51 protein-coding genes (2 of these 51 running past the window's edge) are annotated in these 57,671 nt (G+C 43.1%); 21 read left to right on the top strand and 30 right to left on the bottom strand.

All coding sequences use genetic code 11. The annotated features are described in order from the left end of the window. From dnaN to CK503_RS05040, 3 genes are all read left to right on the top strand, one after another. Positions 1 to 1,074, top strand: partial view of a DNA polymerase III subunit beta gene (gene dnaN, locus CK503_RS05030; RefSeq protein ID WP_095605706.1) — the 3' portion only. It extends 42 nt beyond the left edge of the window; the window shows 1,074 of its 1,116 coding nt (coding positions 43-1,116); the start codon falls outside the window, past its left edge; it ends in the stop codon at positions 1,072 to 1,074. Further along, on the top strand, positions 1,067 to 1,861 hold the full coding sequence (locus CK503_RS05035; RefSeq protein WP_095605707.1) for an SAM hydrolase/SAM-dependent halogenase family protein: 795 nt from the start codon (positions 1,067 to 1,069) through the stop codon (positions 1,859 to 1,861). The genes dnaN and CK503_RS05035 overlap by 8 nt, the downstream gene beginning before the upstream one ends. 98 nt (positions 1,862 to 1,959) lie before the next feature. Then, positions 1,960 to 2,766: a class I SAM-dependent methyltransferase gene (locus CK503_RS05040; protein WP_095605708.1), complete on the top strand. Its 807-nt coding sequence runs from the start codon at positions 1,960 to 1,962 to the stop codon at positions 2,764 to 2,766. Between the two features lie 276 nt (positions 2,767 to 3,042). Here the strand turns inward: CK503_RS05040 and argS are convergent, their stop codons facing one another. The 3 genes from argS to radC all read right to left on the bottom strand — a co-directional run bounded on the left by argS (position 3,043) and on the right by radC (position 5,914). Continuing rightward, a complete protein-coding gene (gene argS, locus CK503_RS05045; protein ID WP_095605709.1) occupies positions 3,043 to 4,683 on the bottom strand; it encodes an arginine--tRNA ligase in 1,641 nt (546 codons plus the stop codon). A 120-nt stretch (positions 4,684 to 4,803) separates the two neighbouring features. Then, positions 4,804 to 5,160 (bottom strand): four helix bundle protein, encoded by a 357-nt coding sequence (locus CK503_RS05050; RefSeq protein ID WP_217988340.1) that lies wholly within the window; start codon positions 5,158 to 5,160, stop codon positions 4,804 to 4,806. A 34-nt stretch (positions 5,161 to 5,194) separates the two neighbouring features. Beyond that, positions 5,195 to 5,914 carry a RadC family protein gene (radC, locus tag CK503_RS05055; RefSeq protein WP_095605711.1) on the bottom strand — a complete coding sequence of 240 codons (720 nt, stop codon included), beginning with the start codon at positions 5,912 to 5,914 and terminating at the stop codon, positions 5,195 to 5,197. A gap of 231 nt (positions 5,915 to 6,145) precedes the next feature. Between radC and CK503_RS05060 the strand changes: the two genes are divergently transcribed. The 3 genes from CK503_RS05060 to CK503_RS05070 all read left to right on the top strand — a co-directional run bounded on the left by CK503_RS05060 (position 6,146) and on the right by CK503_RS05070 (position 10,488). Continuing rightward, positions 6,146 to 8,410 carry a carbohydrate binding family 9 domain-containing protein gene (locus tag CK503_RS05060; RefSeq protein ID WP_095605712.1) on the top strand — a complete coding sequence of 755 codons (2,265 nt, stop codon included), beginning with the start codon at positions 6,146 to 6,148 and terminating at the stop codon, positions 8,408 to 8,410. A 120-nt stretch (positions 8,411 to 8,530) separates the two neighbouring features. Next, positions 8,531 to 9,088, top strand: coding sequence for an SCO family protein (locus tag CK503_RS05065; RefSeq protein ID WP_095605713.1), 558 nt, complete (start codon positions 8,531 to 8,533; stop codon positions 9,086 to 9,088). 44 nt (positions 9,089 to 9,132) lie between these two features. Next, positions 9,133 to 10,488, top strand: coding sequence for a methyl-accepting chemotaxis protein (locus tag CK503_RS05070; RefSeq protein ID WP_095605714.1), 1,356 nt, complete (start codon positions 9,133 to 9,135; stop codon positions 10,486 to 10,488). 75 nt (positions 10,489 to 10,563) lie between these two features. Here CK503_RS05070 and CK503_RS05075 read toward each other — a convergent pair whose 3' ends face one another. The 7 genes from CK503_RS05075 to CK503_RS05105 all read right to left on the bottom strand — a co-directional run bounded on the left by CK503_RS05075 (position 10,564) and on the right by CK503_RS05105 (position 15,946). Beyond that, positions 10,564 to 11,349, bottom strand: a complete 786-nt coding sequence (locus tag CK503_RS05075) for a hypothetical protein (protein ID WP_095605715.1) — start codon at positions 11,347 to 11,349, stop codon at positions 10,564 to 10,566. Then, on the bottom strand, positions 11,346 to 12,062 hold the full coding sequence (locus tag CK503_RS05080; RefSeq protein WP_176466215.1) for an ABC transporter ATP-binding protein: 717 nt from the start codon (positions 12,060 to 12,062) through the stop codon (positions 11,346 to 11,348). Before CK503_RS05080 ends, CK503_RS05075 begins: the two co-directional genes overlap by 4 nt. A gap of 137 nt (positions 12,063 to 12,199) precedes the next feature. Beyond that, positions 12,200 to 12,421: a helix-turn-helix domain-containing protein gene (locus CK503_RS05085; RefSeq protein WP_095605717.1), complete on the bottom strand. Its 222-nt coding sequence runs from the start codon at positions 12,419 to 12,421 to the stop codon at positions 12,200 to 12,202. A 4-nt stretch (positions 12,422 to 12,425) separates the two neighbouring features. Next, positions 12,426 to 13,157, bottom strand: a complete 732-nt coding sequence (locus CK503_RS05090) for a hypothetical protein (protein ID WP_095605718.1) — start codon at positions 13,155 to 13,157, stop codon at positions 12,426 to 12,428. Positions 13,158 to 13,160: 3 nt separating this feature from the next. After that, positions 13,161 to 13,808, bottom strand: a complete 648-nt coding sequence (locus CK503_RS05095) for a DUF2975 domain-containing protein (protein WP_095605719.1) — start codon at positions 13,806 to 13,808, stop codon at positions 13,161 to 13,163. A gap of 4 nt (positions 13,809 to 13,812) precedes the next feature. After that, positions 13,813 to 14,451 (bottom strand): DUF2975 domain-containing protein, encoded by a 639-nt coding sequence (locus tag CK503_RS05100; protein ID WP_095605720.1) that lies wholly within the window; start codon positions 14,449 to 14,451, stop codon positions 13,813 to 13,815. Positions 14,452 to 14,758: 307 nt separating this feature from the next. After that, positions 14,759 to 15,946, bottom strand: coding sequence for a phosphorylase family protein (locus CK503_RS05105; protein ID WP_095605721.1), 1,188 nt, complete (start codon positions 15,944 to 15,946; stop codon positions 14,759 to 14,761). A gap of 21 nt (positions 15,947 to 15,967) precedes the next feature. Here CK503_RS05105 and CK503_RS05110 point away from each other — a divergent pair, with 21 nt between their 5' ends. Continuing rightward, entirely contained in the window at positions 15,968 to 16,552 is a 585-nt protein-coding gene (locus CK503_RS05110; protein ID WP_095605722.1) for an NUDIX hydrolase, read from the top strand. 35 nt (positions 16,553 to 16,587) lie between these two features. Here CK503_RS05110 and CK503_RS05115 read toward each other — a convergent pair whose 3' ends face one another. Next, entirely contained in the window at positions 16,588 to 16,941 is a 354-nt protein-coding gene (locus CK503_RS05115; RefSeq protein ID WP_095605723.1) for a four helix bundle protein, read from the bottom strand. Between the two features lie 299 nt (positions 16,942 to 17,240). On the opposite strand from CK503_RS05115, the gene CK503_RS05120 reads away from it, so the two are divergent. The 3 genes from CK503_RS05120 to CK503_RS05130 all read left to right on the top strand — a co-directional run bounded on the left by CK503_RS05120 (position 17,241) and on the right by CK503_RS05130 (position 21,067). Continuing rightward, positions 17,241 to 17,714, top strand: a complete 474-nt coding sequence (locus tag CK503_RS05120) for a peroxiredoxin (RefSeq protein WP_095605724.1) — start codon at positions 17,241 to 17,243, stop codon at positions 17,712 to 17,714. A gap of 12 nt (positions 17,715 to 17,726) precedes the next feature. Further along, on the top strand, positions 17,727 to 20,273 hold the full coding sequence (gene topA, locus CK503_RS05125) for a type I DNA topoisomerase (protein ID WP_095605725.1): 2,547 nt from the start codon (positions 17,727 to 17,729) through the stop codon (positions 20,271 to 20,273). Between the two features lie 224 nt (positions 20,274 to 20,497). Beyond that, positions 20,498 to 21,067 (top strand): hypothetical protein, encoded by a 570-nt coding sequence (locus CK503_RS05130; protein ID WP_095605726.1) that lies wholly within the window; start codon positions 20,498 to 20,500, stop codon positions 21,065 to 21,067. Between the two features lie 215 nt (positions 21,068 to 21,282). Here the strand turns inward: CK503_RS05130 and CK503_RS05135 are convergent, their stop codons facing one another. The 5 genes from CK503_RS05135 to CK503_RS05155 all read right to left on the bottom strand — a co-directional run bounded on the left by CK503_RS05135 (position 21,283) and on the right by CK503_RS05155 (position 28,067). Further along, the gene (locus CK503_RS05135; protein ID WP_095605727.1) at positions 21,283 to 21,705 is read right to left on the bottom strand and encodes a MarR family winged helix-turn-helix transcriptional regulator; all 423 of its coding nucleotides are present in this window, start codon (positions 21,703 to 21,705) and stop codon (positions 21,283 to 21,285) included. A 122-nt stretch (positions 21,706 to 21,827) separates the two neighbouring features. Then, positions 21,828 to 24,287, bottom strand: coding sequence for a glycogen/starch/alpha-glucan phosphorylase (locus tag CK503_RS05140; protein ID WP_095605728.1), 2,460 nt, complete (start codon positions 24,285 to 24,287; stop codon positions 21,828 to 21,830). Between the two features lie 88 nt (positions 24,288 to 24,375). Next, complete coding sequence (locus tag CK503_RS05145) at positions 24,376 to 25,614, bottom strand: MFS transporter (RefSeq protein WP_141239888.1); 1,239 nt, start codon at positions 25,612 to 25,614, stop codon at positions 24,376 to 24,378. Positions 25,615 to 25,644: 30 nt separating this feature from the next. Beyond that, entirely contained in the window at positions 25,645 to 26,520 is an 876-nt protein-coding gene (gene ispE, locus CK503_RS05150; protein WP_095605730.1) for a 4-(cytidine 5'-diphospho)-2-C-methyl-D-erythritol kinase, read from the bottom strand. Between the two features lie 113 nt (positions 26,521 to 26,633). Beyond that, positions 26,634 to 28,067 carry a CCA tRNA nucleotidyltransferase gene (locus CK503_RS05155; RefSeq protein WP_095605731.1) on the bottom strand — a complete coding sequence of 478 codons (1,434 nt, stop codon included), beginning with the start codon at positions 28,065 to 28,067 and terminating at the stop codon, positions 26,634 to 26,636. Between the two features lie 112 nt (positions 28,068 to 28,179). On the opposite strand from CK503_RS05155, the gene CK503_RS05160 reads away from it, so the two are divergent. Beyond that, entirely contained in the window at positions 28,180 to 29,112 is a 933-nt protein-coding gene (locus CK503_RS05160) for a cation diffusion facilitator family transporter (RefSeq protein WP_095605732.1), read from the top strand. 92 nt (positions 29,113 to 29,204) lie between these two features. Here the strand turns inward: CK503_RS05160 and CK503_RS05165 are convergent, their stop codons facing one another. Further along, positions 29,205 to 30,212, bottom strand: coding sequence for a sugar phosphate nucleotidyltransferase (locus tag CK503_RS05165; protein WP_095605733.1), 1,008 nt, complete (start codon positions 30,210 to 30,212; stop codon positions 29,205 to 29,207). Between the two features lie 120 nt (positions 30,213 to 30,332). Between CK503_RS05165 and CK503_RS05170 the strand changes: the two genes are divergently transcribed. Next, on the top strand, positions 30,333 to 32,009 hold the full coding sequence (locus CK503_RS05170; protein WP_095605734.1) for a UDP-N-acetylmuramoyl-tripeptide--D-alanyl-D-alanine ligase: 1,677 nt from the start codon (positions 30,333 to 30,335) through the stop codon (positions 32,007 to 32,009). A 178-nt stretch (positions 32,010 to 32,187) separates the two neighbouring features. Here the strand turns inward: CK503_RS05170 and CK503_RS05175 are convergent, their stop codons facing one another. From CK503_RS05175 to rpmH, 6 genes are all read right to left on the bottom strand, one after another. Further along, on the bottom strand, positions 32,188 to 33,522 hold the full coding sequence (locus tag CK503_RS05175) for an aminopeptidase P family protein (RefSeq protein ID WP_095605735.1): 1,335 nt from the start codon (positions 33,520 to 33,522) through the stop codon (positions 32,188 to 32,190). A 78-nt stretch (positions 33,523 to 33,600) separates the two neighbouring features. Further along, positions 33,601 to 34,527 carry a type I restriction enzyme HsdR N-terminal domain-containing protein gene (locus tag CK503_RS05180; protein WP_095605736.1) on the bottom strand — a complete coding sequence of 309 codons (927 nt, stop codon included), beginning with the start codon at positions 34,525 to 34,527 and terminating at the stop codon, positions 33,601 to 33,603. A gap of 241 nt (positions 34,528 to 34,768) precedes the next feature. Further along, positions 34,769 to 36,589 (bottom strand): membrane protein insertase YidC, encoded by a 1,821-nt coding sequence (gene yidC, locus CK503_RS05185; RefSeq protein ID WP_095605737.1) that lies wholly within the window; start codon positions 36,587 to 36,589, stop codon positions 34,769 to 34,771. A gap of 22 nt (positions 36,590 to 36,611) precedes the next feature. Next, a complete protein-coding gene (gene yidD / locus CK503_RS05190; RefSeq protein WP_095605738.1) occupies positions 36,612 to 36,836 on the bottom strand; it encodes a membrane protein insertion efficiency factor YidD in 225 nt (74 codons plus the stop codon). Next, complete coding sequence (locus tag CK503_RS05195) at positions 36,833 to 37,267, bottom strand: ribonuclease P protein component (RefSeq protein ID WP_095605739.1); 435 nt, start codon at positions 37,265 to 37,267, stop codon at positions 36,833 to 36,835. Before CK503_RS05195 ends, yidD begins: the two co-directional genes overlap by 4 nt. Next, positions 37,248 to 37,403 (bottom strand): 50S ribosomal protein L34, encoded by a 156-nt coding sequence (gene rpmH, locus CK503_RS05200; protein ID WP_095605740.1) that lies wholly within the window; start codon positions 37,401 to 37,403, stop codon positions 37,248 to 37,250. Before rpmH ends, CK503_RS05195 begins: the two co-directional genes overlap by 20 nt. Before the next feature lie 219 nt (positions 37,404 to 37,622). Here rpmH and secA point away from each other — a divergent pair, with 219 nt between their 5' ends. From secA to CK503_RS05240, 8 genes are all read left to right on the top strand, one after another. Further along, positions 37,623 to 41,024, top strand: coding sequence for a preprotein translocase subunit SecA (gene secA, locus CK503_RS05205; RefSeq protein WP_095605741.1), 3,402 nt, complete (start codon positions 37,623 to 37,625; stop codon positions 41,022 to 41,024). Positions 41,025 to 41,033: 9 nt separating this feature from the next. Continuing rightward, on the top strand, positions 41,034 to 41,792 hold the full coding sequence (ppgK, locus tag CK503_RS05210) for a polyphosphate--glucose phosphotransferase (RefSeq protein WP_095605742.1): 759 nt from the start codon (positions 41,034 to 41,036) through the stop codon (positions 41,790 to 41,792). A gap of 100 nt (positions 41,793 to 41,892) precedes the next feature. Next, positions 41,893 to 43,983 carry a S9 family peptidase gene (locus CK503_RS05215; RefSeq protein ID WP_095605743.1) on the top strand — a complete coding sequence of 697 codons (2,091 nt, stop codon included), beginning with the start codon at positions 41,893 to 41,895 and terminating at the stop codon, positions 43,981 to 43,983. 73 nt (positions 43,984 to 44,056) lie between these two features. Then, positions 44,057 to 45,136 (top strand): MBL fold metallo-hydrolase, encoded by a 1,080-nt coding sequence (locus CK503_RS05220; RefSeq protein WP_095605744.1) that lies wholly within the window; start codon positions 44,057 to 44,059, stop codon positions 45,134 to 45,136. A gap of 133 nt (positions 45,137 to 45,269) precedes the next feature. After that, positions 45,270 to 47,234, top strand: a complete 1,965-nt coding sequence (gene dnaX, locus CK503_RS05225; RefSeq protein WP_095605745.1) for a DNA polymerase III subunit gamma/tau — start codon at positions 45,270 to 45,272, stop codon at positions 47,232 to 47,234. An 83-nt stretch (positions 47,235 to 47,317) separates the two neighbouring features. After that, a complete protein-coding gene (locus CK503_RS05230; RefSeq protein ID WP_095605746.1) occupies positions 47,318 to 47,662 on the top strand; it encodes a YbaB/EbfC family nucleoid-associated protein in 345 nt (114 codons plus the stop codon). Between the two features lie 119 nt (positions 47,663 to 47,781). Continuing rightward, positions 47,782 to 48,390, top strand: a complete 609-nt coding sequence (gene recR, locus CK503_RS05235) for a recombination mediator RecR (protein ID WP_095605747.1) — start codon at positions 47,782 to 47,784, stop codon at positions 48,388 to 48,390. An 85-nt stretch (positions 48,391 to 48,475) separates the two neighbouring features. Next, positions 48,476 to 50,368 (top strand): M1 family metallopeptidase, encoded by a 1,893-nt coding sequence (locus CK503_RS05240; protein ID WP_095605872.1) that lies wholly within the window; start codon positions 48,476 to 48,478, stop codon positions 50,366 to 50,368. A 117-nt stretch (positions 50,369 to 50,485) separates the two neighbouring features. Here CK503_RS05240 and CK503_RS16405 read toward each other — a convergent pair whose 3' ends face one another. The 7 genes from CK503_RS16405 to CK503_RS05275 form a co-directional block, all read right to left on the bottom strand. After that, a complete protein-coding gene (locus CK503_RS16405; RefSeq protein WP_095605748.1) occupies positions 50,486 to 50,770 on the bottom strand; it encodes a GIY-YIG nuclease family protein in 285 nt (94 codons plus the stop codon). Positions 50,771 to 50,952: 182 nt separating this feature from the next. Further along, complete coding sequence (locus CK503_RS05250) at positions 50,953 to 51,261, bottom strand: GIY-YIG nuclease family protein (protein WP_095605749.1); 309 nt, start codon at positions 51,259 to 51,261, stop codon at positions 50,953 to 50,955. A 455-nt stretch (positions 51,262 to 51,716) separates the two neighbouring features. Further along, entirely contained in the window at positions 51,717 to 53,003 is a 1,287-nt protein-coding gene (locus CK503_RS05255) for a hypothetical protein (protein ID WP_095605750.1), read from the bottom strand. Between the two features lie 242 nt (positions 53,004 to 53,245). Beyond that, complete coding sequence (locus tag CK503_RS05260; protein ID WP_095605751.1) at positions 53,246 to 53,914, bottom strand: alpha/beta hydrolase; 669 nt, start codon at positions 53,912 to 53,914, stop codon at positions 53,246 to 53,248. Positions 53,915 to 53,932: 18 nt separating this feature from the next. Then, on the bottom strand, positions 53,933 to 54,862 hold the full coding sequence (locus CK503_RS05265; RefSeq protein WP_095605752.1) for a ring-cleaving dioxygenase: 930 nt from the start codon (positions 54,860 to 54,862) through the stop codon (positions 53,933 to 53,935). Between the two features lie 8 nt (positions 54,863 to 54,870). Beyond that, positions 54,871 to 55,800, bottom strand: coding sequence for a VOC family protein (locus CK503_RS05270; RefSeq protein ID WP_095605753.1), 930 nt, complete (start codon positions 55,798 to 55,800; stop codon positions 54,871 to 54,873). A 239-nt stretch (positions 55,801 to 56,039) separates the two neighbouring features. After that, positions 56,040 to 57,146, bottom strand: coding sequence for an alkene reductase (locus CK503_RS05275; protein WP_095605754.1), 1,107 nt, complete (start codon positions 57,144 to 57,146; stop codon positions 56,040 to 56,042). Positions 57,147 to 57,350: 204 nt separating this feature from the next. On the opposite strand from CK503_RS05275, the gene CK503_RS05280 reads away from it, so the two are divergent. Next, positions 57,351 to 57,671, top strand: partial view of a patatin-like phospholipase family protein gene (locus CK503_RS05280; RefSeq protein WP_095605755.1) — the beginning only. 459 nt of this gene lie beyond the right edge of the window; only the first 321 of its 780 coding nucleotides appear in the window; it begins with the start codon at positions 57,351 to 57,353; its stop codon lies off the right edge, out of view.

The following is a 57,671-nucleotide window of genomic DNA, read 5'->3' on the forward strand; positions in this document are numbered from 1 at the left end:
TCCGCTGTATCAGGGGCGGTACCGAATAAGGCGACTCTTCCGATTCTTGAAACTATTTTATTTGAAAGCGACGGAGATAAGCTGCGCCTTACCGCTACGGATCTTGAAATTTCTATCCTTGAGTCGATGGATGCTGATATCGACGAAGGAGGAGCGGTGGCAATTCCTGCTCATCGTTTAATAGAAACCCTGAGACAGTTGCCGGATATTCCCGTTTCTTTTCAGGTGGATGAAAAATTCAATATTAAATTTCGAACGGACAAGGGAACGTACAAGCTTGTAGGCGAAGATCCCGATGAGTTTCCTGAGGTTCCCAACCTTGAGGAAGGGCATACAATTGAAACCGACAAGGGAGTTATCACTACAGCGATTGATAAAACGCTCTTTGCTGTTTCCAATGATGATCTGCGTCCTGCCATGATGGGCGTTTATTTTGATATCGGTACTGAGGAGAGCAAGTTTGTGGCTACCGACGGTCACCGTTTGGTAAAATATATCAAAGAAGATCTCACCAGCGATAAAGAGGTGGACTTTATTGTGCCCGAAAAGGCGTTGAATTTGGTAAAAAAAGCGCTGCACGATGAGGAGTGTGCTCTCACTATTACCGAAGATCATGCACGATTTAAAAGCGGCAATACGATTGTAATTACCCGACTTATTAACGAGCAGTACCCCAATTATGAGTCGGTCATTCCCAAAGACAATGAAAAGACGCTGATCATTAATAAAGAACAGATGTTGGCTACGGTTAAGCGTGTAGCAATTTTCTCGAGTTCTACAACCCGTCAAATCCGTCTGCAGCTCAATTCCGATCAACTGACTATTCGGGCAGAGGATATTGATATGAGCAGCGAGGCTAAAGAAACTATTGCCTGCGAATACAGTGATGATGATATGGAGATTGGTTTTAATGCCAAATATCTTGCTGATGTATTAGGCAATGTTGATGATGAAGAAGTCTATTTTGAATTTTCTACTCCCAACAGGGCCGGAATTGTGAAACCATCAGACGAAGAAGAAAACGAGCGTATTCTGATGCTTGTTATGCCGGTGATGCTCAATACTTATGCGTAATGTGATTACCCTTACCACAGATTTCGGTCTGCAGGATTACTATGTGGGTGCCATGAAGGCTGCTATGCTGAATATTGCACCCGACGTTCGGCTGGTTGACATCTCCCATGAGATTCCCTCTCAGGATATAATGGCCGGATCTTGGATCCTGAAAAATTCTGCTATGCTTTTTCCGGAGGGTACAGTGCATACTGTTGTGGTTGATCCGGGCGTAGGGACTGATCGCGACCCGATTGCCTTAAAAATGGGGGATCAATATTTTGTTGGTCCCGACAACGGAATTTTTTCGCTGCTTGCCACCGATGTTGAATACCAAGCTGTTCGGTTAATAAACGAGAAGTATTGGAGAGACAATCCATCTAATACCTTTCACGGACGCGATATATTTGCTCCGGTCGCGGCTCACTTAAGCCAAGGGGTAGCATTAGAAGAGTTTGGAGATCCCGCAGACGATCTTGTTAGCTATCGATGGACGGTACCCATTGCCGACAAAGATGGACTTGAGGGGATGGTCATACATATAGATAAGTTCGGTAATCTCATTACCAATATTACAGAAGAACTTTTGGAAGATGTTATCGGAGATAAAAATGTGCGTATCTATGTGGGAAATACCATTCTTGACGAAATTGCAACTACCTTTGGCAAGGTAGCAGAGGGTGAGCCGGTAGCATATATTGGCAGTTCGGGGATGCTTGAGGTTGGAATTAATAAGGGCAATGCGGAGAAAATGCTGAGCGTTCAAAAAGGAGCTCAAATTTCGTTGATTCTTCAGAAAGAAAGTTAGTCCGAATCGTAACACCCGTCTAATAATTTGCGTATCACTTTGGGTTAGATCGAGTACGCAGGTATCGTCTTTTTTAATATCAACGGTTATAAACCACTATGTCTCTCGAAATCCGTTCTCCCAAATATGAGCGCGCTTCCATAACAATTCCCTCCGAAGTGGCAGATCTGCAGAAAAGCTTTAATGGAACTGTTTGTTCCAATAAAGGGGACGAATATGAAATTACCGGTAACGTAATTGATTTGTTGGGGGATGAAACTTCAGAGATGACCTGGGCGCAGAGTTCTAATCACTGGAAAGTGACAGCAGCGGTTTACGAGGATATCTGGCGAAAGCGATCCTTGTCTATTCTAACGGGAGAAGAGTTTCCCATCCAAAAAGAGCAAGAACTTTTGATCAATTGGCTCAATCCCCAAGCCAATAAGCTGTATATGGATATGGGTTGTTCAACGGCGCTTTATGGACGATTGGTTAAAAAAGAGCAGTCCAAATGCGATGTGGTATCCCTTGACTTTTCAAAGCAGATGCTCACTAAGGCACGCCTGAAGGCGGAGGCCGAGCAAGCAGATTTGTATTTGCTTAGAGCTGATGCTCGCTACCTCCCCTTCTTTGGAGCAACGTTTGATGGCCTGATGATGGGGGGTACACTTAACGAGCTTACCGATCCCTTAAAAGTTTTGTATGAAGCTCGTCGCGTCATAAAGAAAGACGGGACATTTTTTATGATGCACCTTGTTGAATCGCCTACTTGGTATATTCGGTTGATGCAAGATTCAGCCGGACTTGGTGGACTTACATTCTGGACCGTAGAGGAAAGCAATCAAATGTTTGATCGTGCAGGATTTTCTGTTTCTGATCAGTTTACCAAAGGCATTGTCTGCTTTACGAAGCTGCTTCCCGCTTAAGTTTTACTTGGCAATTATTATATCTGGCACCGTAGCTCTGCTGCGGTGCCTTTTATAAATTGTGTTAGGCGTTCTGCAGCAAAGCTACGGAACGAGATGTGAATTATTATGAGTAAGGAGAATGAAACTGATTCCGGCTTTAGGAAATGGGGCATCCTGAACTTGTTTCAGGATCTATTCAGATGCTAAAATAAATTCAGGATGACATGGTCTCTGATATATAAAATAACTGGCTACAGTCGATAGTTGGTTATCAGACTGATCACGTTATTTTTCCTACATCTTTTCCGGAGCAGAAATGCCCAGAATTTCCAACCCATTGGCAAGGACCTGTGCTGTTGCTTTAGCCAATGCCGAACGCGCTTGAACAAGCTCCTCTTCCTCCCCCAGGATGCGGCAGTCGTGATAAAAGGAAGTAAAAATCGAAGCTAAGTCTTCAAGGTAATTAATCAGTCGGTGCGGTTCTCGGTTATCGGCTGCACTTTGAATTATCTCGGGGAAACGAAGCAGGCTTTTGATAAGTGCCGTTTCTGATTTATGGGTGAGGAGTTTTAATTTGGGTTGATCCTTCACATCAAAAGTATATTCCTGATCTATTTTTCGCAGGATACTATGAATACGTGCATGGGCATATTGGAGATAGAAAACAGGATTCTTTTCGCCGGCCTCCTTGGCTTGTCCGACGTCAAACTCAAGATGGGTATTGGGATCGCGCATCTCAAAAAAGAACCGGGTAACATCTGAACCCACTTCGTCCATCAAATCATCGAGCGTTACAAAGTTTGCCTTGCGCGTGCTCATTTTAAAAGGGTTTCCGTCTTTAACCAACGTAACAAATTGATACACAATGACATCTACCTTAGATCGATCATAGCCAAGCGCTTCAATACCTGAGAGGACGTCGGGATAGGTATCTATGTGATCGGCGCCAAAAACATCAATGCACTGATCATAACCGCGATCGAGCTTGTTTGCATGGTAGGCTATGTCGGGCAGACGATAGGTGGGTTCACCACTGCTTTTGATTAATACCGTATCTTGATCTTTGCCAAACTTAGTTGTTCTAAACCAAGTAGCACCATCTTTGTCGTAAGCCAAATCTTTTTCACGGAGTGTTTCTACCGTTTCATTAATAGAACCATCCTGATAGACTTCCTTTTCATTAAAAAACGAATCCATTTCAATATTCATCCGTTTGAGGGTCGCTTGAATATCATCAAAAATAACCTGCTCGGCTTTGTCTTTAAAAGGATCTACTTCCTCGGTATCGACAAGGCCGTCGCTATGCTCATCAATAAGTTCCTGTGCAATATCTTTGATGTATTCACCTTCGTAGCCGTCCTCTGGCAGTTCTACGTCGTAGTCCAGTAATTGCAGATAACGCGTTCGGACACTTTCTCCAAGCTTCCGCATCTGTCGGCCGGCGTTGTTAAAGTAATATTCACGATCCACTTCAGCGCCGGTCCATTCAAGCAAGTTGGCAACCGTATCACCCAAAACAGCGTTGCGGCCATGTCCCACGGTAAGCGGTCCGGTGGGGTTGGCGCTCACAAATTCTACAAGGATACGTTTTCCTCCAAGGGAATTTGATTTGCCAAAGCTGGTACCCTCATTTAAAATATTAGAAAGTGCATCAAAGAGATAGTTTTCAGCATAACGGAAGTTGATGAATCCCGGTCCGGCAATTTCTACGGCTTGTATTTTGCGCTCGTCATAATCCAGTCCATCAACAATTTGTTCAGCAATCTTACGCGGATTCATCTTGAGTACGCTGGCCAGATTCATCGCAATATTGGAAGCGGCATCACCGTGCTCGGGCTGGTTCGGTTTTTCTATCTGAATTTCGGGAATGTCATCGTTGCTGAGATCAAACTGTTGCAACGATGTTCTGATGATTGAGCGCAGGTAATCCTTCATGAAATGATGTCTTGCTGAAATTTTAATGAGCGCTAAATATAAGAGTTTTTTGCCTCTAAAATCGAATAGAACACAGATGAGGTAGCTTAAAAATTAAAAATGAGTAAATTAAAAAATAGATTAGTTGCCAATTGATTTATTGAGTGATACTAATATAGCGCCGAGGATACTTTTTAATTCATGACATTCCCCTATTAACTTATTTCCATGTTTGGCTGGAATTAGGTCACTGTCCTTCAATAATCGTAACCAATAGTGTGTTTCTCTTGCCTCTTTATAGGCAATAGACATTTTTGCACGGAAATCTTTTTTACTCTGTCCACCGATTCCTTCTTCAACGTTAGCACCAATTGAGGTTCCACTTTTAAGAATCTGTCTTGAAAGCACAAATTGATGGGATTTATTTAATACTTTTGAAAGTTGTACGATTTCTAATGCGAACTCATAACTCTTTTCCTTAATTATGTTTTTCCTCATAATTTAAAATTTTTCATTTACTCATTTTTAATTTTTAATCAAGAAGTCCTTTTGCACGAAAACTGGTGTAGCCATCGCCGGCGATAATGATATGGTCATCAACCGGAATACCCAGGAGTTTTCCCGATTTGGTGATACGCTTGGTTAGTTGGATATCTGCTTTTGATTCTTTGTTGTTGCCACTGGGATGATTGTGAAGCAATAAAATACTGTTGGCCTCATTCATCACGGCCTGACGCATAACTTCGGCCGGGTCAACGATAGTAGCCGTAGAACCACCGGAGCTGATCTTTTTGTATCCCATTACGATTTTGGCATTGTTCAAAAAGGCCACCATAAATACTTCTTTGGTAAGGTCGCGCAGTTTCGGTCCAAAATAGGCAACGGCATCCTCGGGCGAAGTAATTTGCACCTGCTCACCAAGGCTGGCCATCTGAATACGTCGCGATAGTTCAAAAACCGCCTCCAGGGTCAGAGATTTCACCTTTCCCATGCCGGGAATCACCTTTAAATCTTGCCATCCCTTCCGCGCCAAGTAGCGAAGTCCGTCAAAATGATCGAGCAGGGCTTGCGACATCTGGATCACATTCATCTTTTGGCTACCTGTACGGAGTAAAATGGCAAGAAGCTCAGCATCCGAAAGGCTTTCGCTGCCATAGTTGGTGAGCTTTTCGCGCGGCTGCTCATCAGGATTCATTTCTTTAACGGTGCGCTTTAAAAAGTCATTAGCTTCGAATTGCTCTTGATCAGACATATTTCTGTACTCTTTATTTGGGTTTATTAGTAAGAGCAGTGGCGCAGCAAATCCTTACAAAAAAGCTGATGAGAACGAGAGATCCGTTGTTTATTTTTAACAACCTTTTAATGGTCAAAACTGTTCTTTCTGATATTTTTAAAAGACTTTTAGCGTAACATTTTGCGAACTATTCGTAAGAGAAAACCTCAATTTGAAGTAAAGACATAAACTTTAAAATACACGATATACATGTATCAGGGCTATTTCCGGCGAATTTTACTCCTGTTCATAATTCTTTTTTCTACTTCTTTCCTGTCTTTAAAAGCTCAGGAACAAGTCGACACTCTCGAACAGGTATCGCCCTATGCAATAGAAGAAGATTTTGAAATTTCGGCGGATCTGTCACATCCGGCATGGCAACAGGCACAATCAGTGTTTATTAAGCATCAGATTCAGCCTAACGACAATGTGGCGGCTTGGGTACAAACGGAAGTAAAAATGCTGTACAGCGATCAAAATCTGTATGTCGCATTTATTAGTGAAGATCCCGAACCCAGTAATATAAGGGCCAATATCTCAGATCGTGATAATAGCTTTCAGGATGATTATGTGGGTATCATCTTAGATCCGTTTAACAACAACCAGCAAGCGTACCAACTATTTATAAATCCGCTTGGTATACAGATGGATGGCATGCGCACCGGCAACAGCGAGGATATGAATTTTGATATGCTGTGGTATTCGGATGGAAAGATCACGGATAGCGGGTATCGAGGTGTGATGAAGATTCCTTTTAAAAGCCTCAGTTTCCCGGATCGGGATATCCACAGCTGGTCTATTCAATTTATCCGTAATTATCCGCGGAATAACAGGTATCAATTTGCGTGGAGTGAAGTAGATTTGGATAATTCTTGCTTAATCTGTCAAAATGGTCGACTGGTTGGGATGCGAGATTTAGAAAATTCCAAAACCGTAGAGTTTTTACCCTACGGTATGAGCTATCAGAACAGTACAATAAACAATGCTGACGATCCTAATTCAGGGTTAAATCATGGTCGTATTGATGGACGTTTGGGTGGTGGCATAATGTATGAACCCACGTCAACAACCTCGCTAAATGCAGTTTTTAATCCGGATTTTAGCCAGGTAGAGACCGATGCCGATCAAATAGCAGCAAATGAAACGTTTGCTCTGCGATACTCTGAAAAACGACCCTTTTTCATGAAGGGAAGTGATCTGTTTACAACGGATGAAAATCTTTTCTATTCACGGATGATCAATCGTCCTTTGGCTGCAGGTAAAGCTACGCATCAGTCCCAAAATTACAGCATCGCCTTTTTGACGGCCTACGACCGCGATGCGGCTTTTATTGTTCCGGGTCTATATAGCAGTTCGCAGGTGCAGTCAAATATCGAAGCCTACAATAATGTACTACGCGGGAAGTATAATTTGGGATCCGAATCACATATTGGTGGGTTGCTTACCACACGAAACCAGGAGGACGGGCACAACTATGTGGGCAGTGTTGACTGGAATTTTTTGTTGACTGATAACTACTATTTTAGCGGCCAGGCAGCCTATACAAATACCAAAGAGATTACCGACTTGGCCTTGCATGATGATCCCCGAACTTTTGGTCACGGTTCATATGATGCTGCTTTTAATGGCGAACAGTTTGGCGGTACGTTGCTAAGTACTGAGTTCTCAAGACAAGCCAAGTTTTATGATTTTTCAATAGGATATAGTTCCTATTCGCCTACCTTCCAAACGCAGAGCGGGTTTATCAACCAGGTAGATCAACGAGAAATTGATGCCTCCCAAAGTTTTACTTACTACCCCGATTGGGATTGGCTGTCAAATGGTACGGTAAGTGCGAGCGGAACCTGGCGATATGATTTCTCGGGGCAGTTTCAAGAGCGGTATATCTTTACAAGATGGAGTAATAACTTTGGCGGACAAACAAATTTGTCTCTTAGCTTTTTACCCTTAAATGACGAGCGATTTCGAGGTCGACTTTTTACCCAAATGAACCGGCTCATGATTGATGTGAGTACTAATCCGTTGAACGAGTTGTCATTGAGTGGGCATGTGGATTTTGGAAAGTATGTGAATCGTCAGGAGAATCCCACGTTGGGGGAAGGATATAATATTTCGGCGGATGCAACGCTAAAGCCGACTTCTCGTCTTGAGATGGAGGTCAGCTACAACTATTCTACGCTTTCGGCTGCGAATGGGGATGAACACTATTTTAGTGGAGATATCTACCGTTTGAAGAGCAACTATAATTTTTCAAAGAAACTTTTTGCTCGTCTTATTACCCAATACAATTCATTCAATGACCAATTGCAGATCTATCCGCTTGTCTATTACAAAGCCAACCCATTCACTAAGTTCTATATCGGCATGACTGATTATCTAAACTATTTTGACCAGCCTGGTCCAAATGGATATAGAGGATTCAAAGAAACCGATCGGCAGTTTTTTGTAAAGTTTCAGTATCTGATAAGAAGTTAGATCGCAAAAGTTGTTTCAATAAGTGTTAGGTCTCTCCGCAAAGATTTTACTTTTAGAAAAAGTTTAACATCTGAAAAATATATCCGATAAGGTAATAAAAGGGAAGTTGAACCTTTTCGGATGAAAAACACTCTTTCAATAATATTATTAGTTGTATTACTTCTGCTCCCGGCGGGATTAGTGATCGGATATTCCTATTTTGGCGTTTCCTATCCAATCGAAAATAAGCAAATAGAAACCCCTTCATTTCTAACTACAACAAAGCATAATCTGGCCATAGTTTTTTTTGGTTTTGTAGGCTGTGCTTCTGTATGCCCGAATTCACTGACAAAATTAAGCAAGGTGTTTGATTCCCTGGAAAAAGAATATCCCCAAAAATCAGTTGGAGCGGTATTTGTAGATGTCCGTAAGCAGACAGATTCGTTATCAGCAGAGAAATATGGATACGAGTTCTCGGATAATATTGATGGAGCGTACTTACCCCAAGAAGAGCGAACACAGGTAATCAGCGATTTTGCATTGGAGGTAAAGCCTGCCGATGATCACACCCCATTACTACATACCGACCACTTTTTTGTATTAGAAAAGGAAGATGAGAGCTGGAGAATTTTGCGTGTACTTGCCAATTCAACGAAGGCATCAGAAATCACAAAAATATTGAAAGATAATTTACCTTAAGCGAGAGGTTGAATAGCCTGTCGTACGGTTAAAACTTTATACCTATGAATAATCAGAAGGATTTTTTGACATATCTATTCCCGATGTATACCAATGATATTTCTAATAAAGTTCGCCAAGCTCTTTACCAGTCGTACAAGCAGACAGATAGATTTATGCTAAAGCTTTTGGTGGTTCATTGGGCGATTGCATCCACGCTTACTGCGTATACGTATGATACATATCTGCTTGGATTTGTTGGAGGAGCATTTATAACAGGTATAGCCTTTTTAGTATACAGGATGAACCCCGGAAGTTTACTTAGTAGAATTACGATTGGTGCTTCCTTCATGGCATTTTCAATGATTTTTATCCAACAACATCTGGGTAGGATTGAAATGCACTTCCACATTTTTGTAGCCATTGCCTTTTTGATCCGATATAAAGATATCGCTCCGGTATTTTCGGCTGCCTTAACCGTTGCTGTACATCATGCGCTCTTTAATCTCGCTCAGCAATTTGAGATGGCCGTAGCAGGGACTCCCATTAAAGTGTTTAGTTACGGTTGTGGATGGGATTTAGTAGCCTTGCACGCCATCTTTGTTGTCGTTGAGACGATTGTAATCAGCAGTTCTATTTTGAATCTAACACGTGAATACCTGAATAATGCAGAGGTTTTTACCATTATGGATGATATTAGTGAGTCAGCCAAGCATACTAATGAGGCCTCGAATTTTATATCCAGTGCTGGACAGGAGCTGGCGCAGAATGCGGCCGATAACACACAGGCTGTTACAGATTCAACAACTTCAATAGCAAAAATGAACGAAAGTATTGAGAGTTTGGATAATAAAACATCGCTGGTTAAACAGAAGGTGCAAGGTATTGTAACTGATATGGGAGAGATGAAACAATCGATGGCAAACCTCAAAAATTCGAGCAATAGTATTTTTACAATCAATGAAACGATCGACAGTATCGCAGCACAAACGAATATGTTGGCTCTTAATGCGGCTGTAGAAGCAGCAAGGGCTGGTGAGGCCGGTGCAGGATTTGCTGTTGTCACTGAAGAGATTCGAATGTTAGCCCAGAAGACAGCTGAGGCGGCCACTGATATCCGTGAAATGATTGCAGAAAATATTGAAAAGGCTGAAGCGGGAGCAGAAGTCTCAAAAGAGATTGCTACTCAAATTACGGAATTAGAATCCTGGATCAGTGATGTTAATGTGGTGGGACAGGAACAGATGAGACAGCTTGAGGAGTTGAAAGATAATATCAGCAAAATTTCTGATACTTCAGATCACACAGCTAATATGGCCGAGAAAAATGCCGCCACATCAGAAGAGCTGCAAGGGCAAATGGCAGTACTGAAAACTGCCATTGATGACATCAATCAAAAAGCGACTTTAGAAGAAGCCTAGGTATTTTTTGAGATAGACTAATCATTAGCATTTTGCCTATTCTATAATGTTATAGTGCTGGATATATTATTGTAATTAAAACTGTTTTTTTCGGAACAGGTAATAAGCCAGCAAGCCAAAAGGTACGCAGCTGACAAAGGCAAAGCCCAGCAGACTACCATCAATTCCCGATAAGCCATTGGCAAAAATTTGACTCATAATTTGTTGAAAAGCTTCTGCGCTGGGTATAAGATAGGATAGTATTTGAAAGAGCGTTTCAAACCAGGTATCCGTTAAACCAAACATCTGTAGATACGAATCAACATTTAAGAATAGAGAGGAAAATCCAGTTAAGAAATATCCCAGCAGAACCCCACCAACATAGGAGTTGGTAAGTATCAGGAATAGAACGATTGTTATGTAGTAGCTTAATAATATGAGGGGCAGAAATACGATTATAGCAATGGCATGATGCAATGGAAATAGTACTCCGTGCAGTGAGGTTAGCAAGGTTAAAAGTAGCACACTTATGAGCGTGTATGAAAAACAAAAAGCGAATACACCGGCAAAATCTGAAAGGAATAGCTCATCTCTTGATATGGGTTTAGATAATAGTAGAGATGCTCGATCCGGGTTGATATTTTCTGAAAAATGAGTGGGAATACCAATGATTGAGATGAGGATCGTTATGGAAATCAATTGATTTATTACTATTCCGTTTGGCAGGGGGAATCCACCCAACTTTATTACATATGAGGAACTCGAGGGATCTGCTGAGACCCCGCCCCATAAAGCAATGGCTACAACAAACAGGATAAAGATTCCGGGCCATGCCCACAGCATTTTATTTTTGAGAAGTGTACGAATGGTGAATCGAATCATGATCTAACGGGGTCTTTGGTTTCAAAATAATTAAGATAGTAGTCCTCAACAGAGCCAAATTGGTTCTGAATTTCACCTTTGGTAGCCGAATTGATAATACGTCCATCTTTAATAAGATAGAGCGAATCGCAGGTCTTGTCGATGTCAGAGAGAATATGAGTAGTAATCAGGATAGAGATGTTCCGCTCTTTTTGCAGAGTAAAAATGTAATCCATGATAGCCTTTTTCTGCACGGCGTCGAGTCCGTTGAATGGCTCATCCAGGATGTAAAACTGATCATCCGCCAGAAAGGTGTGCATCAGCGCGGCGGTTTGGGTCATACCCTTGGACAGATTTTTTATCTTTTTGTCCAGAAATTCCACATTAAAAGCGTTTGCCAGTTTGCTTATTTTATGGTCTATCTGTCTTGGTGTTGATTCTTTGAGATCACTAAAGGCATGCAGCATTTCATTGACCGTAAAGTTATCGGGAAATGAATAGTTCTCGGGGAGATAGCTCACTTTAGCCCGCGCTTGCTTTTGTTTATGATTGTGGCCCATTAGCCAAATATTTCCGGCATCAGCAAAAAGAAGGTCGAGGATGATTTTCAAAAAGGTTGATTTGCCCGATCCATTGGGACCGAGGATGGCGGTAAAGCTACCTTCCGAGATTTCGATCTCATCAACCTGTAGTCGAAAGGTGTTGCCTCCCGATTTATTGAATGTTTTGTTCACATTTTGGGCTTTTAGTATCATAATAGCTTCACTTACGATTAATAGTTAGTGGTTTCATACGAGGTATCATTACTGACGTTTCGGTACTGTGAAACGGCAGATGTGAAATGCGGTATTTTTCCAATGCGTTTTTCGTCTCACGTTTCATTATTGCCGTTTGCCTCGTATTCCAAGATATCCCCCGGTTGGCAGTCTAATGCTTCACAGATGGCGTTGAGCGTGGAAAAACGTACGGCCTTGGCTTTGCCGGTTTTAAGGATGGAAAGGTTGGAGATTGTGATACCCACCTCCTCAGAAAGTTCGGTAAGCGTCATATCACGCTTCACCAGTATTAGATCCAAATTTACTTTGATGGCCATTGTACTAAATCGTGAGGTCTTGTTCTTTCTGAAGTGCTACGGCGCGCTGCAGTATGATACCTGTAAATAACAGTGCGACGCCGAGCAGTATGAGCTCGTTGTCGATAGGCGGTGACGGTTCTCCAAGGTAAAATTGATTGTTCAGGAAGCTAATCAGACGAAAGTCCAATCCCCATTTAAGAATTGCTCCACCGCTGAATAATAACGAAAGGCTTAAAATCACGTTTTTGATAGCGGGCACAAACAGTTTGTTATCTCTTCGATAGTTGATCTCGTAATACAGCATGTATAGAATCCCGATAATAAACAGTCCGCCGTAATAAAAGAAGATCTGCAGGCAAAACTGTGACCGCCAGAACGTAAGGTCATCCTCCAATACCAAAAATGAGGGCGACCCTTGAAGGCCGTAAATGGTGCGTTGCTGTTGTCTGTCCGTAAGGTTGAGCAGGGTATTATCCAGCTGCGGCAGAGGCGTTTGTTTATTTAGGTTTGTTACTGAAATATACGTTTTGCCGTATGTTGGGCGCTCGGGTCGCTCAACATCCTGGATAGTTGTTTTAGTAATTCTAAGATTACCAATTTTTAACGAGCGTTCGCCTGTGTTCGAAGCTGTTATGGTTTGGGCATCCAGCATGTTGCTTACAGCTCGATAGTGATTGAATCCCAGGTAGCCCATCCAAAGCGTAAACACAGACAGCAGGCTAAGGACAACAATCCGGTAGTTTTTTGTGTACATCTGTTACACCGTGAGTTTTAATTCTTGATACATTTCGTTGCCTTTCTCGAACACAGCGGCCAGGGTAAATACAATCAATCCTATAATAATGAACATCCAATCTTCGCCCACCATGGGAATTTTAATGTTGATATTGGCCTGTTGCGATGCAAGCAAGTGTGCTTTGTCAGCCAGGGAATAGCGAATGAGATATCGGGTGAGCCACTGCAGGGGCTCAACAATAATCAGCAGGATAGCTATGGTTTTGATCCGTTGGATATTTGCAGCTGTAAATATGGATCCGTTAATAGTTCGCTTGAGAAGGCTACGAAGCTGATATAATCCGTAAAGAAAAAGGCCGAGCGCAATGCAGATAAAACCGCTCCAAATGATGTAAATAATGGGGTTACTTTGCATGATAAAATCAAAATCTATGGTTCCGGTAACCGAATCAATGTCAAGAAACTCATAGTTGGCTTCCTCGTTCAGCGTTACCAGCGAGGGTTCCAGGGGCAGGGTGATCCCAAAAATAGAATCGGGATGGCTGCTATAGAAGTACTCATAAATTAGTGTGGCGGGGAAGATAACTCCTATAACACACGATAAATACCACCACACGTTAACGATCAGGTAACAGATATAGGCGGTCGATTTTTTGCTGAATCCACTCATAGTTCTATACCGTTAGTTTTTGTTCTTCGTATAGGCGGGTGCCCTCTTCAAGAATATAGGCGACTAAAAGTACCGCCAGTCCTGCAAGTCCCAGTTCCCACGCAACAGGTGGCCAAATAAGAGAGGTGTTTGCTGGCAGCTCAATATGGTGAATAGTGAGATACGAAAGCCATCCTATCGCATACTTATATGGGACGGCTAGCACCATCAGGTGTCCAATAGTTTTAAGATTTTTGGAGTTTTGAGCAGACCATGGTTGTTGACGTCGAAGATTTCGCAGTATGTGTTTGAGGAGGGTAAGCCCGTACATTGCAAGACCATAGAGCCCCAAAGTCATTATGGAAGCCAAATAGTAGCTCCATGTTTGCTTGAGATCGGCCTTAATGGGGTCGATACTCGTTTCGAAAATAGATTTTTGGAAAATACCATCCACTCTACTGTTGGCAATAAGATCGGAAAATTGATGAACGCGGATACGGACGGTCAATTCCTGTATACCCAGTGGGCTACCCACAAAAATTTCTAACAGAAAAAAGATGGCCCCGAATAGAATTGAAATGAAGTATACTGCCCAGGCAAGCTGAGCAAAAAAGAGTAGAATGCCAGCAATGTTCCAGTCGTTCTTAAACCATTTCCAAGCCATATCTCTAAATCATTTCTTGATGTTCATCCGTAACTAAAAAGAAATATTATTGAATTACAATAAATTTTTATTGATAAACAACAAATTATTGGTGTTTTATGGTAAAATCAACGAAAATATAGTTGGCCAGGGATTTCTCATTGAAATTTCAGAAGTCAAAAGTGAGAAGCAAAAAGTGGCAACTAATGAGTAAAAGGTGGGAAATTTGTCACTAGTAACTCATAAAGCAATACGCATTACTATGGGCCCGTCTTACTTTTTACTTTTCCTCCTTCCCGTCTGCCTTCTCATATTTGCCGTTTTGTAATTAATCGTCATCTGGGCCGCCCATCAACGGTTCATTCATGGCTCGTATGCTGGCGTTGGGTAATCCTTCGGGATAGGCTTCTTTACACATATTGAGTACCTCTACAGCCATCTCAACATGTAGCTGTTTAGAGTTTTCGTAAAACTCTTGGGCATCATTGCTGAGCTTCGGCTTGCCATGCAGGGGCTTATCACTAACACAGAGCATGGTAGCGTTGGGAATACGATAGCGATAGCCGTTAGTGGCTACTGTGGCCGATTCCATATCCACTGCGATACTGCGACTTGTATGAATTTTCTCAACCGTTCGACGCTTAATAAATTCCCAGTTGCGATTGGCCGTGGTAAAGATCGTGCCCATGCGGTGATTACGATTATACTTATCGAGCACCTCTTTAAGAAAGACGTTCATCAAGTAGTTGGGAGTAATAGGAATATTGAGCGGCAGGATGTCATCCAAAACGCCATCATCGCGCATAAATCCGGTAGCTAGCACAAAGTCTCCAATCTCCTGGTGGTTGCGCAGGCCGCCACAGTGACCGACCATAATCATGGCATCGGGTCGAAGAACAGCAACATGGTCGGTAATGGTTTTAGCGTTGGAAGGTCCTACCCCAATATTAACAAGTGTTATACCCTTGTTATCATCCAGCTTATGATGATAGGCCGGCATCTGAACACCCTCTCGAGCCGGTTTTTTACAATCGGGAAACATTTCTTGGAAAACTTCTACGTGCATATCATAATTGGTAAACAGGATATAGCGCTGAAAATCTTCGGGGTTGGTACCGGTGTAGTGCTCTAATCGGTTGAGGGAAATTTCGATACGTTCCGGACTAAACAAGAAGAGTTTTTTCTGCGTAATGTCCCAGTCGTCTTCATCGGTATTGTCGAGCAGATCGGGATCATTAAGTGGCAGGCGCTCACGCGAGGGAATTATTTTTATGACAGCTCCCTTTTGCCCCAACTTTTTAAGTTCACGAAGCAAATACCATCGAAAGGCTCCGGGTTTAGCCATCTCTCCCGTAATTATGGGATTGTGTTTTGACCACGATCGTTTGACCAGTACTTTGGGATATTCCCCATTTTCATAAATCTTCTCCATCGTATCGCAGGCGGCAACCATGCGCTCGTGGAGTTCTTTTTGAGAATTAACTTCTTCTGTTTCAAATTCAAATCGATCAGCCATAAATCGTAACCTGTTAATCTTATGAGTAAAAAATCATTCCAATTTACCATTGAACCGTGGTCGGTAGTCCGTGAAAATAAGGAATATCCTACACCAATTTTTAATCTTTTGCAGCGAAAAATGCGTTTGGAGGCAAAAGATGAAAAAAATGAAGGTAATTTCTATGTATTAGAAGCTCCGGAGTGGGTAAACGCAATACCCATAACAAAAGATAATGAAGTTTTATTGGTTGAGCAGTACCGGTACGGAATAGAACAGCCAACACTGGAAATTCCGGGGGGTATGGTCGATCCGGGGGAAGAACCGATGGAATCCATAAAGCGGGAACTGATCGAAGAAACCGGATATCATTCAGCAAATTGGAGCAGCTTGGGAAAGGTGAGTGCCAATCCGGCTATTATGACTAATTATACGCATCTGTATTTAGCTGAGGATTGTAAGCTAATAGCATCCGAAAAGCCGGAGGGAGATAAGCACGAACGAATTAATGTTCATCTGCTATCGATGGATGAGTTCTTGGATTTTGTTGCCGATGGCACTATTCATCACAGTATTATGGTAGCAGCTGTAGCGCGATTTTTGTTGAAGAGCAGACGGGAGATGTGAGACGGCAGTTGGCAATCACAAGGTTGTAAATGTTCCTAAGTGTTCTTAATCAAGTTGGAAAGCATTGCAAAAATATGCTCTAATTTATTCTCAACTTTGATTAATTCTTTATCTGACAAATAATTTAGCTTCTGAGCTATTTCAAGTTGTGTATCAACTTCAACTAATGATGAACGAGCGATTTCATAAAACCTACACCGTTCTTTTGCTGACTTTCGTGCTGCTCCTTCTGCAATATTCGAGGGGATTGATACAGAAGCACGTCGCAGTTGGGATGTTAACCCATATAGCTCATGTTTGGGAAATCCTAAGGTTATTTCATAAATAATGGCAGTTAATTGTATGGATAATTTCCAGACATCAAGTTTTTTGTGGCTTAGATTGATCATGATAAAATGATTTATAAAGTGAGTTTGTATTAGTAAGATCAAAGAACTTTGATATACTTACAAAATTATTAAAATGGCTTTAGTACATCTCACTTCTGCCGTCTTACATCTAACATTTGATCCCTTCATCTAATCTTCAACTAATAGCAGTACCTTCCGCAATCAAAAGATTTATTGCAGTATCTTGCTGATCACATTATTATACAAGTTGCAATAATCATCATATACAGAACGAAAGTGACCAGATTAACAGTTCTTACATATCACACAAACAAGTAGAATATCTTATAGATACAGATATGATTGAAAAAGGAACGCAAATTAATACCGACTTTACGCTCGATATCGTCAAAGACGGTGAAGAAAAAACCGTACCGTTTGACGATTTATTGGATAGGCCAACTATTGTATCGGTATATATGCGAAATAATACATCCGGTTGCGACAAACAAAACAAAAGCCTGGCCGAACATGCCGATTGGTTTGACGAACAGGGCTATAATTTGATTGCTATAAGTAAAGACAGTTGCGGTTCGCATAAGAACTATGCCGAAAAGTTGGGAATTAATTATGTACTGGCATCTGATCCTGATTATAAATTTGCTGAAGCCACTGATTCTATTGTCGAAAAACAGATGTTTGGCAATAAATATGAGGCACCAACACGTTCTGCTTATGTGATCGACACAGATGGTACTGTTAAAGCCATTATTGAAAAAGTAAATACTAAAGATCATGCCTCCGAGTTAAAGGAAGTGATCAAGAATTTGTAGAAAACGAGGTATATGAAGTCTCTTGTAATTGTAGAGTCACCCACAAAAATTAAAACGCTTAAGAAGTATTTGCCCAAGGATTATACTATCGATTCGTCGATGGGACATATTCGTGACCTTCCCGCAAACGCCAAGGAAGTTCCCAAGAAATTTAAAGGCGAAGACTGGGCGAATCTTGGAGTAAATACGGATGAAGGATTTGAACCCCTTTATGTAATTCCATATGGCAAAAAGAAAGTAGTTAAACGCCTGAAAAAAGAACTCAAGAATGCTGACGAGCTTATTCTGGCGACAGATGAAGACCGTGAAGGGGAAGCTATTTCGTGGCACTTAACAGAACTGCTGAATCCCGATGTGCCGGTAAAGCGTATGGTATTCCGTGAGATTACAGAGGAAGCAATTAAGGAAGCGCTGAAACATTTTCGTGATATCGATATGGATCTCGTGAATGCCCAGGAGGCTCGCAGGATTATTGACCGTCTGGCGGGATACACTATTTCACCGTTGCTCTGGAAGAAGATTGCACCCGGTCTCTCTGCGGGACGCGTGCAGTCGGTAGCGGTACGATTCCTTGTTGAACGTGAGCGAGAACGCATGAAGTTCCGATCGGCGCGTTATTGGGATCTAAAAGCACAGCTTCATAAGCAGGATGACAGCGATATTTTTGAAGCTGACCTTACACACTTAGACGGTAAGCGGCTGGCTTCGGGCAAGGATTTTGATGAAAATACCGGTAAGCTCAAAAAGCCCAAGAAAGTTGTTCTATTGGATGATAAGACCGCCGGTGAACTGCGTGATGATCTCGACAAGGCAAAGTGGGAAGTTTCTGAAGTTAAGAAAAATCGCAAGAAACGAAATCCATCGGCGGCCTTTATAACCTCTACCCTGCAGCAGGAGGCCAACCGAAAGCTGAACTTTTCAGCAAAGCGCACGATGGGTGTAGCTCAAAAGCTGTACGAAAATGGATATATAACCTATATGCGTACCGATTCTGCTCGTCTATCGGGACAAGCAATTAATGCGGCGCGCAATGCGGTAAAGGATGAGTATGGCGAAGAGTATTTGTTTGACCGTCCTCGAAATTATGGTGGCGGATCTAATGCACAGGAGGCCCACGAAGCCATTCGTCCGGCAGGAAGTTATTTTAGAAAGCCGGAAGAAGCGGGACTCAGCGGTGATCAATTCAGATTGTATGATTTGATCTGGAAACGAACCATCGCCACGCAGATGGAGCAGGCCGAGCTTGAATTTACGAATGTGACGATCAAAGCAGAAGCCAACGGCAAAGTAGCTGAGTTTAAGACAAGTGGTAAGACCATTGTCTTTCCCGGATTCTTTAGAGCGTATGTGGAAGGCAGTGATGATCCCGATGCAGCGCTTGAAAATCAGGAGAAGTTCTTGCCTGAACTGAGCGAAGGAGAAGAAGTGATCGAAGAAGGCATTGAGCCGATATCCCACGAGACTAAACCGCCGGCGCGATTTACGGAAGCAACGCTTGTTAAGGAACTGGAAAAACGCGGTGTCGGACGTCCGAGTACGTATGCATCTATTATCAGTACCATCCAGAATCGCGGTTATTGCGAAGGGGATGGAAAAACGCTGGTACCTACCTTTACCGCTTTTGCAGTTACGGAATTGCTGGAAGAAAATCTCCATGATGTAGTAGACAGCGACTTTACGTCTGAGATGGAAACAAAGCTGGATGAGATTGCCAAGGGTAAGTTGGATACGAAACAATATCTGCAAGCATACTACAATGGCGAAAAGGGATTAAAGGCCAAAGTGGAGGAGCAGGAAGATCAAATTGATCCCAAAGAAGCACGTCAGCTGGATCTGCCTATTCAAGATCTTGATGATATTCAGGTATTCGTGGGACGTTATGGGCCATACATCAAAAAACAGGTCAATGGAGACGAGTTAACTACTTCCATTCCTGAAAGTTGGAAGCCGAGCGATATTACGGTAGGAAAATTAGAGGAATTGATTAAGGCTGAAGAAGAGGGACCGAAGTCGATTGGGAACCATCCTGAAACCGGGGAGCCTATTTATATGCTAAATGGACGATATGGTCCCTATGTGCAGGTTGGCGAACGTACGGAAGATAATAAGAAACCGGAGCGCGCATCATTGCTCAAAGACATGAAGCCGGAAGATGTGGATGTGGATTTAGCATTACGCTTGTTAGAACTTCCGCGTCCATTAGGTAAACATCCGGAAACAGGTGAAATTGTCCGCGCAGGTGTGGGCCGCTATGGTCCTTTTGTAGTGCATGACGGTACCTTTGCTTCACTGCGAAAAAGTGATTACGTGCTGGATGTTGAGCTGGATCGTGCGCTGGAGCTTTTGGAGCAGAAAAAGAATAAGAAATCGCGTAAAAGCAACGTGATTAAAGAACTGGGTGATCATCCAGAAAACGGAAAGAAAGTGCGCGTAATGACCGGCCGGTACGGACCCTATATCAAGTATGGTAAAACGAATATCAGTCTGCCCGATGATTTTGACCCTGAAGATGTGAATATGGATATTGCTGTGCAGCTTATTACTGAGAAAGGAAAGTAAGAGATGGCAGTGCTGAGACGGCAAATGGCAGAAGTGAGACATTTTTTTACTTCTTCTGTCTTGCATTTATAGATCCAGAATCTATGTATCGAATTTTGTGTCAGGCTCAATCTATTTCGTCATCTTTTAAAGGATGATCCTGAAACGAGTTCAGGATACACGAATTGGAAATTCGCGTAAATTTAACATGACAATAAGGTTCCAGTTTTCTAACTTGAGGTGTCATGGAAAAACAGTCAGATACTTATTTCAGCTATCCGCCGAACCTGCACGAACTGGATTTGGCAACGTTGGTTTCGATGTATCGCGACCGAGGTATTCCTAAGAAAGCGAAACCCGGGGAATATTTTGCCTGTACGGTGACCAACAAGCTTATCAAAGAAGGAAAGTGGTGGTTTGGTCGGTATTACAGCCAAGAGGCCTGGGATGATACGCTGAGTCGCGGATCGGAGGGCTTTCCGCTTACAGAGGTTGAGATGAATGTTCTGGGGCTCGTCTATGCTGCGGATGACGAAGCGCCTCGTCGTGATTATGTGGAGCAAAATTGCGGAGCTGTCAGCAAGCTTGCCTATATGATTGTTAACGACCTAAAGGAGTTTGGCTTTTTGTCACTGGATGATCATGATCGATTGTTGATTACGCCCCGTGGAGAGAAGGCACTACAGGGCATAGCCAAGCAAGTTTACGGTAAAAAGTTCAGGTCTGGCATGCTTAAAGTAGAGCAGGGTGAAATCACCAATCCCAAGATTGAACGGGCGCCCAAAGAAGACAGCGAACAGGCAAATCTTTTTTAGGTATTATCACACTTCTTATTTTTAACTATATGCAGTAGTGATTTCGAGCGATAGGGAGATCTGTGTTTTCTCCCAAAGTTTGTTTCTCGGCAGGAAGTTTTGGGCTGTTATTTTTTATCGGTAAAGAGATGAAAATCTAATCTGTTTTAAAGACCTTTGGAAGTTTAAAAAGTTAAGATTAATCTCATTTTCTGCTTCGGTTAATTTAGCTCTTTTTACTCTTCCATTGTATCCAAAGCATTCGAAATCATCTCAGATAACACGTCAACATAACGTTCACCTAATTCCTCTCTCTTTTGCTGGATCAATTTCTCCCATTTCTCTTGTACTTTCTCAACAGTAACTTTTCCATCACTTGTACATACAACTTTAGTTGCGCGTCCTTCTGATTGCTTTTCAACCAATCCCCGACGCTCCATTTTTTGAACTAATCGGGTTATCGTAGATGGTTTTAAATGGAGCATTTCTGCCAACTGGCTGGGCTGAATTCGAGGATTTTTGTTAACTAAATACAATAATAAGGTATGTGAAGGCGATAGACCTATTGTTTTCAACATTTCATCAGCCTGATTACTGAGCTTCCGGGCAAATGCGGAGGTAAGAAAAAAGATATTACCTTCTGTGAGTTTATCAGCCATAACCTTCAATTTAGTTGCGCATACAAATAAGATAGTTAAAAGTTATTTCTTTTCAAGCTTAATGTACAGTGCTACGGAAGGCTAACTTCCCGGCACTGTATAGGAGTTATGATGATTTTAAATTATTGACTGACTTCCACATCCCAGATACGCTCACAGTAATCTTTAATAGAGCGATCGGATGAAAAATGTCCCATGTTGGCTACGTTGATTATCGCTTTGCGATTCCAGTCAAACTCATCTCGGTAATTGGCTTCAACTTCCTCCTGTTTTTCAACATACTTACGGTAATCAGCCAATACCATAAAGTAGTCGCCTTGGTTTAATAAGGCGTTGGTTATGGGGTGGAATAGGTTTGGATTGTCGGGACTAAAGTAGCCGTCGTGGATTTGATCAATCACTTGTTTGAGTTCTTCATCCGACTCGTAAATTTTCTGCGGATTATATCCCTGAGCTCGTACATCCTCGATCTCATCAACGGTATGTCCAAAGATAAAGATATTATCTTTACCGACTTGCTCACGGATTTCAATATTGGCGCCGTCCAGCGTGCCTATCGTTAAAGCTCCATTCAGGGCAAACTTCATATTTCCTGTTCCGGACGCTTCCATACCTGCTGTCGAAATCTGTTCGGAAAGGTTGGCTGCAGGAATCATCTTCTCTGCCAATGTTACACTGTAATCCGGTAAGAATAATACTTTTAGTTTGGGCGCTACTTCCGGATCATTATTGATAACTTCTGCCACGCTGTTAATCAATTTGATATGTAATTTTGCCATGGTATAACCCGGTGCAGCTTTTCCCGCGAAAAGCAGTGTACGCGGTTCGATGTCTGCATTGGGATCATTCTTAATTCGGTTATACAGCGTAATAGCATGCATTAGCGCCATCAGCTGGCGTTTGTACTCATGAATTCGTTTAATCTGGATATCAAAAATAGATTCGGCATCAACGGTAACGCCCATCGTATCCTTAATATAATCAGCAAGCTTTTGCTTGTTACGCAGTTTAATAACTTTAAACTCCGACTGAAATTTCTCATCCTCAGCAAAGTGTTCTACTTCTTGTAGCTGGTCCAGATGCGTAACCCAATCGTCTCCAATGCGATCAGAAATTAAGTCCGCCAGTTCACGGTTACATTGTCGTAGCCAGCGACGAGGCGTAATACCATTGGTTACATTCGTAAATTTTTCGGGATAGTGATCGGCAAAATCTTTAAAAATAGTCTTCTTCATCAGATCACTGTGCAGCTCGGAAACGCCGTTCACTCTTTTAGCCCCAATAATGCCCAGATTCCCCATTCGCACGCGGGCATCCATCTCATTACTAATGACCCGCATCCGATTTTTCTTATTACGATCATCCCCGGAAATATCAATAGAATTTAGGAACCGACGGTCGATCTCCCGGATAATCTGCACGTGCCGCGGAAGCAAGTTTGACATCAGCGAAAGCGGCCATTTTTCCAACGCCTCAGGCATCAAGGTATGATTGGTGTAATTAATAGTCTGAGAAACAATATCCCAAGCGGGCTCCCACTCCAGCCCTTCTAAATCCATCAGCATACGCATCAGTTCGGGAACAGCTAAATTTGGATGCGTATCGTTACACTGGATAGCCATTTGATCCGGAATTTTACGCAGATCGTCGAACTGTTTTTTAAAGCGATTCATGGCATCCTGCAACGAGGCCGAAACCAAGAAATACTCCTGCTTTAGCCGGAGCTCTTGTCCCTTGAATACCTTGTCATTGGGATAGAGCACCCGCGAAATATTTTCCTCAAGCAGATTGCTGCGCACTGCTTCAATATAATCTCCCTGATTAAAACTTTTAAGATCAAACCCTTCATCGGAAGTTGCCTTCCAGAGGCGGAGGTTATTAACCACATCATTCTGGAATCCTGGGATAGGTGTATCGTAGGCCAGGGCCGTTACATTATGGGTATTCACCCAGTCGTAATGCAGGCGACCGTTGCCATCCTCACTGGCAGTGGTATCCCCATAAAATTGCACCGTATATTTTTTCTTGGGACGCACAACGCTCCACGGATAGCCGTACTGCAGCCACATATCGGGTTTTTCCACCTGCCAGCCGTCTTCAATATCCTGATCAAAAATACCGTAGTCGTATCGAATGCCGTATCCAAGTGCCGGCACGCCGAGCGTAGCCATCGAATCCAAAAAGCAGGCAGCCAGACGTCCGAGTCCGCCATTTCCAAGGCCGGCATCGACCTCCGCTTCGCGCACCTTGTCGTAATCAAAACCAATCTCTTCAATGGCTTCGGCGGCCACATCCTGCATCCCCAGGTTAATAAGCATGTTATCCATCAGGCGGCCGATAAGATACTCCATTGACAGGTAGTATACCCGCTTAGACTCATTCTGATAGTAGCTCTGCTGGGTATTAATCCAACGATCGTGCAGGCGATCCATCACCGCTAATACTACGCTGCGATATTGGTCCCAATCTGTAGACGAAAATTTATCTTTAGCTAAGGTGTAGTGAAGGTGCTGCTTAATATCTTCCCGAAAAGAGTCTACGTCCATGCCGGTTCGGGGATTTATAGTTGAATCAACTGACATTTATTGGCCAATTAAGTTACTGGATTAGTGATGAAACAAGTAATGATGAAAATACATGAATTAAAAGGAGAAAATGAAGAAGAATGAATTAATTAGAATGTTGTAGCTCCGGCTCCGGTAAATACTTCCATACGATAAACGCCATTCCCAAAATCATAGCAGCTCCGATCAGGGTATTACTAAGGTATCCTTGTGATACATAGGCCGGTCCGGCAATAGTGCCGCCTATCCCATAGCCGACCTGGCCAATAGCTACAAGTAAGCTCATGAGCGTGCCACGCTTACGCCCTGATACTAACTCTGTGGTGAGAGCTTGAAAAGGACTGATGCGCATCGCTACCAGCATCATGATCACAAAAAACAGCACATAGGCAACCCAGAAGGATTGGACTAATGGGATTGTCAGGGCCATCACGATTGCCAATCCTAAACATGAAGCGATAATAATGCGTTTCCGTCCCCACAGATCTGAAAGCTTTCCTGCCTGCGGACCGGTTATCACATTCGCAATTCCGCCCACCAAGAAGAGCGAAGCGATTTCATTTCCAGATACGTTGAAGGTAGTTTCTAACCAAGTGGGAAGAAAAATAACATACACCGAGAGGCTCAAAAACATCAGGAAATAACTGACGGCAGAAGCAATAATTTCGGGCTTGCGAAGCATTAGCAGATACTTCCGGATGGATCCGATTACCGTGACTTTGGCTTTTTGGAGTTTTATATCCGGTTGTGGGACGGTAAGCCAAATTAACAATAGGGCAAACAACATGAGTACTGCGAATGCAAGAAAAGGTGCTCGAAAGCCAAAATATTCTGCTAAGATTGTACCTATGGGAATACCCAGAATTTGTCCCATTGCAATGCCGCTCATAATCCATCCGTTCGCCCAGCCCCGTCGCTCATAAGGAAAATAATCGCCGACATACGAAACGGATGCCCCGCTTAGAATTCCACCGGCAGCTCCCGCCAATCCCCGAACAATTAAAAAGCTAAAAAAATCGAATACAAATCCATGTAAGAAAAGAGCACCGGTCATAATACTTGTGCCAATGAGTAGTATTTTCCGTCGACCGATCTTATCGGAAATGGGTCCTGTTATCAGGGCGCAAATGCCAACCATTACGGCATAGGCGGTAACGAGAATTCCCAGCAATGCTTCGGATACGGCAAGCTGCTCACTAATGCGCGGCAATATAGGCGCGATTATCATAATTTGACTGCTGGCAGCAAAGACCAGCAACCAAAGCGAAAAGATGATAAAAAAGACTTCTTTTTTCTTGTTGGGCATAATACTTAGATGCCTGACACTTTTTGAAGTGCCAGGCATCTTGATGTCCCTCAATATTTAGAATTTATTTCACGCTTTTCGATAAATCCCGTAGTCGGGTTCAAAACCCGGACGGGTTAAGTTAGTTGGGAAATCAAGCTCTAATAGTCCTTTATAGGCATTGGTCGCCACAAAATCCTGCTCAAAAATGCCGTATACGGCTGATCCGCTTCCGGTCATCGAAGCATAGGTGGCACCAAATTCATACATTTGATCTTTCATATTTCCTGATACGTTGATACGCTGGAAGACTGATTTTTCCAGATCGTTATTGAGGATAAACTGCCACTCGTCAATATCTTCTTCGGTAAGTATTTTCTTTAAATCAAATTCCGGCTCGGGATCGGGCACACAGTTTTGATAGGCTTCGGCCGTGCTGCTCTGTTCATTGGGAAAACAGGTGACAATCCAAAAATCAGGTTGTAAATCCAGATGTTCAATTTCATGACCGATGCCTTTGGCAATGCCAGACTTTCCTTTAATGAAGAAGGGAACATCGGCTCCCAGATCGCGGCTTATGTCGATAAGTTCATCGTCGGTAAGCCCCAGTTCCTCAATTTTATTCAGCAACCGCAGCGTAAGTGCCGCGTTACTGCTTCCTCCGCCAAGTCCGGCCCCCGCGGGAATTCGCTTATCTACGCGAATTAGGTAATTATGCTGCAGCCCGATGTATCGGTTGAGTGTTTCAATGGCTTTGTTGATGAGATTGCTGTCATCAGTAGGGATATTTTCATCGTTCATCTCCAGCTTCATTTCCGGAGCTCGCTTTACTTCGAAATGATCGCGCCACTCCAGAAAACACATTCCTGTTTCTATGGCATGATAACCAGTGGGCAGGCGCTCAAGGACATGCAATCCTAAATTGATTTTTGCATACGAATCGGCAATCCAAACGTCGTTGGCCATATAATTTTCTATTTAATTAACTAATGAAACCCTGCGGGTTTCTTTTATAAAAACTGTGAATGTTATTCAATTAATAATTCTAACAACGAAAACCCGCAGGGTTTAAAGTAGATTTATTGTTTCTCGACAAATTGGTCTTTAATATCCATCATGTAATTAAAAGCAGCATCGTGCTCATTGGGAATTTCGCCATCTAAAATGGCTTCCTTAATGGCATCTTTAATATCTCCGATTACCGGACCGGGCTCCAGGTCTAAGGCATCCATAATTTCATCCCCTCTGATTGGATTAGTCCAATTGCGAATACGATCCTTCTTTTCAACCTCTTCGATTTTTTTCTCCACATAATCGAAGTTACGGTTATACTGCTTCACCTTGTAATCATTTTTACTGGTGATATCCGCACGGCAAAGCATCATCAAATCGTCAATATCGTCCCTGGCTTCGTAGATTAGTCGACGCACGGCACTGTCGGTTACATCATCAGAAACGAGAGCAATGGGACGCAAGTGCAGGCGTACTAACTTGCGGACATACCGCATCCGTTCATCGAGTGGTAGCCCCAGTCGCCGAAAAATAGGCTTTACCCATTTAGCCCCCAGTGCATCATGACCGTGAAACGTCCAGCCCGTTCCTTTTACAAATTTCTGGGTGGCAGGCTTGGCAATATCATGCATAATGGCCGCCCAGCGGAGCCAAAGGTCTCCGCCCATTTCAGCTACATTATCGAGCACTTTGAGTGTGTGCCAGAAGTTATCTTTGTGACGGACCCCCCGCACTTCCTCAACACCGTGCAGCTTTACCATCTCGGGAAAGAAATGTTCCAGTAAGCCTGTTTTAAACAGATGATCAAATCCAATAGAAGGTTTCTCGGCCAGCACAATTTTATTGAGCTCCTCAATGATACGCTCTTTAGAGATAATCTCGATACGCTCGGCCATTTCCTCAATACCGCGATACGTTTGTTCCTCTATATCGAACTGCAGCTGTGTGGCAAAGCGGATGGCGCGCATCATCCGCAGGGGATCATCCTCAAAGGTTTTAAGTGGATCAACTGGGGTGCGAATGAGTTTCTTTTTAAGGTCTTGTATCCCGCTAAAGGGGTCAACAAGCTGACCATAATTTTCTTCGTTCAGCGACCACGACAGGGCATTAATCGTAAAGTCACGCCGCAGTTGGTCATCTTCAAGCGTCCCATCCTCCACAACAGGCTTGCGGGAATTTCTGCGATAACTCTCTTTGCGTGCACCCACAAACTCCAGATCCATATTGTCGTGCCGGATGTGCGCGGTCCCAAACTGTTTATATACCGAAAGATTATCGGCGTCCAACCGGTCAGCAATTTCTTTCGCAATTTCGATGCCGGACCCAACGGTCACAAAATCAATATCCAGCTTATCGGCATCTTTGGTGCGGTTAAGGTAAAAATCACGTACGTATCCGCCAACGACATACACATCTTGGTTAACCGTTTTTCCGGCCTCTGATATTTGTTTAAATACTTTCTGATGCTTTGGAGGGATATCTTCCACTTCGCTGTCCTTCATTAATTACTTGTCATAAAACGAGCGTAAAAATAAGAACAAATACACTTGCTTTCAGGTATTCTTTGCGTAATCTTTTAGTCCTGTTATAACTAACATTTACCATGAATAATCTGTGAAAACATCCCCCGCCAAAACCGCTTTACGCATTAGCCTGCTGGTATCGGTTCTTTCTCTTTCGCTCAAAGTCACTGGTTTTGGAATTACCGGGTCCAATACCGCCTTGTCTGATGCCGCAGAATCTGTCATCCATGTTCTTGCTGTTTCATTTGTGTATTACGGATTGTTGCTGAGCACCAAACCCGCCGACGACAAGCACCTGTATGGACACGAACGCGTTGAGTTTTTATCTGTCGGGATTGAAGGTGCTGTTATTACACTTGCAGGGATCACTATTATTTATCAATCGGTCGAAAATTATCTGTACGGATATAATCTGCGCGAACTTATGACCGGGGTGTATCTCATTGGAGGTGCGGGAATTATCAATTTTATTCTTGGCAGTTACCTGTTAAAGGTTGGACAGCGCGAAGAAAATATGATCGTTATAAGCAATGCCAAGCACACGCTTACCGATGTGTGGACCAGTGCCGGCGCAGTTGCCACCTTGCTGATCATTAAGTTCACTGATTTACTTATTCTGGACTCTCTGGTCGCTATTTTGCTGGCTTTTTATATCATGTACGAGGGATTTAAACTGCTCAAATATTCGGTGGATGGACTTATGGATTCCCGCGATCCGGCGGTAGACAAAGCCATCCGCAAAGAGTTATCCAAAGAACTGCCGGGATCTATGATCAACGTTCACAACTTGCGTCACCGCACTACCGGTAGTACAACATGGATTGAATTCCATGCCATCTTTGAGGAAGATGTGAATTTGGAACAGGCTCATGATGAAGCAACTCTTCTTGAAAAACGACTTATTAATGCCGTTAAAGGCGATGTTATTGTTACTATCCACCTGGAGCCGGAAGGCAGCCACGAAGAGGTACACAACACGCTGAAAGATGCGGATCAAAATCGTCCGCTCGAAGATTTTATTTGATTGATGATAGATAGTAATGAGTAGTGAGTGATGAGTATTGAGAAAATACTAAATATCAATACTCACTATTCAGATCCCACTACTCAAAAAAACTACACTTCAACTCCTATTTTCGTATGATCACCCAGATGTACTTCCTGATCAACATCTTTGAGCTCCACATGTCGACCAATAGTTGAATCCTCAATATTACAGTCTTCAAGCGTAGCATGCTCCTGAACCAGGCTGTTTTTAACCGTGCATTTCTTAAGAGTTGATCCTTCGGCAATACTGGCTTTGGGACCTATAATACAGTTTTCGAGCTCCACATCATCCCCAATATAAACGGGAGGTATAATTTTGGTACCGGGGAAACGATCTTCATCGATCTCCTCATATTCCTTCTCGGTAATAATGCCGGATGTCTCTCTCCAGGCAGGCAGCGTCCCGCAATCCAGCCATTGATCAACCGTTGCCTTTTTAAATACTTTATTATCCTTTAGCAGGCGGTCAAGCGCATCCGTAAGCTGAAACTCATTCCCTTTTCCGCGGATATCATTATCTAATAGGTATTCAATTTCTTTCTTGAGTTCGGCACCATCCTTAAAGTAGTAAACACCAATAATTGCCAGATTCGAAATGGGTTCGTCGGGCTTTTCCACAAAATCGGTAATCTTGCCATCCTTCTCGACAGCTACACCAAAACGCGAGGGATCTTCCACCTCTTTAAGCCAGACAACGCTGTCGGCATCTTCGATAGATACGGAACCTTCCATATCAAAAATAGTATCAGCAAAAACAATAATGCATTCGCCATCCAGATCTTTTTCGGCGCAATATACGGCGTGCGCTGTACCCTCTGCCTGTTCCTGTACCCGGAACGTGGCCTTAGCATTCTGCCGATCGCTCATTGCTTTTAAAGCGTCTTTAATTTCCTGGCCAAAATCGGGACCAAGAATAAATACAATTTCATCGATATTGCGATCAAGTGTGCGTGCAAACGTCTCTACAATACGTTCCACAATCATCTTTCCGGCGACGGGCAAAAGGGGCTTGGGAACTGTGTGCGAATGGGGTCGAACTCTTGTGCCTCGACCTGCCATTGGGATTATTAATTTCATATATTTGAACGAATTTTAGATGAAAGATTATCTATTTTGTTTAGCGCGTTAATATAACGGATGTTCCAAACTTTAGCGACCATTCATCACTTGCTATCTCTTTAATCTAACTGCTGTATATTGAACTGGTATTTAAATCTTATTGATATCCTGATCTTGGTTTTCGTGCTGGTAATGGCACGTCATACTTTGCTCAGGGGACGTTATTTTTTACACATTTTTCAGCAAAACGGATATAAGCTCAACGAGTTTTGGTACTGGCTTGTCCAACACTGGAATCAGCGTGTCATAACTGTTGAGCACGTATTGTATAATGTCATCATTTTTGTTTTGCTGATTTTCCTCTCTAATGCGGTTACGGGCAGTGCGGCCATTATCATTTTGGCTGTTTTTGGAATTTCCTGGTTTGGCCCCTTCAACTATTACGGTGGGGAAGAATCTAAAAAGCCGCTTGTATTTACTCCGCGGATGATTCGCCTGACTATTCCTTTCGCAATATTATCGCTTTTATTACCTGTTGCAGTAACCTTTATTTCGTATGCAGGATATATTCCCTTCACCGAAATGACTATCAAAAATTCCGGGTTGTATGCCGCCGATATGTATCTACTTGCTTTCGGATGGGTGCTGGGCCATGCGCTTATTCCATTTTTCATTTTTGCGGCCGCCCTCATTACCAAACCTATAGAGGCATACGTCCACCGGCACTTTATTAAACTGGCCAAACAAAAGCTTTCCCAGATGCCCGACCTAACGGTTATTGCTATTACCGGCAGCTACGGCAAGACGAGCACAAAGTTCATGATTCGTGACCTGCTGAGCGAACGGTATTCCGTCTGTTCAACGCCGGGTAGCTATAATACGCCGATGGGCATTTGCAAAGTTATCAACAACGATCTGGAAGCCCGTCACCAAATTCTCGTACTCGAGATGGGCGCCCGCTACGAGGGTAATATTGATGATCTTTGCGATATTGCCGAGCCCGATATTTCGGTTGTCACTAATGTGGGGGTCGCTCATCTCGAAACGTTTGGCTCACAGGATGCCATCGCTCGAACCAAATCCACTATTGTAAAGCGCACCAAGCCAAACGGTAAAGCAGTCCTCAACGCTGACGATGAACGAGTTAGGACCATGGCCGATCTTCGGGATGATTTAGAGTTTACTTTTGTGGGACTTGAATCTGGTGATATCCGTGCTAAGAATATTCAATATGGCCCCGAAGGAATGACATTTGTTATAACTGTGGATGATCAGCAAGAACAGGAATTTACTATGCAGCTGCTGGGATCCCACAACGTGCAAAATATGCTGCTGGCCGTGGGAGTTGCCCGATCATTCGGACTCCGGCTCACCACCATGGCAATGGCCGCTTCACGCATGGAGCCCGTAGAACACCGCCTGGAGCTGAAGTCGCAGAACGGCATTACTGTCATTGATGATGCTTTTAACTCGAATCCCGTGGGCGCTAAAAATGCTGTTGAAACACTGGTGGCTTTTGATAGCGGACGCAAAATTATCATTACTCCCGGGATGATTGAATTGGGCGATTTACAGGAGGAAAAGAATTGTGAATTCGGTGAGCAGGTCGGAAAGGCTGGTTTAGATCTGGTTATCCTTGTGGGACAAAACCAAACACAACCGATTAAAGAAGGCATTGCATCAACCGGCTTTGATATGAAAAATGTAAAAACGGTAAATAGCCTTCATGAAGCTAACCAAACAATGCAAAACTTTGCCCAAGAAGGCGATGTAGTGCTTTACGAAAACGACCTACCGGACAGTTTTAATGAATAACGTTTTAGACCCGCAGGGTTTTCAAAATATTACTATAACCAATTATTTTTCACTTTAACTTTCCACCAAAAGAACCCCTGCGGTGTTATTGCAATACAAAAAGTTTAACAGGATGAAGGACACCCCTCAAAAGTGGCTTCATCTCATTTAGAGCTTATCTAATATATCTAACTGCCAATTACCCAGCCATAATTTTCTCTATTTCATCTCGCTCTTTTGGAACAGTCGTCATATTTTCGCAGCCGTCTTCAGTAACGATGATGTTATCCTCAATACGAACGCCACCAAAGTCCATCATATCGTTCAGCTTCGAAGCATTCAGGAATTTTGAAGCCTTATCATTTTCAAGGGCAGGTTTTAAGAGTGCAGGGACAAAATAGAGTCCCGGCTCGATGGTTAGCACCATGCTCGGCTGCAACGTTCGCCGCATTCGCAGATACTTAATACCTGGGCGTTCAATGCGCTCTACTCCTTTTGGATATCCACCTACGTCATGGGTATCCAGTCCAAGAAAGTGGCCGAGTCCGTGTGGAAAGAAAAGCGCGAAAATATCCTCTTCCATAAGGTCATCGATCGCCCCTTTTACGATATTGGCATCCTTAAGCCCCTGCATCATCACGCGCGCTGCCAGAATATGCAGATCCTCCATTTTTGCTTTGGGTTTTGCTGCATCAATAACCTGTTTTTGAGCTTCCAACACCGCTTCATAAATTTCAGCTTGTGTATTCGTAAATGCTCCGTTGGCGGGATAGGTCCGCGTAAAGTCCGAAGCATAGCCGTTACATTCATAACCGGCATCAATCAAAAACAGGTCGCCGTCTTTTATCTCGCGGTTGTTTTCAACATAATGGAGAATGGCGCTGTTTTCTCCCGCCGCAAAAATACCGTTGTAGGCATCCTGCATCAGACCATTTTTAATCTGATGATAATCGAACACCGCCTTCATCTCGTGCTCATATTTGCCGGGCTCCAGCGCCTTTAGCACGGCCTTATGGGCGATATTGTTTACGCGAGCCGCCTCCCGCATCTGATCGAGTTCCCAGTCTGTTTTGAAAACTCGGCAGTGCGTCAAGGCATCTTCAAGGGTATCGAGATCGATAGGCAGGTCTCGCTCAAACTTTTCTATGAATTCGGCTTGCTCCTCTTCAACACAGTAAATTTTCTCGGGAGCTAATTCTTGAAGAACCTGGGGTAGTTTGGCCTCGTAATGAAGATGGTCGGGCTGATAGTCATCCTGAAGTTGCTCCTTTGATTTTACGCGTCCGTGCCAAACCGCATACTGAGCATCGCGATTGGGAGCAAACAGGTGATAATCCTGGTTTTTAAGATCAAGGATGAGATGGAAGTCCGGCTCATTTACTCCGGTCAGATACCAAAAATTTGACTCCTGACGAAAAGGAAACTCATAGTCGGTATCGTAACGATACATCAAGTCTGCTCCTTTCATATAAACGATAGCAGATTCCTTGTCATCAAGAAGTGAAAATAGTTTTTCGCGGTGTAAATGATGCATAGAACAAAGTTTTTAAATGAAAATGAGAGGTGGAAGTTACAGTAAAAGTTGTATCTGACAAACTAACCAAAACCTGAATTAATTGACATGCTCTATAAATAATGTATCGATCTCTTTTACAATATCATCAACCTTGGTTATTGATTTCAGATCTATATAATTACTAAGATCAAAAGTTTTAATTCCCTGTCGAGAATATATCGAGCTATTTCCGTTTTTCTCTGCAAAAAGCACATCTAAATTTACTTCGAGTACGGCCTCGTTTTCGTTTTCTTTGTTCAGAATAATCACAAATCTATTGCCTCCGAAGGCCGTATTTAACGTTGTCAAAGCCAGACGCCTGTTTTCTGATGTTTGTACGATTCGATAATAGTGATTGAGATCAATATCAGAAGGACTATTACTGAATGTCAAAAAATTAACTTTTGAACCATCGTTTGGCAGCCAAAGATTAGGCAGTGTTTCTTCGAGCCATAACCGTAGCTCCGGTGATGCTTTTTCCCCGGCAAATCCACGCTGCTTCCAATCATCAAAGTCGTATTCCGGTTGCTTTTGTTTTCCATCTAAAAAGTCTGGATGGTGGCCATTCAGTTCATTCACTTTTCCTGATTCCTTATCTATAGCATACCAAAAATCTGAAATGCCGTTGGTCATCAGTAAATAGGGAGCGCCCACTTTTTGATTATATCGCGCTACCTGCTGGGCCGTTTTCGCAGATATGGACACATACTCTGCCTTGCATTCGATTAATAGCTTAGGATCAAATTGCTGGGAATAACAGATCAGGTCGGTTCGCATGGAGGTGTCCCCGAGCTTGCCAATAGCTTCTTCAGTTGAAATGCGATGCTTTGACCATCCCCTCTGTATCAAGGCCTCCATAATACGCAGCCGAACTCGTTCTTCGGGCAGGTTCTTGAGCGCTTTTTTATGGATGGGATTCCATAGTTTTTTCTGCCGGTCGCGCCAAACTATTGGAGGATAAATGTGTTTTGCAATACTTGCCATAAGGCTAAATATAGGGATGATTTGAGAACTGCCAAGTTTCCTGCAATATCTGATTATAAATCGAACACGCTGACATTATGAAGGACTATGGGAACGTGAGAAATCCTTGTTCAGTTATATGTCATTCAGAATGAAAACAAAGATCTCTTATTAATTTTTGGGATGATCATTCCCTTGGGCATAAAGTTAAAAAGGCCCCGAAATTCGGAGCCTTTTTACACTAAATGAATCTAAGATATTTTTAAGCTGCTGCCGCCTCTTTTTCCTTGTCCATCTGACGGTAGATAATCAATTGTTGACCGATAGATACCACGTTATAAATCAGATAGTAGAGACTAAGTCCGGCCGCAAAATTATTAAAGATAAATAGCAGCATAAATGGAAAGACGTATTGTAAAGCCTTCATGTTAACGCCGCCGGGGCCACTGCCCCCACCGCCACCGCCAGGTCCCATACCGCCGGTAAGTTTACTTTGAGCAAACATGGCAGCGGTCATAAGTAGCACAAAACCAGCCACCTGATCACCTAAAAATGGTACGCTAAAGGGGAGACTTAGAATATAGTCCGGTGCCGATAGATCACTGGCCCATAGGAATTCCTGTTGACGGATCATGATAGAATTCTGGAAGAAACGCCAGAGGGTAATCAGGATTGGTAACTGCAGAAGGTTAGGCAAACAACCGCCCAAAGGATTTACCCCCTCCTCCTTATACAGTTTCATGGTAGCCTTCTGCTGCTTCTCGGGATCGTCCTCATACTTCTCCTTGATCTCCTGCATCTTGGGCTGCAGCTCTTTCATAGCTGCCATACTGCGGTAGCTTTTCTTGGTCAATGGATAGAGTACCATTTTGATCAGAATAGCGAAGAGGATAATGGCAAATCCGTATCCCATATAATTATCAACAAAACCAAAGTATGGAATAACGAGATACTCAACGATCGGATCCGATATCCAGCTAAGCCAGCTGTAGCCCGTATCAACCATGCCGTATGTGGTTCCATCATAACCCTGCAATGCGTAATAATCTAACGGCCCTACGAACATGTGAAAAGAGGCGGTACCTTCCTGTGAAAGATCAGTGGTTATAAACGATTGATACCGGTGCTCGGTTGTTGAAAGATCTGTTTCTCCACTCTGTTCGCCTATAAGATGAGCTCCTTCTGTGGGATTACTCGTTTCTATGATTTGAGTAAAGAATTTGGTTCGTGTAGATACCCAGTCAATATTTCCATTATAATCCTGGGTATTGCGTCCGGCTTCACTTAATTTGAGCTGCTCCATCTCTCCACCGGTATATACATATGCTTTTGCATAGGTAGCCTCGGTAGTGGCTGGGTATTTCTCAGTAAAGTTTAGCGGTGATTTCCATCCAAAGTCAAAGTTACCGCCAATGATATCTTGTTCAAGTCCTTCAAATTCAACATCTAATTTAATCTCGTGGGAATTCCCAAAGAGCGTGTAGGTATAAATCAGACGTTTTTCGTCACTGATATTTAGTGCATATTTGACCTCGGTAGAATCATTTTCTCCAATAGAGATCGAATCGCCCGGTGTAACTTGTTCAAAAACCAAGTCTTCGGTTTCGACATTATAGTTTTCACTGGTGAGAAACCCCAATGAGTATGCCGATTCAGTGGTATCCTTGATCATCTGAACCGGGTTGTGATTCCATGTCTCGTAGTCTTTAAAAGTAATTTTAGATGGACCGGCACCAATATTAGTAAATGTGGCGTTATATAGTGGTGAATCAACCACTAATTTTGTGGTATCATCAATACTGGCAGCAGAAAACATTCCCATTTCAGGTTGCTCTTCCTCATCTTGAGTTAAGCGTGCAGGTTCTTGCTCTTGTTCTTTTTGCTCAGCCTGCTGTTGGGCTACACCTTCTGCTTGTTCCTGGTTTTGTTGCTGGCTATCAGCCTGCGCGGCAGCTATGCTATCCTGACGAGCCTGTTCGGCTTGCCGTTGTTGTAGTTCCTGTTCCGATGGCATGGAATAGTAGGTCCATGCAACCATTACTAAAAATATTAATATAAATCCGGTTACTGTATTACGATCCAAAAGAAATCCTCAGTCTATATTGTTAATTATTTTTAGGTTCCGGCACAGGGTCGTGTCCGCCTTTACTCCAGGGATGACAACTGCCCACCCGTTTTATGGTCAGCCATAATCCTTTAAGCATACCATGTTTTTGGAATGCTTTGATACTGTATTGGCTACAGGTTGGATGGTACCGACAGCTGTTAGGCATCCATGGAGAAATGATTAATTGATATAAGCGGACAAGTCCTATAAAGAGATACTTCATGAATGGCCGGGAGAAGTAGTAGAGAGTTGGTCTCGAACTTTGCTTAGCAAAGCGATAACATTATGTTCCACATCAGCGTAATTTGCATTTGTCGTCTTTGCCATCAGCGCCCCGTGAAACATTTTACCAGCATTTTCAATAGGTTCAGATAAGATACTCTGGTGATGCCGATATGCTTCTTTAAGGAGCCGTTTCATGCGATTTCGTTTATTTGCTTTTCCCAAGCTTTTTTTGACGACAAATCCCATAAGGCAGCCGGAAGAATCTGATTCCAAAATCTTGAACCGCAGGTCAACAAAAGTATTGCGGATGGTTTTTGCATCTTTTTCAAACAGACGCTGAAAGTTCTTCCGGCCCCTTAATATTTTGGCTCTGGGCAAACTCTTATCATCAGCAGAGCCAGAAATATGATTACTTGGGTCCTTGTTCATCACTAATGGTTAGGCTGTGACGTCCTTTTTTACGGCGCTTCTTCAACACCTTTCTTCCGTTCTTGCTGCTGTTGCGCTTACGGAAACCATGCTTGGATTTGCGCTTCTTGCTGCTTGGTTGGTAAGTACGTTTCATTGTTACAAATTGGTTTATGAAAATTCAATTCTTAGAGAGACTCCTAAAATAAAAATAAAATTAGACAATAAGAACCTTAAATTATCGGTTACATTAAGGTGCGTAGGTATTGGTCTGATTTTCAAAAATACCTGATATGCCGTTAAATAATTTGAACAGGCACTGCGTATACTGTAACTTTCACAAATCACAAAAATTGCACGAGACCCGTATTATTTTATGTTCGATACATTAAGCGAAACGGTTGGAGATGTTCTAACCTCAATTTTTGGTACCAAAAGTGATCGCGATCTTAAAAAAATCTGGCCCATCGTTGAAAAAGTAAATGAACACTACGAGGGCATGGAGCAGCTTTCTGACGAGGAGTTGAAGCAAAAGACAGAAAGCTTTCGTCAGAAAATTGAGGATGCCACCAAAGAAATTAATGAAGAAATAGAGTCTTTAAAAGAGACTCTCAACAGCGATGAGGAGTTATCCGTAAATCGGCGGCGCGAACTCGCTGAAGAGTTAGATGATCTCAAACAGGAACAAACAGACACTATTGAAGATGTGTTGGAGGAAATTCTTCCTGAAGCTTTCGCCGTAATGAAAGATACCTGTCGCCGGTTTTTGGGCGAAAAATGGATGGTGGGCGGCAATATGAATGAATGGAGCATGGTGCCATACGATGTTCAGATTGCTGGTGCCATTGCGATGCATCAGGGCAAAATTGCTGAAATGAAAACCGGTGAAGGTAAAACGCTGGCTGCTATTATGCCGGCTTATCTGAATGCACTCAGTGGTCGCGGGGTGCATATTGTTACTGTTAATAATTACCTGGCCAAGCGTGATGCCGAATGGAACGAGCCGCTGTTCAATTTTCATGGCCTCGAGGTGGATTGTGTTGACCTTTACGATCCTAATTCTCAGCCACGCCGCGAAGCCTATCAGGCTGATATCACCTATGGAACCAATAACGAGTTTGGATTTGATTACCTCCGTGATAACATGGTAATCAACTCCGAACAGCTGGTGCAACGTGATCACAACTTTGCCATTATTGATGAGATAGATTCTATCCTCATTGATGAGGCGCGAACACCTCTAATTATTTCTGGTCCCGTGCCCGAGGATACACAGTCCGAAAAGTATGAAGAACTCAAGCCACGGGTTGAGTCGTTGGTCAGTGCCCAGAAAAAACTGGTTGCCAACCTTGTTAAAGAAGGCCAGGAACATCTTGAAGAAGGAAATAGAGAAAAAGCAGGTCTTGCCTTGTATCGCGCCCAACGCGGATTTCCAAAGAATAAGAAATTCCGTAAGATGATGCAGGTTCCTGAAAACCAGAAGCTGGTTCAGGAAACGGAAGCTTTTTACCTGCAGGATAACGCACGTCGCCTGCCGGAGGTTGACGAAGTACTCTACTACTCGGTGGATATGAAGATGAATAACATCGAGATGACCGAAAAGGGACAGGATTTTATAACCAAAGCTGATGAAGAGGAAGAATTCTTTGTGATTCCTGACCTCGGTACCGAAACCACAGATCTTGACGAAGAGATGGATAAGCTTCGGGAACAAAAGATCAAAGAGATTGAAGAAAATGATGAGTGGAGTGAGGAATATAAAGAAGAAAAGATTGAAGAAGCGAAGCAGGAAGTTGCCCAGAAACGTGAACAGCGCCTGAATGAATTACACCGCCTGTTTGCCGAACGCAGCGATCGTATCCATACAGTAAACCAGCTGCTTAAAGCGTATACGTTGTTTGAACGTGAAGAGGAATACATTGTGCAAGATGGGAAAGTCCAGATTGTAGATGAGCACACTGGTCGTGTGCTTTCGGGACGACGTTATTCCGACGGACTGCACCAGGCTCTTGAGGCTAAAGAAAATGTAAGTGTTGAGGCCTCAACACAGACTTATGCAACTATTACGCTGCAGAACTATTTTCGTATGTATAATAAGCTGTCCGGAATGACCGGTACAGCAGCAACGGAGGAGGGCGAATTTAATGAAATTTATGACCTCGATGTTGTTATCATTCCTACCAATGAACCGGTAATCCGGGATGACAAAGAAGATCTCGTATTTAGAACTAAGCGCGAAAAATACAACGCGGCTATTGAACGCATTCGTAGCTATCATGAAAACAAACAGCCGGTGCTTGTGGGTACCACCAGTGTGGATGTTTCGGAAACAATCAGCCGGATGCTTAAACGCGAGGGTATTCCGCATAATGTACTGAACGCCAAGCATCACGCCCAAGAAAGTGAAATTGTAGAAAATGCCGGTCAGCCGGGTGCCGTTACAGTAGCTACCAACATGGCCGGTCGCGGTACCGATATTAAGTTGGCCCCAGGCGTTAAGGAACGCGGCGGACTTGCTATCTTGGGTACCGAACGTCATGAATCACGACGTATTGACTTACAGCTGCGTGGACGTGCCGGTCGACAGGGTGATCCCGGAGAATCACAGTTCTTTGTATCTCTTGAAGATGATTTGATGCAGCTCTTTGGATCGGATCGTGTAGCCAATGTAATGGAGCGCCTCAATTTTGAAGAAGGTGAACCTATTACGCATTCCTGGATTACTAAATCCTTGGAGCGTGCCCAGAGCAAGGTTGAGCAAAACAATTTCAGTATCCGTAAGAAGCAGTTGGAGTATGATGATGTACTGAACAATCAGCGTGAGGTCATCTACAAACGACGTAAGCATGCGCTCGAGGGCGATGAGCTTCGCAGCGATATTTATGATATGCTTGAAGACCTCGTAGAAAGTATTGTTGAAGAACATTATCCGCAGGGCGAACTCGATAAACTTCGCGACACTATTCTGCGATTTTTGGCAGTTGATATTAAGCTCGATCGAGATGAGATGGGCAGGATGGGCCCCGATGTATTGATTGATCATATTATTGAGCGGGCCTACGAGGTGTATCGTCAGAAAGAAGAGATGATCTCCAAGCCGCTGTATCAGGTAATTAAAAATATTAAGAAGTCGGATGCTGATAACAAGCCAACGAAGGTGCAGGTTATTTTTACTGACGGTATTCGTCGCCTGCGTGTAGTGGTAGATGTTGATAAGGCCTATGAAAACGAAGGAAAAGAAGTTGCACGTGCTCTTGAACGTACCGCAGTACTTTCAACGATTGACAGTAAATGGATGGACCACCTGCGTGAGCTTGATTCGGTGAAAGAGGGTATTGGTCTGCGTGCATACGGACAGAAAGATCCCCTGCTTGAATACAAGAAAGAAGCATTTGAAATGTTTAAACAGCTTCTTGATGAAATTAATCAGGAAGCTATATCACTGATATGGAAGGCTATCCCCGAAATGCAGGCTGATGAAGAAAAACTAAAACAAGCACCGGAGGAGCGTGCCAAAGTTGATATGAAACACGCTAAAACGGAGCATTCTGATGCGACAAACATGGGCTTCAAATCAGGAGGTGGAGCACAACAAAATGGAGGACAACAGCAACAGCGAAGTGATCAGAAGCCACAACCAGTAACTGTTGAAGAAGAGCCCGGTCGCAACGACTATGTAAAAATTCAAAACATGAACAGCGGTGAAGTCATTGACATCAAATGGAAAAAAGCCAAGCGCATGATTGATGAAGAAGGATGGGTGCTTATTGAAAAGTAGTAATCACGGATGGAAGTTTTAGGAATAGATATTGGCAGCTATGGCATAAAAGGTTGTATTGTAGATACCGAGAAGGGAGAAATTATATCAGAACGTAAGAGTACGTCACCTCTTGACGATACAACACCCCACAAAATTCTCGCGCAGATGCATCAGATTGTAAGTAAAGAATTTAAGTGGGATGGACCGGTAGGCTGTGCTTTTCCCGCACCGGTAAATAACGGTATTGTGTTGTCGGCAAAGCGTATTAACGATTCGTGGATTGATGCTAATGCCGAGCAACTTTTTTCTGGGATTACCGATAATGACTTTTCTGTAATTAACGATACTGATGCCACCGGACTGGCTGAGATACACTTTGGGGCCGGCCAACATGAGGAGGGGGTAACTATAGTACTTACCGTAGGCACGGGCATTGGTTCTTCCGTATTTTTAGATGGAAAGTTAGTGCCCAATACCGAGCTGGGACTTTTAGAAATTCAGGGCATTACTATTGAAGAACGTGCTTCTAACAAATCCCGAAAAGAAGAAGGAATTCGCCAAAAAACGTGGGCCAAGCGATTGCAATTCGTGCTCGAGCATCTTGAGCAAATTTTCCATCCCAACCTGTTTATTCTGGGTGGACAGTTAAGTCGAAAGGCGGACAAAACGTTTCCGTTTATTAAAGTTAATACCGCATTTAAAGCGGCCAGTTTTTTAAATGATGCCAGTATTGTAGGTGCTGCAATGGTAGCATCCCAAAAGGGAAATATACTTTATAATCGTTAAAGTTGGCTTGAAAGAAGAAAAGCGTAAAATCTTGTTGCATTCTTTGCCCATTTCAGAAAACCTTTCTTTATTATCGATCAATTAATAAAAAATGTTCTCTATGCGATCATTTCTAAAGATTTTTTTTGTGCTTCTTTTTATACCGGCATTGGGTTACGGCCAAAGCGGGCTTGATACCTTAAGCTTGGAATCAATTTTTTACGATCCTCTGTTGTCTGGAAACCGACCCGATATTGTTTCCTTTTCTCCTGATCAGTCCCATATTTATTATCAGGCTAACGACTCATCAATGACTGAAGAGGAGTTGTTTCAACGTCCTGTTACCGGAGGAGAACGCAAGCTTGTAGCAGACAAGGTGGAACGAAATTTTAGTGTATCGCCCAATCGCCAAAAATTACTATATACTGATCAGGGGGATATCTGGATAGCAGATCTTGATTTTACAAACAAAAAACAGCTGATCGATTCTAAGGCAGAAGAGTATGGAGCGAAGTGGGGGCCTGACAGCGAGCGTATTGCATTTGTTCAGGATGGGGACATTTGGATGATAAATATCAACACGTCAAAGCTTACGCAAGTTACCAGTAAAAAGGAGGATGAACCCGGATTCAGCGTTGAGGGTTGGGCCGGTAATGACAAGCTCATCCTCACTCAGTACGATACCTCAGACTACGAGGAATATTATTTTCCGGAGTATGTAGGTCAGCGTGTAGAGCCGGGATCTACACGCCGCGGCATTGCTCGTCAACTTGTGTCAATTGCCGACCTGCAAAACAAAGAGATTGATCTGCTATTAGAAAACAAAGGATATATAGATACCGATATAAGTGCTGAGGGTAATTATCTTGCCGTTGATGTTACCGGTGCACCCATGAAGAAGCGAGAGGTCAAGGTTTTTGATCTCTCCTCAAAGAATCCTACTACCGTATTTGAGGATTCAACGAAAGGCTGGCTCTATAATACGGAAATAGCTTTTGCCCCATCAGGTGACAGGTTGATGGTCTTATCCGAAAAAGACGGTTGGAATCATATTTATACGGTTAACCCTGACGGATCCAACCTGCAGCAACATACGGATGGAGAATATGAAGTTCCGTGGGCAGAATGGCTAAATAGTAATGCAATTATTTACGCTTCAACCGAGGTGGGACCGGGAGAACGGCATATTTATCGGATGAATATCAACAAAAACGAAACAGATAAACTGACGAAAGAAGCCGGTTATCGGCAGAATTTTGAATTAAGTAAGGACAAGGATCAGCTTGTTTATCGGTACAGTTATTTTAACGAGCCGTTTGAAATTTATTCGCTGGATCTGAGTGATCAATCCGCAGAAAAACGATTGACAGAAACTATTCCCGATCAGTTTAATAAAATAGACTGGCAAAAAGAAGATTATATACGATTCGCGGCCAGAGATGGAGAAACCAAGCTTTCAATGTCTGTTCTTGAACCCATTGATAAAAAGGAAAAATCCGGTAACCCAGTGGTTGTTTTTGTTCACGGAGCGGGTTCCCTGCAAAATGTATACAAGGGCTGGTCGAATAATTACTATCGCGAATATATGTTTCACCAGTATTTAACGGCGCGCGGCTATTACGTGATCGAGGTAGACTATCGTCATAGTACCGGTTACGGACGTGAATTTCGCGAAGATGTCACAAACTGGATGGGCAAGTACGAAACCCGTGATATTATTGACGGGGTCGATTACCTGGCTGAACATTATCCACAGGCTGATACTTCGCGGGTGGGCATTTACGGTGGAAGCTATGGCGGGTTTATGGCATTGTATGCTACGAGTGTAGCACCCGGTTATTTTGATGCAGCTGCGGCCTTGCGTGCGGTTACCAACTGGGAAAATTACTACCAGACAAATCCGTGGTACACGCAGCCGCGGCTGGGAACACCCGAAGCCGACTCTGCACACTACGCTCGAAGTTCTCCCATTACTTATGTTGAGCAACTCGAAGATCCTGTTCTTATTCTACACGGCTTGACCGACAATAATGTAGGGTTCCAGGATGCAGCCCAATACATCGAAAAGTTAATACAAACAGGCGACAAAGAGTTTGATATGATGATGTATCCCTCGGAACGCCACAGCTTTGAAGATCCGGATGCATGGTTTGACGAATATTCTCGTATTTTTGACTTTTTCAACAAACATCTTAAAAATGAGACCGATTAAATTTACGGGAAACAAAACGTATCGGTATCAGTTGTAACCATTTGAAAACTTTTAGGACAAACGCATAACATTAATGGTCTGGACATTTGCAATTGCAATTACATTTGTTGCTGCCCTTTTTATTGTAGATAAATTGTTATCTGCCCCCAAATACATTGAAGGTGATTCCGATCATTTTGATGGCAAAAAATTTGTTAATCCTAATGGCGCGGGAACCCATCATTATATTGAGGTTCTAAAATGGTGGCTTGGAGGAAATGATAAGGGAGTTTGGGATAGTTACGACAAGGATGATTTGCCCGATCATCCCACACCGGTACCCTCTGTTGAAAACGGAGAACATCGTATTACCTTTATAAATCATGCTACTTTTTTAATTCAGGTTAACGGACAAAATATATTAACCGACCCGGTGTGGAGCTTTCGCGCAAGTCCCTACCAGTGGATTGGTCCCAAGCGCAAACGTCCGGCCGGTATTGATTTTGAAGATCTACCCCATATCGATACTGTTTTACTGAGCCACAACCATTACGATCACCTCGATATTGAGACGATACAAAAACTACAAGAGCGGGATAATCCACAGTTTATTGTTCCGTTAGGAGTTGAACGATACCTCCACACCAAGGGAGTAGACAAGACCATTCGTTTGGACTGGTGGGACAAATATGGTTTGGGCAATGATACTACTTTAACAGCTGTACCGGCACGACACTTTTCGGGGCGCGGCCTTTTTGATCGCAATAAAACCCTCTGGTGCGGTTACGTAATAGAAAATCCGTCTGGCAATATTTACTTTGCAGGAGATACCGGCTATGGGGATTTCATTAAAGAGATTAAACAGGAAGTAGGTCCCGTAAATACTTCAATTATTCCCATCGGAGCATATAAACCACGCTGGTTTATGGAGGCTATTCACATGTCGCCCGAAGAGGCTGTCAAAGCACATATAGAGCTGCAATCCCAAAAAAGCATTGCTATGCACTTTGGCACTTTCCCCATGGCTGATGATGGAATGTATGAACCCTTGGAGGATCTGGAAGAAGCGCGGCGAAAACACCACGTTTCTGACAAGGATTTTGTGAGTCTTCAACATGGTGAATTGTATTTAAGGAATGTACAACAATCAGATTTTAGATCTGAAGTAGCATAACCTAAATTCAGGTTATCACTTCTACCAGTTAAACAGCGTTACTGTACATAAATTCAGCTGCGAAATGGTCTTCATTTTTTGTAGATTTATCCGTTGTTTAAAGCCATAACCAATAGCTCAACAAGAGCCTCTGATGTCTGATAATTATCGCGCGTTAACACGTACCTACCGCCCTACTTCTTTTGATGATATTGTATCACAGGAGCACGTCAGCAGTACGCTCAAAAATGCCATCAAGAAAAGTCGGCTGGCTCATGCCTATATGTTTTGTGGTCCGCGTGGCGTTGGAAAAACGACGATGGCGCGTGTATTGGCTCGAACGGTTAATGAAATTGATCGCGATGTTGATGGAGAATCGCTAAATCAGACACTCAACGTTGTTGAAATTGACGCGGCTTCAAATAATAGTGTTGATGATATCCGGGATCTGCGTGAACGCGTCCGTATTCCTCCCCAAAACGGACGTTACAAGATCTATATCATCGACGAGGTTCATATGCTTAGCAAGTCGGCGTTTAACGCCCTGCTAAAGACCTTGGAAGAGCCCCCTGATCATGTGATCTTCATTTTTGCTACCACCGAGCCGCACAAGGTACTGCCAACAATATTATCGCGCGTTCAGCGGTTCGACTTCAAACGTATTAGCGTTGATCAAATCGTAGATCGTCTTGCTAATGTTGCTGAGAACGAAGGTATCAACATCGACGAAGAATCGCTTCATGTAATTGCTAAAAAAGCAGACGGAGCACTGCGCGATGCCCTCGGACTGATGGATCAGGCCATTGCCTTTTGCGGCAACAATATTCAGCATGAAGAGCTGCTTCGGGCACTCAATGTGGTGAGTACCGAGCGCATGTTCGAATTTATGAATGCGGTAGAAGCGCAAGATGCCAGCCACGGACTCGAACTGATCAATGAGTTGCTGCAGGAAGGCTATGACATCCAGGAATACCTGGTTGGATTAACCGAACACTTGCGGAATCTTTATGTGGCTAACAGTTCGGAGCAAATGCATCTGGTCGAAGCATCTCCTGATACAAAAGAACGTTATCGTAAATCAGCCAAGAGTTTTTCGGAAGACGATCTGATGCGTATGCTTCATATTGTGAGTGAGGCACAGTACAAGATCAAAGAAGCGCATCAGCCTAAAATTCAGTTTGAGATAACGCTTCTCAAGCTTATCCATATGGAGCGCACTCAAAAGCTGAATACCTTACTAACCGAGCTGGAGCAGTTAAAAAAAAAGCTAAATAATTCTGAGCTGCCTGCATCTGCTGGCATAGATTCCAATGAAGAGGGCTCAAAAGAAGAAAACCAGCAGCCAAATACGGTATCGATATCAACAAGTCCGACTTCTGATTCAAATGGACAATCCGCTTCACAGGAAGAAAAGGAACAGTCGAAAGGTCATTCAAAGGAAGAACCAAAATCATCAGATAAAGAACCGGAAGAAAAGCGAAGTGCACCGGTAACACCCGATTCGAATGGTCAGGTTTCCTCCCCCAAAGAATCCACTTCTAAAGAGCAGCGCCCCGTAAAAAGCGAAACATCAGTAAAAGAAGAGGGGCAGCAGGTTGGTGATGAAGATGAATTTAAAAACTTGTTTGGAAAATCTTCTCTGGGCAATCCGCAGGCCAAAACCGAAGACGATAGCCCGGATCCTGATTCTAAACAACCTGCTGAAACTGAGACGGTTACTGCTCAAAAACGGGCTCCCAAAGATGTTTCACTTCAGGAAATAAATGACTGTTGGGATGACTATTTAGACAATTTGCGCCAGCATGTGCCGCAAATGCTTTACTTTCAGATGCAGCGTGTTGATCCTGTTGAACTTAAAAATGGCGATCTGAAGCTGCGAGCTAATGATGACTTTGCCAAAAAAATTGTAGACGAAAACAGACGTCGCCTCGGTAAATTTTTGGAGGATGAAATTGGTGCTTTTCTTAACCTTACTTGTATCGTTCAGAAGCAGGAAAAGAGTGGTGAGGATTCAATGAGTCCGTATGAGCGATTTAAAAAGCTTCAGGAACGAGACCCGACTATTAAAAAGCTGGTTGAACTCTTTGGGGCTGAATTAGATTATAATTTAAATCAGTAGCTAAAGACTCTTATCTTTACACAATCGTTGACAGATTGTATGGCAAGAATTAAACGTATCTAAAAACGCTAAAACCTATTGTTATGAATCAAAATATGGCTAACATGTTCGGAAAGTTTTCCGAGCTGCAAGAAAAAGTAGAAGAAGCAAAACAGGAACTTTCGAAGCTTGAAGTTGAAGCCGAAGCCGGCGGCGGCATGGTTAAAGTTAAAGCCAACGGTAAGCGCCAAATTTTAAGCATCAAATTGGATAAGGATGTTATTGATCCCGATGATGCCGAGATGATGGAAGATTTGGTGGTGGCAGGTGTTAATAAGGCACTTGATAAAGCAGAAGAAGCGGCCCAGGAACGTATGCAGGAAACCTATAAGGATTTGATGCCCGGCGGCGGAATTCCTGGTATGGATCTGAGTAAATTAGGGCTGTAACCATCGTGTCATGCTGAATCCCGATGTGTCGGGACAGGCTTTGTTTCAGCATCTATCATGTAAACAGACCCTGAAATAAATTCAGGGTGACACAATGCTTAAATACTCATTAAATCTTTATGGAAGGAACATCAGAAATACTGGAGCAGGCTATCGAACAGTTGGCCAAGCTCCCGGGAACAGGGCGTAAATCAGCACGGCGCATTGCACTCTTCTTGCTGAAGCAGAATGACGAGTCGGTTATTAAGTTGGCGGAGGCGCTGATAAGTCTCAAAAAATCTATTACTCGTTGTTCTACCTGTGGTGTGATCAGCGACGGAGACCCCTGTTCTATTTGCCAAAATACGAAACGCCAAACGGGTCAAATATGCGTGGTTGAGGAATCACAGGATGTATTTCTGATTGAAAAAACGAATGAATTCCGCGGGCGCTACCACGTACTCGGCGGTGTTATTTCTCCTCTCGACAATATTGGGCCCGATGATGTTCGCATCAAGCAGCTTATGCAGCGGATCAACGAGGATGATGAACAGATTGACGAAGTTATTTTAGCGCTCAATCCCGATTCGGAAGGCGAGGCTACCTCCTATTATATTAACAAACTACTCAAGCCTTTTGATGATGTGGAGGTAACGCGCATTGCCTATGGCATCCCGATGGGAACCGAGCTTGAATTTATTGATGAAGCTACGCTGGGGCGTGCTTTTGCGAGCCGGAATACTTTTTAAAGATAAAATCAATATTGGAAGCTCCTTGTTGGGAGTTGGGAGGTTTTCCATTTTTGATATCGAATATTTAATCAAATACGACATTATGAAATTAAGACATTTACTTTTACCGCTACTATTTTTGGGGCTAACATTTTCTGCCGATGCACAGGATGAAAATTACTGGCAGCAAGAGGTAGAGTATGAAATGGATATCGATGTTGATGTCGAAGATCATCAATTTACCGGGACTCAGAAGCTGACGTATCATAATAATTCGCCCGATACGCTGCATCGCGTTTTCTATCACCTATATTTTAACGCGTTTCAGCCCAACAGTATGATGGATGTCCGTTCACGTACAATTGAAGATCCGGACAGCCGCGTGCGAGATCGTATTCAGAAATTGCCCAAAGATGAGATTGGCTATCATCACATCAACAGCCTTAAACAAAATGGTGATGCCGTTTCTTACAGTGTTGAAGGTACCGTCATGGAAGTTACTCTGAATGAGCCTATTGCGCCTGGTGAATCCACTGTTTTTAATATGGAGTTTGAAAGCCAGGTGCCGCGACAAATTCGTCGCAGCGGCTGGATGAACAAAGAAGGTGTGGAGCTTTCGATGAGCCAGTGGTATCCTAAGATTTCGGAATATGACGATAACGGCTGGCATCCCAATCCCTATATAGGTCGTGAGTTTTATGGTGTTTTCGGTAGCTTTGACGTCGAAATTTCGATCGACAGTTCGTACGTATTGGGATCAACGGGGCACTTGCAAAATCCTGAAGAAATTGGACACGGTTATGCCGAAGAGTATGATCGAGCCAATTCCGAAAAATTAACGTGGCACTGGAAGGCGGATAACGTCCATGACTTTATGTGGGGCGCCGATCCCGACTTTACACATACGACAGCCCAAGTGCCAAATGGGCCGAAATTGCATTTCTTTTACCAAAAAGATACGGTGGCTGTTAATGCTGATCGGTATTCCCAAGAACAGCTTCGTCAAAATTGGGAGCAATTGCCTGAGTATGCGGTAAAAGCCTTTCAATATATGAGCAGTCACTATGGAAAATATCCCTATGACAAATATTCCTTTATCCAAGGTGGCGACGGCGGAATGGAATACCCCATGGGAACGCTCATCACCGGCAACCGATCGCTTGGTAGCCTTGTAGGAGTTTCTGTTCACGAGCTTATTCACTCATGGTACCAAGGGGTGTTGGCCAACAACGAAAGTCGCTATCCCTGGATTGATGAAGGTTTTACGACGTATGCATCAGCCCTGACCATGGCCCATCTGTTTAATGACGGGAAGGGTAAAAATGTGCATGAACGTTCTTATCAATCCTATTACAATATTATTGAAGACGGCAAGCAGGAGGCAATGGATACGCATGCCGATCACTTCCATACCAATCGTGGTTATGGAACGGCTTCGTATTCAACCGGAGCGGTATTCTTAAATCAGCTGCGTTACATCATTGGTGGGGAAACCTTTGATCGCGGGATGAAACGATTTTTCAAAGAGTGGAAATTTAAGCATCCCAATGGGCGTGATTTTCTGCAGGTTATGGAAGAGGAATCAAATATGGTACTGGACTGGTATTATCAATACTTTATCGAGAGTACCAAGCATATCGATTATGGAATCACCTCAATGTTAGGGGTCGATGGGTCAACGTACGTAACACTAAAACGTGAAGATCTGATGCCGATGCCGATCGACCTGATGGTTACGTATAAGGATGGCAGCAAGGAACAGATTTACATTCCTATGCGCATTATGCGGAATACCAAGCCGAACGAAAATCCTGATATCCCCCGCACTATCAAAAAGGATTGGCCGTGGGTGAATCCTACATATACCGTTGAAATCTCCCGATCACCCAAAGAGATAAAGCGTGTTGAGATTGATCCTACAAAACGCTTGGCTGATATCAATCGTGATAATAATGTTATTGAGATGGATGAATATATGAAGCCTGCGAAGAATTGATTGAGAAACCTTGCGATACAATTTTTAAAGCCCGGATTTAGCGATCCGGGCTTTTTTTATTTTAGTTACAATCGAAATGACACCAAATTTAAAAAGCGAAGAAGCTGGGAGTTATCCTTATAAGTAATTAATAAACTCCCATTGGGGATTTTCGTTCTCAATTAACGTTTTCTTTTTTTTATGGGACCATTTTTTTAATTCCTTTTCCCTTTCTATCGCCTTTTGAGCTGTTTTGTAGGTCTCATAGTAAATTAGCTTGTAGCAATAGTAACGACCGGGAAAAGTTTGTCGATCTCCTCTGTTTTTATAGTGTTCGTTAAGCTGTTCGCAGAGATTATCGCTCATACCTATGAATAGTGTCGATCTCCCGGGATTGGTGGTAATATAAACGTAATAAGGCATTCTGAATTTTATCTTTTGAATCTTATATAGGTAAGATCTGTAAAAGGGTAAATCCTTACAGTTTATTTTAGAATAAATAGCTCTGGGATTGTCATTTAGACCATAGAGAGGGATCTTTGGTTCCCATTGATCAAAACAAAGATTATCAATTCACGTACGTTACGTTCAAAATGACATAGAAGTCAAAGCCGACCAACCCGGAAGTCATCGTTATAGTTAAGAAACTTCCAACCGGGGTTCACATTATTAATCAATATTTCTTTCTTATCACGACGCCACTTTTTTAATTCTTTCTCTCGCTCAATTGCTTTTTGAGCTGTGCGATAGGTCTCATAGTAAATTAGCTTGTAGCAATAGTAACGACCAGCAAAAGTTTCAGGATCTCCTCGGTTTTCATAATGTTCTTTTAGCCGTTCGCTCAGCTCTTTTGTTATTCCGATGTACAAGGTGGTTCTCCCGGGATTTGTCGTGATATAAGTATAAAATGGCATTGTATCTCAATTATTTGAACTTACAGGTAAGATCCGATGGAAAGCCATTCCTTACATCTTTTCCGGATACTTAATACCATATTCTTTTGAAACATTGATTTCTCACTATGCTATGTTTCGCTTGAAATGACGGCATTAGGTGTGTTTTTTGTTGTCATCTCGAACGGAGTGAGAGATCCTTGTTTTCGACCCGAGTTAATAAAAGCCTTATAAATAAAACATAGATTTCTCGCTTACACTCGAAATGACGATTAGATTGTAGATTAGAAATGAGAAAAAAATCCACCAAACTGCAACTACCATGTCATCTCGACCGCAGGGAGAGATCTTTGTTTTCAATAAATAGCAACAAGCTTAAAATATAGTTTTCTCACTTTGCTCGGTCACAAATGGTAAGCCAGGGTGAGAATGATGGAAAATTATTCATCTATCTATCATAAAAGGGTAGTAAGTATTTAAAAGTAGTATCCAATATTGATGTTAAACCGGGTATTCCAGCGCGGGTTATTTGTCCCGGCTCCTAATCCTTCCCCAAAATTATCCGTTAGCCACGGTTGATTCTTCCCCGAAGCAATATCAAAATACGTGTACATCTTACCGGCCGTGACCATAAACCCGAGTACATTGTGTTGGGTATCCGCAAAGGTTTCATTCACTTTATCGAGATAGGTGTAGTTATCATAGAACGTTAGGTTCGATATGGGTCCCCAGTCAACATCTTTGGAATACGAAACGCCGAGTACGTACATATGTCCTTCGGCTGCAACGTCATAGCCCGGCGTACCATCGCTTGAGGGAAATCCGTAGGCTCCCATCTGAACCACATCTACAGGATTACCCAGATCGTTTTGGGCATTATGGTTGTAATAGATGTATTCGGCTTTGACATTGAAATTGCCGTACATTCCGTCGATATGTGGAGCCACTGCGTAGTGATCGCTTACCTCGTCAAGAGCGCTGTTATAAATGCCGCCGTATTGTAAAGAGGTGCCAAGCTCCGTACTACCTAACGATCCGTGATCCCAGTTATAAGCTACTCGTCCGTTAAACTGACTGGTTTCAGAATTTGACAACCCTTCATTGGGCTCTTCGATAATATCGTAGGAATAGCGGGCCGTATTCTGTGGGGCAAACTCGGCTATGCCATTGGGGTCGGCCTGCATGAAATAGGCCAGTTGAAAATCCCAGTTTTTACGTGAAGTGGTCAGTTTGAATCCCATGTCGTGATCGTCTTCTAATCCCAGGTAATAGGGAAGCTGGAACCACCAATTGTGGGAAGCATATTGAAGTAGGCCGAAAGGCACCTGGGTGACACCTATCTGCAGATTTGTTTGATCCGAAAAATTATAGCCCAGCCAGCCCTGTTTTATGAAGTGTGTTCCAAAGGTGGGATAAAACCGATATTCTAAATTTATGTTAATACCTTCGGCGCGTCCCTCTACGTTGATGCGCCACATGTCGAATGTGAATTCGCTATCTCGCTCACCAATAGATCCCCCGTAATCCTCGAGATATAAATTATATCGAAGAGCCCCGCCAATTGATAAGTAATTGCTGGTATCTTCATTGGCTACGGCAAGAATCCCGGAATCCATAATCGATGGCCCATCGTTTTTATTTTCATCATCATCGATTGCTAAAGCAGAAGAAGAGATAGAACTGATTAACCCAAAAACAAGGATTAAGAAAATGAACCGAGGATAAGACGTACAAATACGCGAATTCATTGAACCTAAAGCCATAACATAATCCCGATGTGTTTATGTATTATAGAGACTTCCCAGTTGAACACAGTTACAAGTTTTAACGGCAAATAGTTCAGTGGTACTCTTAACTGAACTGGACGTTCAATTATATTGATCAGATAGATCTGCGAATACAGTACAAGTTTTTACCCGTAAACAGGGTTCAGAATTTGTTGGTAGTGAGGAATGGATTTAAACTATTTCTGGATGGGTCATCTCTCGATGAGTATGGATTGGAGTTATCCTATATTATTGATGATGTGTTGGGCGTATTCAATTTCGTCTTTATTAACGGTATGTGCCATGCCTACATAAATTTTCTTGGTAACGTTGGCGCCAAGTTTTTCAAAGACCTCTTCGGTCAGATCAACACGCTCCTGCGGAATGTGTGGGTCCCGGTCACTACACCCCAAAAATACCGGAGTTTGCTCCAGTGATCCCTGGTAATTTTCGGGATCCACTTCTTCGCCAATAAGTCCGCCGCTAAATCCGACAATACCACCAAAACGCTGTGGGTGGCGCGCCGCGAATTCAGTTGTCAGGCAGGCCCCTTGTGAAAATCCGAGGAGGATAATTTTTTCGGTAGGAATGCCACCCTCATTTAGTTCCGAAATTTGGTCATAAATAGCCTGGAGTCCACTATTGATACCCGGCTGATTCATCTCTTTGGGAGCCATAAATGAGCGCGGATACCACGTATGTCTCTTTGCCTGTATAGCTCTATAATGGATGTGATCGCCCTCAAACTCATCGGCAAACATCATCATACTTTGGGCCGATGCGCCGCGACCGTGAATGAAGATCATGCTCATTTCAGCATTATCTATTTTTGCTCCATCGGTTACGAGCGGTTGATTTTGGTGTGGGCCGCTAAAGGGGTTTTGGGGATCAACTTGGAATAAGGACATGGTTGGGTGTTTTGGACTTCAGGTTTTGATAGGTGGCAATGCAGCTTCAATTTGCTCTCGCTTGGGTTCGTGCCACGGAGTTAATTCCAGTTTATCTGCCTGATCTTCGGAAGGATCGGCATTGACAAAGTACCCGGGGCCGTTGGTCGCCATTTCGAAAAGTACGCCGCCGGGGGTACGATAATACACGGATTTAAAAAAGTGTCGGTCAATAATTTCGGTCGGTTGCAGTCCGCGCCGGATAATTTCAAAGCGCATTTGAGTCAAGTCCTCTTTGTCTTCGCTTTGAAATGCTACGTGATGGACAATACCAGCTCCATTTTGTCCGGCTTGTGAGTCGACTTTTTCAATAATCAGGCTGTGGCCGAGTATGCTCTCCGTTTCATAAAGCGTGAGGTTATTTTCGCTATCCGTTTTCTCAAACCCTAAAACGGAGGTCAAAATTTCTTCGGTCTGTTCTATCTGATCAAGTTTTAGCGTGGTGCTCCAAAATCCCTGAATCTGATGCTCTTTGGAAACGGGGGACTGTTCCCAGCTGTGAAGCTCATCATCATAATCAAAGACCAAATGCAGCTGTAAGCCATCGGGATCTTTAAACGAAATATGAGTTTTTCCAAAGCGAGAAAAAGGGTCGCTGTGGGATATATCTTGCTTATCCAAGCGATCCTGCCAGTAATCCAGAGAATCTTTGGGTACAGTTAGTGAAACTTCCGTAGCTTCTCCCGAACCCGGGTTACCTTGGCGGGCGCGCGGCCAGGGAAAAAAGGTAAGGCTGGAGCCCGGACTACCCTCAGCATTGGCATAGAAGAGATGATATTTAGTGGGGTCGTCCTGATTGACTGTTTTCTTGACCATGCGCATCCCCAGTTTTTTGACGTAGAAATCGTAGTTATCCTGGGGATCACTGGCAATTACTGATATATGATGTAATCCTCTGTGATTGGTCATAATGGTTCCTAACTATTTAGTGTTGGAAGCTCTTTCTCAATTATGGAACGTTCGTGTTCGAGCCAGTCGGGTAGTTTCAAAGATGTCCCCAGCTCGTCCGGTTCTTCATCGCGCGTAAAACCGGGTGGGTCGGTGGCAATTTCAAAAAGGATACCGCCCGGCTCATGAAAGTAGACCGATTTAAAGTAGTCACGATCTTTCACTTCGGTAAGATAATACCCTTTGTTGAGAAGTTGTTTGCGCAGGGATTGTTGCTCTTTTTCATCTTCGACCCGAAAGGCAATATGATGCACCGTGCCTTTGCCCGGACGTCCATTCAGGTCAAATCCATCAATAATTTCAACGGTTGCGCCAAAGTCGGCGTCGGATTCGTAGAGATACCTGTTGTCAAATTGATTGGTCAGCTCAAATCCGAGATCGTCTTCAAGCAGACGTCCGGCCCCCGAATAGTTTTCTTCGCCCAAAGTGGCGCCGTGAATACCTCGGATAGCATAGTTCTGAGGTATGGGTCCATCCGACCAGCCGTCAAAAATATTAGCTTTGGGATCAAGTACGAGCTCAAGATGAAGTCCGTCAGGATCCTGTAAGCCGATTATTTCTTTTCCAAAGCGGGAAAAAGGTTCCTCAATGTCGAGACCGTACTCACGAAGATGATCCAGCCAAAAAGTTTTTGAACCGGTTGGAACCGAAAAGGAAACGGCAACAACTTGTCCGCGATCGGGATCTCCATCTTGCAGATGCTCCCAGGGGAAAAAGGTAAGTATAGTTCCGGGATTTCCGGATGCATCCCCGTAGTATAAATGGTATACCGAAGGGTCGTCAAAGTTGACCGTCTTTTTGACGAGTCGCAGACCCAGAACCTCAGTATAAAACCGGTGATTTTCTTTGGGATCTCCGGCTACGGCCGTAATATGATGAATACCTTTGCTGTGTGACATAAATTCTTAGTTCATACTTTGTTTACCTGTAAATCGTACCCAAAAGATAGTGGTTGCAGGATAGAAATCTATATTGGAGTTTGTTTAAATGGTGGAATTCAATAAGGCTTAGAATGTATTATGAGTTAAGGTGTCATCCTGAATTTAGTTCAGGATCTTAGGTTTCATACTTTTATAACAGATTCTGAAACAAGTTCAGAATGACATGTATTCTAAAATGTCCGACATTAACATTTAGGCTACTCCGCAGCCACTTCCGCGGATTCATTTAGGAACGGATAGTCGGTATAGCCTTCTTCACCGCCACCGTAGAATGTGCTTTGGTCCGGTTCGTTGAGTTCAGCCCCGGCTGCAAAACGAGCAGGCAGATCAGGATTAGCAATAAACGGGCGCCCGTAAGCCAATAAGTCAGCTATTCCATCTTTAATGGCTTTATTGCCACTTTCTTTGTCGTAACCTACGTTGGTAATGATAGTCCCTTCGTAAATTTCACGGAAGTATTTAGTGACTTCAGTAGGATAGTTGTTGAGATCACTGACATCGTTCATGGGCTCCATTAGGTGTACGTAAGCCAGGTTGAAATCGTTGAGTTGTTCTAACAGATAGCAAAAAGTTTCTTTGGGATTAGAATCACTGATACCCTGATTGCGTCCGGCCGGTGAAAATCGAATGCCTGTTTTGCCTGCCCCGATTGCATTCACAACAGCATCAACTACTTCGATGGCAAAGCGGATACGGTTTTTAAGACTTCCCCCGTATTCATCAGTACGTTTATTGGTACCGTCTTTCAGAAATTGATCGATGAGATATCCATTGGCTCCGTGAATCTCCACACCGTCAAAACCGGCTTTTATAGCATTGCGAGCAGCTTGGACATAATCCTCAATAATGCCTGGAATTTCGTCCGTTTTAAGGGCACGCGGAGTAACAAAATCCTTCATCCCATCCGCCGTGAAAATCTGTCCCTCAGGTTTTACGGCAGAAGGAGCTACCGGAGGTTCACCATTGTGGTATCGGGGATGGGATACTCTGCCTACATGCCAGATTTGGGCGAAAATTTTGCCATCTTTCTCATGCACAGCTTTTGTTACTTTCTTCCATCCTTCGACCTGTTCATCCGTGTGAATGCCGGGCGTCCACGGATAGCCGATACCCTGTTGTGAAATTTGCGTGCCTTCACTGATGATAAGTCCCGCTGATGATCGCTGCCGATAGTATTTCGCCATTAAATCGGTAGGTACATTGCCTTCTCCTGCTCGGCTTCGTGTCATTGGGGCCATCACCATACGGTTGGCCAATTCAGTTCCGGACAAATTGTATGTAGTTAACAGTGGTTGCTTGTTCATAAATATCCTGTAGTTAGATTCAATAAACTCCTTTGTTTGAATATTAATTTAATATTGAACTATTTAATAACAAAATAGATAATTCCTATGTTTCTTATTGATTTTACTAAACACCGGACGTCATTACTCTATTCCTTTGTTACAGCTATAATTTGTAGATTAGGGTGATAAATATCGATTTAAAGTCTGAAATCAGTTATTACCATGGAGTTATTCGGTTTTAGAACAGATGAAAAAGTTGGTTTGGCATTAGGGGGCGGCGCAACGCTTGGCGCGGCACATGTAGGCGTATTGCGGGCGTTGGAAGAATCCCAAATTGAAATCGACTGCATAGCGGGTACCAGCATTGGGGCGATGGTCGGAGCGTTTTATGCATTTGGGATGTCGGTGGATGAAATTGAGAAAATTGCCCTGGAACTTGACTGGCCGGATATCTCAGGAATCGCCTTATCGCGAAGGGGGCTGTTGAACAATGACAAAATGGGAAAACGGTTGGATAAATATCTGGGGGATGTTCATTTCGAA

The sequence above is a fragment of the Fodinibius salipaludis genome (assembly GCF_002287075.1).
Classification (GTDB): Bacteria; Bacteroidota; Rhodothermia; order Balneolales; family Balneolaceae; genus Fodinibius; species Fodinibius salipaludis.

Excerpts from the sequence above, each read along its gene's own strand:
- CK503_RS05035 (WP_095605707.1), top strand. The coding sequence starts at position 1,067 with ATGCGTAATGTGATTACCCTTACCACAGATTTCGGTCTGCAGGATTAC.
- CK503_RS05040 (WP_095605708.1), top strand. The coding sequence starts at position 1,960 with ATGTCTCTCGAAATCCGTTCTCCCAAATATGAGCGCGCTTCCATAACA.
- argS (WP_095605709.1), bottom strand. The coding sequence starts at position 4,683 with ATGAAGGATTACCTGCGCTCAATCATCAGAACATCGTTGCAACAGTTT.
- CK503_RS05050 (WP_217988340.1), bottom strand. The coding sequence starts at position 5,160 with ATGAGGAAAAACATAATTAAGGAAAAGAGTTATGAGTTCGCATTAGAA.
- radC (WP_095605711.1), bottom strand. The coding sequence starts at position 5,914 with ATGTCTGATCAAGAGCAATTCGAAGCTAATGACTTTTTAAAGCGCACC.
- CK503_RS05060 (WP_095605712.1), top strand. The coding sequence starts at position 6,146 with ATGTATCAGGGCTATTTCCGGCGAATTTTACTCCTGTTCATAATTCTT.
- CK503_RS05065 (WP_095605713.1), top strand. The coding sequence starts at position 8,531 with ATGAAAAACACTCTTTCAATAATATTATTAGTTGTATTACTTCTGCTC.
- CK503_RS05070 (WP_095605714.1), top strand. The coding sequence starts at position 9,133 with ATGAATAATCAGAAGGATTTTTTGACATATCTATTCCCGATGTATACC.
- CK503_RS05075 (WP_095605715.1), bottom strand. The coding sequence starts at position 11,349 with ATGATTCGATTCACCATTCGTACACTTCTCAAAAATAAAATGCTGTGG.
- CK503_RS05085 (WP_095605717.1), bottom strand. The coding sequence starts at position 12,421 with ATGGCCATCAAAGTAAATTTGGATCTAATACTGGTGAAGCGTGATATG.
- CK503_RS05090 (WP_095605718.1), bottom strand. The coding sequence starts at position 13,157 with ATGTACACAAAAAACTACCGGATTGTTGTCCTTAGCCTGCTGTCTGTG.
- CK503_RS05095 (WP_095605719.1), bottom strand. The coding sequence starts at position 13,808 with ATGAGTGGATTCAGCAAAAAATCGACCGCCTATATCTGTTACCTGATC.
- CK503_RS05100 (WP_095605720.1), bottom strand. The coding sequence starts at position 14,451 with ATGGCTTGGAAATGGTTTAAGAACGACTGGAACATTGCTGGCATTCTA.
- CK503_RS05105 (WP_095605721.1), bottom strand. The coding sequence starts at position 15,946 with ATGGCTGATCGATTTGAATTTGAAACAGAAGAAGTTAATTCTCAAAAA.
- CK503_RS05110 (WP_095605722.1), top strand. The coding sequence starts at position 15,968 with ATGAGTAAAAAATCATTCCAATTTACCATTGAACCGTGGTCGGTAGTC.
- CK503_RS05115 (WP_095605723.1), bottom strand. The coding sequence starts at position 16,941 with ATGATCAATCTAAGCCACAAAAAACTTGATGTCTGGAAATTATCCATA.
- CK503_RS05120 (WP_095605724.1), top strand. The coding sequence starts at position 17,241 with ATGATTGAAAAAGGAACGCAAATTAATACCGACTTTACGCTCGATATC.
- topA (WP_095605725.1), top strand. The coding sequence starts at position 17,727 with ATGAAGTCTCTTGTAATTGTAGAGTCACCCACAAAAATTAAAACGCTT.
- CK503_RS05130 (WP_095605726.1), top strand. The coding sequence starts at position 20,498 with ATGGAAAAACAGTCAGATACTTATTTCAGCTATCCGCCGAACCTGCAC.
- CK503_RS05135 (WP_095605727.1), bottom strand. The coding sequence starts at position 21,705 with ATGGCTGATAAACTCACAGAAGGTAATATCTTTTTTCTTACCTCCGCA.
- CK503_RS05140 (WP_095605728.1), bottom strand. The coding sequence starts at position 24,287 with ATGTCAGTTGATTCAACTATAAATCCCCGAACCGGCATGGACGTAGAC.
- CK503_RS05145 (WP_141239888.1), bottom strand. The coding sequence starts at position 25,614 with ATGCCTGGCACTTCAAAAAGTGTCAGGCATCTAAGTATTATGCCCAAC.
- ispE (WP_095605730.1), bottom strand. The coding sequence starts at position 26,520 with ATGGCCAACGACGTTTGGATTGCCGATTCGTATGCAAAAATCAATTTA.
- CK503_RS05155 (WP_095605731.1), bottom strand. The coding sequence starts at position 28,067 with ATGAAGGACAGCGAAGTGGAAGATATCCCTCCAAAGCATCAGAAAGTA.
- CK503_RS05165 (WP_095605733.1), bottom strand. The coding sequence starts at position 30,212 with ATGAAATTAATAATCCCAATGGCAGGTCGAGGCACAAGAGTTCGACCC.
- CK503_RS05175 (WP_095605735.1), bottom strand. The coding sequence starts at position 33,522 with ATGCATCATTTACACCGCGAAAAACTATTTTCACTTCTTGATGACAAG.
- CK503_RS05180 (WP_095605736.1), bottom strand. The coding sequence starts at position 34,527 with ATGGCAAGTATTGCAAAACACATTTATCCTCCAATAGTTTGGCGCGAC.
- yidD (WP_095605738.1), bottom strand. The coding sequence starts at position 36,836 with ATGAAGTATCTCTTTATAGGACTTGTCCGCTTATATCAATTAATCATT.
- CK503_RS05195 (WP_095605739.1), bottom strand. The coding sequence starts at position 37,267 with ATGAACAAGGACCCAAGTAATCATATTTCTGGCTCTGCTGATGATAAG.
- rpmH (WP_095605740.1), bottom strand. The coding sequence starts at position 37,403 with ATGAAACGTACTTACCAACCAAGCAGCAAGAAGCGCAAATCCAAGCAT.
- secA (WP_095605741.1), top strand. The coding sequence starts at position 37,623 with ATGTTCGATACATTAAGCGAAACGGTTGGAGATGTTCTAACCTCAATT.
- ppgK (WP_095605742.1), top strand. The coding sequence starts at position 41,034 with ATGGAAGTTTTAGGAATAGATATTGGCAGCTATGGCATAAAAGGTTGT.
- CK503_RS05215 (WP_095605743.1), top strand. The coding sequence starts at position 41,893 with ATGCGATCATTTCTAAAGATTTTTTTTGTGCTTCTTTTTATACCGGCA.
- CK503_RS05220 (WP_095605744.1), top strand. The coding sequence starts at position 44,057 with ATGGTCTGGACATTTGCAATTGCAATTACATTTGTTGCTGCCCTTTTT.
- dnaX (WP_095605745.1), top strand. The coding sequence starts at position 45,270 with ATGTCTGATAATTATCGCGCGTTAACACGTACCTACCGCCCTACTTCT.
- CK503_RS05230 (WP_095605746.1), top strand. The coding sequence starts at position 47,318 with ATGAATCAAAATATGGCTAACATGTTCGGAAAGTTTTCCGAGCTGCAA.
- recR (WP_095605747.1), top strand. The coding sequence starts at position 47,782 with ATGGAAGGAACATCAGAAATACTGGAGCAGGCTATCGAACAGTTGGCC.
- CK503_RS05240 (WP_095605872.1), top strand. The coding sequence starts at position 48,476 with ATGAAATTAAGACATTTACTTTTACCGCTACTATTTTTGGGGCTAACA.
- CK503_RS16405 (WP_095605748.1), bottom strand. The coding sequence starts at position 50,770 with ATGCCTTATTACGTTTATATTACCACCAATCCCGGGAGATCGACACTA.
- CK503_RS05250 (WP_095605749.1), bottom strand. The coding sequence starts at position 51,261 with ATGCCATTTTATACTTATATCACGACAAATCCCGGGAGAACCACCTTG.
- CK503_RS05255 (WP_095605750.1), bottom strand. The coding sequence starts at position 53,003 with ATGGCTTTAGGTTCAATGAATTCGCGTATTTGTACGTCTTATCCTCGG.
- CK503_RS05260 (WP_095605751.1), bottom strand. The coding sequence starts at position 53,914 with ATGTCCTTATTCCAAGTTGATCCCCAAAACCCCTTTAGCGGCCCACAC.
- CK503_RS05265 (WP_095605752.1), bottom strand. The coding sequence starts at position 54,862 with ATGACCAATCACAGAGGATTACATCATATATCAGTAATTGCCAGTGAT.
- CK503_RS05270 (WP_095605753.1), bottom strand. The coding sequence starts at position 55,800 with ATGTCACACAGCAAAGGTATTCATCATATTACGGCCGTAGCCGGAGAT.
- CK503_RS05275 (WP_095605754.1), bottom strand. The coding sequence starts at position 57,146 with ATGAACAAGCAACCACTGTTAACTACATACAATTTGTCCGGAACTGAA.